This is a genomic window from Legionella cardiaca (assembly GCF_029026145.1).
GTDB classification, from domain to species: domain Bacteria; phylum Pseudomonadota; class Gammaproteobacteria; order Legionellales; family Legionellaceae; genus Tatlockia; species Tatlockia cardiaca.
The window spans coordinates 325,515-383,185 of sequence record NZ_CP119078.1 but is presented as its reverse complement, the minus strand read 5'-3'; the positions used below and the strand labels follow the sequence as shown (position 1 = coordinate 383,185).

Below are 57,671 nucleotides of genomic sequence, written 5' to 3'. Positions count from 1 at the left end.
TTTCCGATTCTTCTTCAGTAAATTGATATTGGTTGAAAGAAGCGATAATCCAATCTTCTTGAGTCTGAAATTTTCTTCTCAAAACCATTATGACTTCAGGATGTTTATAACTTGTAAAATCGATGTGCTCTTGTTTTAATAAACTAACAATTTCTTTCATTCCCACAAATCCATTTTTAATACAAGTCACGTAGCTTATTTATAATTTCAAAAGAATTCCATTGAAATTTTTAATTCATTATCAATAGATAGGATATCGTTGCCATTTTCATTAGAAATGATTTGACATACCTGGCGCGTTACATTCTAATCTTGTTTTTTTATCATGATGATGGACAATCGTGGCATTTTTGAATTTTCTAAAACCTGCTCCTTATCTTAATGAAATTCAGGATAAAGCTATTGTTAAACGGCAATATCGGTATTGGCGTATTCGCACCTTTTATGCAATGTATATAGGGTATGCTTTGTTTTATTTTACGCGAAAAAGTTTTACCTTTGCGATGCCGGCATTACAAAGCACCTTGGGGATGACTAAAACTGAACTTGGAATGATTGCTAGCATTTTGAGCTTAAGTTATGGCATCAGCAAATTTTTGAGTGGAATTCTCGGCGATAAGTCTAATCCTCGTTATTTAATGGCGATCGGGCTAATTTTGACAGGTATTTTTAATATTTTGTTTGGCTTGTCTTCCACTTGGTGGTTATTTGCTATTTTTTGGGGATTGAATGGTTGGTTCCAAGGGTGGGGATGGCCAGGATGTACTAAATTATTAACACATTGGTATTCGCAATCCGAACGTGGTCGTTGGTGGAGTCTTTGGAATACATCACATAATGTTGGCGGTGCATTAATTCCATTGATTGTCGCTATGTGCGCGCAGTATTTCGGCTGGCGTTCAGCCATGTTTGTGCCTGGAATCATCTGTATTTTGGGCGGTGTTTTTTTAATTAATCGTTTAAGAGATACCCCGCAGTCACTTGGTTTACCTGCGATAGAGCAATATCGGGAAAGTATTTCTGGTTTATCAAATCACCACCAAGAAAAAACAGAACTCTCAGTCAAAGAAATTCTTTGGAATTATGTGTTAAGTAACCCATATATTTGGATACTGTCGATTTCTTATTTGTTTATTTACGTTGTCCGAACGGCCATTAATGATTGGAGCATGTTGTACTTAACGGAAGTGAAGGATTATTCCTTAATCACAGCAGGTAGTTGCGTCATATGGTTTGAAGTGGGTGGTTTTTTTGGAAATCTGGTTGCCGGTTGGTCTTCTGATAAAATATTTCAAGGCAAACGTAATCCAATCAACGTCCTCTTTACTGCAGGTGTATTCGTCACTTTATTGCTATTTACGTTGACGAGGGAATATACACCATTCCTCGATTCATTATTTCTTTTTTTCTTTGGTTTTTTTATCTTTGGACCACAAATGATGATTGGAATGGCGTGTGCGGAATTAGCACATAAAAAAGCAGCGGCGACTGCAACTGGCTTTGCCGGATTTTTTGCCTATTGTTTAGGTGCTGTTTTAGCCGGTGCGCCTTTGGGTGCCATTATTAAAAATTACGGTTGGAATAATTTCTTCCTGACATTGTTGATTTGTTGCTTTATTCCATTTTTTTTGATGCTGCCAATCTGGCATGTGAAAGTTAATCCAAAGTATCGTAAACCAGAATTTTCAGGCGAATCTGAGTTTGCTTAGTGATTGGTTCCTAGCGATTCGGTACAAATAAAGGGTGGTGCAATTACTGAATCGCCAGAATGTGTAGCCTGTTTTCTGCTAGCAAAGATAATAACTCAGTAAGCGTAGATATTCTTCTTTCTTGTTTTCGGTTATTACTGACGTTTTTGAATTTTTAAGAATTCAGTAAAAGCACTAACGAATTATCGTCATAATAATTTTTAACCGCAGTGCTATACATGGGTATATTTACCCATGTAGCTTTTATTTTAACCCCTATATTATGAATCATTATGGTTACTACCTAATAATCTAACCCGATAATGTTGGCTTAATATTCTCGAATACCTACAAAGTAATGTAGAAACTTATATATAGCAGCTTTGAGAATTAAAAAAAAAAATTTAATTAGATAATTTTTGAGATGTTTTACGAAGATAAATAAATTTGTACAATAGTAAGGTTCTAGTTCGCATTTGCCCCATTTCTGTAATTTAACCCAGGGTAGGAAATTATGAATCCTGCGTATACTTTGAATATTAACAATATTATTAATAACTTACCTTTCCCGGCATTTATAAAAGATGCAAGCTCTTATTGTTTGGGGAAACTTACCATTTTGTATACTTGCTGGAATCACACAACCTAATGACCTTCAGGGGTTAACTGATTATGATTTGCCATGGTGTCGCAAACAAAGTAATCAATATCGAGCAGATGATAAGAAAATTATTGAAACTAAGATACCACGCTTAAATTACCTGGAACAACAAACAAGAGCGGATAATAAAACTTACACCAATGTAGTAAGTAAAATATATTATGTTGATGAAAAACAAAATTTTGAAGGAATTATTTGTCAATTTACTGCATGCCAAACACTAAACACCCATCCGAATGATTTACCTATATTCAGCAAATCTTGCTCTACTGCTAATGGTAAAGAAGTCAAATTCAATAGATTATCAAAAAGACAATTAGATTGTTTACGTCATTATGCAGAAGGATATACTTCGAGAAAAATTGGTGACATTTTAGATCTTTCTCCACGTACTGTTGAGCATTATCTCGAAGCAGTTAAAAATAAGTTAAATTGCAGTACACGTGCTGAATTAGTTAAAAAAGCCTTGCAAATGAATTTATTATCCTAACAAACTTTAGATTTACCGAGCGTTTCATTTCCGGAAATTCAATTTATTCAAATGAAATGTTGTTGCTTTCAATTTCCTGTTTCGTTTTTAGGAGTAATTCCCCAGAGGCTTAATTTAGGCTGTTGATCTTTCTGATGATTGTTCTACCTGTTTATTATGAGAGTTTTTAAGAATTAAGACCAACCCTAATATAACCATTATCATGCCTATGAGAGAAGTTTGAGATAAGGTGTGGTGATACACTAAATAGTCCATTAAAGCAGTAACTGGCGGAACACAATATAAGTAACTTGTAAAATTAACTATTATTCTGCTTTTTAATAAATAATTAAATAACAACGTTGAGATAATGGATACAACAAGCACCATCCAACCTAAAGCGACGATAAAATGTTCGGACCATTGAATTACTTTGTTTTCTTGGGATAAATACAGAACAAAAATAAAAAGAAAACTTGCAAGATATTGTATGAATAAATTGAGTGTTAAGGATTGGGTTAAACCATATTTTTTTTGTAGTATAGTCCCCACAGTAATACCAAAAAGGGATAAAAAGCAACAGAATATACCTAAAACAGAATTTGAGCCTACAAATAATACATTTGAGACCGTAAGAGTTAAACCAATTATCCCGAGAATTAGCCCTGTGATTCGTGAAAAACTCATTTGCTCTCTTAGTATTAGGGCGGTGATGATTGGTTGCGTGCCCAGCACAATAGCTATCACACCAGGAGAGATGCCTTTATACAGAGCAGAAAAAGAAAAAAAAGGGTAAAAGCCTTGTATAAAGATACCTATAATACTCATTTGAGCGATTTGTTTCCCCGTCAGAGAAAAAGTACGCCTCTGGCATAAAAGTATTGTGCCCATAATCAAACAAGCAAACAGTAGCCTTAGCATCAAAAATGAAATGGGATTATTGTCCTCTAACCCCATTTCAGAAAATAAATAACCACTGCTCCATAACAATAAAAAAATTAATGGCATCACTACCCTTTATGCTTTGACTTTAAGTAAAATTTCATAATTGAAATTTTACGCCATCTCCAATTTCTTCCTTAGGTTTTGCACTTGAAGATAAGCTAAAAAAATGAGGGGAATTTGATTCTATAAGCTTCTTTTCTTGCTTACCCTCATTACCAGGAATAGCCTGTGAAACAGGGACCAGGTCGTCTTTACCTAAGACATCACTTAATAAACGAGTATCTTTTTTAGTTATAACCTTTTCTACAACTGATTCATTCCCGAATACTACGGTTACCAGTGACCGCTTAACTGAAATTAGCTCAGGAGTTTTTGCTGCTGTTATTGTCATTGCATTATATTTTGAAGGATCAGCCTTTAAAATTATATTGGAATGAAAAGAAATATTAGTTAGCTGATAAGCACCATTCTTAGTTTCCCCTATGTTTAATAAGTATTGTTCTGACAAAGGGACTTGATTTCCAGCATGTAAGGCCGCTAAAACCGCATCATTCCGGTACGCGTTCTTCAGGAAACTGAAAGTCCAAGCATATATGGACTCGGCTATCTGTACCAAAATTAGCTGCAGCATGAACAATTGAAGCATCAAGGCGCCATACCTCACCTTTTTGCATTTGAAAAACGGATTTTTCATCAGAGTGATAAGAGTCGCTGTTATTTTCTAAAGGAATAAAAACACGCAAGTAATGAGTTTTTCTTTGCTTTAATTCTACAAAATCTTTATGTGGAATGACGAAACCATTAATAAGATTACGCGCTCTTACCATTTTTAAATGGGTGAGATCAAAATTTTCTTCAACCATTCTTGTTATATAAGGGAGCTTTTTTCCTAACTCAGTAATTTTAATAGGCGTTATATAATCTCTGTATTGTGTATTGGTAAAATCCCCACACTCATTCCATAGAGAATGATTCTTCCAATAACCAATTCCAAACTCATCGTATTCTTCATTTAGTTCAGGAAACTGTGCAATGGTATTTAAATCATTTTGGAGCAATTCATCATTAAAAGAAAGCTTTCCCAATATTTTAGATGTCATAGATATGTACCTAGATTTATCCGTTGATGTTTAATGAATTAATTGAACATTAGAAGTGCATTTAAATAATTTTATCTATCAATTTCTAATATTCCCGAGTTCTAATCCAAGCACTTTAGCGCTAATGGAAGAGAATTGAGATCAAAGTCATCTTATAAGCAAGATGATCATATTTAATCTAAGTGTTTATTATAAATTGCGATTGAGTGATTAAAATACGGTATAAATACCCTATTTTATTCGTGGAAATGAAAAAAAAACCTTGAAAAACAAAAGAACCCACGTAGCATTTTAAATAACCTTCATACCATGAAGAATTAAAAAGGCAAATTCAATGCGCGTGCAGAAACCGTTGCTGAAAAACTGCTTTTCGTCAAAGCTTAAAATACCGGTCGTTCCTCTTTTCCAAGGGGCACGTTGGAGTTCTACAATTTCGTTTTTGCATGGTTAAAACTGTAAAAATGAGATGGTTGTAAATAATATATGACAACCCAATACGCAGAGCGATAAATGTTCTGCCTGCCTATTAAATTGATTGAAACTCAAAATAGCTTGTGACACTATCTCTTTTTTTGTGATGCAGCCCTTTCTCACTAATTAAAAAATAAACAATAGTCAGGATGTAAATGATTTGACGAGCATAGCCGTTGAACATGATTGTAAAGGCATTATTCCCTATGAAGATAAGAAAATTAAGTTACCCAGAGTTTGAAGCTGAAAAACAAAATCTATTGGCAGTATTGCTTGAGTGGCAAAAAATGGAAAAAGAGTACACCTCAAAAAACCTTTTCAAATCAACTAATTCTAATTTGCTCTATCATTGGAAAGAATCCGTTAAAGATATGGTAGATTTTTTAAAAAAAAATATTTCTGAAGAGAGTGTCAGTAGGTATAAAAAAAATGGATTCTGTTTTCTTATTGCCGAGGAGGATGAGGAAATACAGGGTATTGCTTTAGGAGGTGGAATACGCACTTATAATTGGGAAGCAAATAATTTTTTTGGCGCGAGTGGTATGTATTTTGAAATAAGCGAGATGCTCATTTCGGCATCCTGCATGCTATCCCGATGTTATCCTCAAGAGACTCAAACACATAAACGAGTGGGGAAAGAGTTGTTAATAGCAATGGTTAATCACGTCAGCTCTATGGAAAAACCCTACCGTGTTTTAGGAAGACCCCATTTTAATAATGAGAGCGCAAAGCAATTTTTTGCAAAACACCTTTTTCAGCAGAGCGGTGGATTTTTGGGCTATAGCTACACTTTAGAGGTAGAGCATTTCAAGTTGATTGGTAAATCTATGAGCCGCGAATTGATCGCAAGGGAGAACATCTGGCTTATTGAAGACTACGATGCTGGTGAGAAGAAAAGCCCTTGTTTAGTATGATTATTTTTAATTAATTTACTTGGTGTATTGTTAATTCATTATAATTAGCGAGCCTTCCTATCAATCAATTTTTTCCCGCAGAAATTATGGCAAGGGTGCCAGTAACTCCAATTTGCAACACCTGTTACTTTAAACTGGCGACAACGTGCACATGTGAAATGGGAATGGTTTTTACTCATTGTTTTTTCGCGGCCATTATCTCCTGAAGGGCTTGAATATCATACATTCAGCACTGACCTAACAGATTTAACTCTGGACGATGGAGGGTAAATGAATCTCTGTGAAGATGATATTATCACTCGCATACTAAGTTCTATCGCTAAATCATAATCATTTGAACCCAAGCCATTTATGCGCTAAGTTTTATGGTTCTGCTGACAAAATTAATATGGAAATAGTAGTTGTATTCAAATACTTGTTATTAATTACAATAGTCTTTAAAAAATATCCAGCACTAATTAAGGAATGATTTATTCGCTAAATCATATTCTTCTACTGATGAATTTTTTACGTCGATTTACTTTCGATGTTTTTTAGTTTCACATTTTAAAATAACAAAAGAAAGGAGTTCTAATGAAAAAATACTTGATAGGTCTTAGCGCCTGTTCTATTTTGGCATCGGTATCAATGGATACCTCGGCTAAACTTGCCATAGCCCAACCTACAGCGTGTATAGGTAGTCAATTTACTGCTACAGGAAATGCACATTGGAAAGACATTAGCCTAAAATTAACCAATAATTGTGGCCAACCCGTCGATTTTCAAAATGCTACAATTACCTTTAATAATACAACCAATATAAATACTTCATTTTGGGGTAGTTTTGATCCGCTTCCCTATCCTGATAATGCATTAACAATCAGTTCACAACCGTCTGGGAGCAACTTTTTAGCCACGCTGAATTTACACTTTCCCAGTTGGTCCGGATCCACAACCATGCTTCCCTCAGGAAAATCCATTACCATTATGTATGGTGCTCCTGCCGATGATCACGTCGACGGCAGTACGAAAGTTTATTTAGGCTCAACCCCAAGTACAGGCATTCTTAACTTAAAAAACAACAGTTCAAAACCAGCAAACGTCACTCAAAATTATGCACTCATCCATCTTACAATGAATGGACAACCCATTCAGGATGTGCAATTAGGCTGGGGAGCGACTTTAAATGTTAATGACCTTGCAACAGGCACGTACACTATTTCTCCAGAAAGTGTAAATGATACTGCAGGAACGACATTCCAAGGTTCTGCTGTTCCTCAAACGGTGCAAGTATCAGAAAATCAAACGGTGAACTCGGTCATTACTTATACCGCGATACCTAATACCGGCAAAGTCAATATTCAGACACAAACATTACCAAGTGAGCTTACAGGATACACTAGCAATCCTACAGTAGTGTTGACTCAAAGCGGCACAGGCGCGAGTACGTCTAAAGAAGTTACTTGGGATAGTACGACGACCGTTTCTAATTTAAAAGACGGTAGTACTTATAGTCTGACAACAGCGGTCATTAATTATAATAATGTTAAATGTAATCCCACATTGATACCCGCTAACGTTGTTGCGAGTGCTACGACTACACCTGTAGTTAATTTAACCTACAGTTGTCAGCAAGTTGCACAAACAACCACAACCTTTAATATACAAGGTGCACCAGCGACTTTGGCTTCACTAACGGTAACTTTAACACCGAATGATAATACTGCACCTGTTGTACAAACCATTAATTTAAGTAATGGTTCTGGTTCAGCGATTATCAATTTAACTGAAGGTGTCATTTATACGATTTCAGCTGAAAATGTTCCTGGTTATACCGCTAGTTTCTCGCCCCAACCATTAACTGCTACAGCGAATGCGGTGGAAACAATCACCTTAACTCAAATTACAGAAACCAAAGGACGAATCATTACGTACGTTCCAGGATGGAAAACACCTCCTTCTGCACAATCTTTAGCAAATGCAGGATATACTCATGTGATGGTAGCTTTTGGTGTGTTCAGCACCACAACACCGGGTGAAATAGCTTCTGCCTTTGACACAGTCACCAAAGAATATATTCAATCGTTACACAATGCCGGTATCAAAGTCATACTGTCATTAGGTGGTGCCTTAACTAGTATTCCTGATACTACTGTTGATTTTCATCAAGTCTTAAGTGCTGCAAGTTCTCCAGCAGCCTTTCAACAAACCTTCATCAGTTCACTTAATGGGTTAATCACACAGTATGGTTTTGATGGGTTTGACATCGATATCGAGCATGGAATTAATGGGGGTGGTACTTTCTCTCAGCCTCAAGGTGATATTGCTGTTTTAGCAAATATTATCAACACCATGCATCAACAAAATCCCAATTTATTAATTACCCTCACCCCTCAAGTAGCGAATATTGCCGCCACTTCTGGATTTGATCAAACTTGGGGGAATTATGCGTCATTAATTCTGCAGACTCATAACTCTTTAGCTTGGGTGGGAATTCAGTTATACAATACCGGATGTGCGTTTGGTATTGATTTGGTGTGTCATTCTGATACAACCAATACACCGAATTTCAGTGTAGCCATGGCGACTGATTTATTAGAGAACTGGCCTGCAACGGTTAACGGTCAAACAACCGGTTTTCAACCCTATATCAGTTATTTGCAACCAAGCCAAGTCGTCTTAGGCTATCCAGCTCCGAATGCGAACGGTAACAGTGATGGTTCACCTGTAAAACCGACCTCCATCATTAAGCGAGCAATTCAATGTTTAAAAACCGCTACAAAAAGCAGCACAAGCTGTGATACCTATGTTCCTCCACGTGCTTATGGGGCAATTGGTGGGGTGTTTAACTGGGAAGTAACTTATGATCAAAACAATAACTTTAAGTTTGCTACCGAACTTAAAAATTGTGTCTTAAATGGAATCTGTAATTAACCTTCAATGCGCCATTTTAATGGCGCATTTTTCATCTATGGTCGCGCTAGTGTACCGGAATAAATTATTACAAATAAATATCCCCACGCCGCTGGTGAGTGTTCTACAAAGTGGCTAGGTTGGACCATTTTTAGAAGGGAAATCATCAAGGGATGATAGTGATAGCCCTCTTTTCCCTTCTTGTTTTAGAAGAAATCATCCCTCTCAGATTATGGGGTTCCCGGATCTGATAACTTGGCTGACTTATCACTTTCAAAATCGGCCAGATGATCCAAACTCCTGGTTCTTTTAAGCAAACCAAACTTTTCTAGATTAGGGCTTACTCTTGCAGTATCTAAACAATGAAGACCAAAATCGGCGAGAACTTCCATTTGTTCTGGGGGTAGTTTAAATCTGTTTCTACTAAATTGATAATATGTCTTCTTTGCCTTGGTTGGGTATGCATTATCTGTTTCCATTTTTTGATTAATAAATTCTTTAATAACCGTAGGCAATGGTTGGTTTACCAAAAGGCAGGCACCTACAATAATATCGCGAAATTTCTTGCCACAACTACTTGTAATAGTATCGATAAAGAGTGTGCGATTGATTGGATCCCTAACTTCACTTAACGAGAGTTGATGAGTTTCACCCGCCGAGGTTGCGAGAGTGCGCAAACTACCTTCAGCATTTGAGCGTTTTTCATTTTGTAATTCTCTGCGAGCGGCCAGATGCTTAGCTAGTGGTCCCAATTCGTCCTTACCAAGGCGAACATAATTGCGAGCTGCTAGTGCATCAACGGCTTGAGAGACAAGTGCCGTAAACTGTTCATCATTTAAAATGTGCTCTGGATCATCTTGATCAAAATTCAGTAATTCACTCCATTTCTTTTGCTCGGCAACAGCTATAGCCACCGCTACTTGCGCGTGGATCAAGGCTTTTGCCTTAATCTCAACAAGACTAAGAGTATCCCGAATACTCTTCGCGGCATCAAGTTGTTCTTGGAGTTGCATTATTTCACCATGACTATTTTCATCGTCTTCCGTTTCTGGATTAGCAAGATCATCTTGGCATTCATGAAGTTGCTTTTCTATCGAAGGAATTTGACGAACTTCTTCAGGAAGCGCATCCCAAACCCATTGATCAAAGAGCCGATCAATCGTAGCTAGTTTACGTTCATGAAAATATAATTCTAATTGTCTATCCTGCTCCTCTTCCGCGTCTAAATATTTAGCCATAGGGAATTTAGCATGCCATGACTTAAGTAATTCATCCCCTGCAATAACCGCTTGTTCATCACTTTCAGGGAGGGCTGTAAGGATGTATCCAATACCTGTTGGTCCACTAGTATCGATTACTACAATTAAAGAACGGCAATCCCGCACAGAAGCTCTCATACCCGCTAGCGTATCCTTATCAAATAATCGCAATTGTTTACCGCTATTAAGAGAAAATTGGGGGGTTTCGGGGATGGTTTGAAGCACAGGATCAACTAGAGCATCAATTTTAGCAAATAAACGCGTTGTATCAATAATCTCTCTTTTTTGCTGCATATATTCCTCCAGTGAACGACAGGTTTAGAGTACTCCGCGAGAATCTTATCTTTACTAAAATGGGCATAACCATGCCAAAAAAGAGGGCTGAAAGATAAGTAGATTTACATCTTAGCAGGTTTTTAAATTTAGAATAGAGCGCGGTCTACTTTCAGCAGCCTGACAGCGGGGTCCCAAAGATCTCTGCTAAAATACTATCCTCCCCGGTCAAGACTGGAGAGTCACAGCTAAGATCAAGAGATCATTACAAGCAACTGGTCTATGTTTGTTTTATTGTTCCAACGCCTCAATAATTTACGTAATATTTTAAAGAACCATTAATCAAATGAAATGGACTCATCCCAAACTTGCCAGCGTCTACAGTACATTGCATTGACCGCCCTAGGTATTCGTGCTGGTTGGGCAAGGCGAAGGATTTAAAAATGGCCGCCATTTTGCTGCTTTTCCAGGGTTAGTCGCCAAACAATATTCAGCGGTAATGTGATGTTTGCCAGGGATTAGTAAGCGCGGCGATACCTATATGCGTTAGTTACTTATTCTGGTCGAGCTGTTGCTCGTACTCTAGTAAGAAAAATGATACGGGAAAGACTACCCTTATCCACCATAATCATCCATAGCCTTCATAACTTTGTTGACATCTTCCTCAATAATTTTGTTGATTTCCGAAATATGATCAGAATACCCAACAGATTCAACAATTAAAGTAGCGACTTCCTCATAAAAAGTATCTCGTTCCTGATGCTGTTTTTCCAATAAACTTTTTATATCATCCACCGGAAGCGATGGAACCCGACCATTTTTCATACGGCCAAGCTGCGTTGGTATAGAGACTTTCAAATAAACAACAAATTCTGAGGACAATAATTTTCGACATTGTTCGCTCGATACAACACATTCCTCCAATAAAACGACAACGTTTTCTTTTCCGATACAATGTGAAATGATGTCTGCTTGACAGCGATTGAATGCTGCTTCTCCTTGCTCACCCAGAATGTCTCTTGTAAGTCGTCCAATATAACGTTCAATACTTGGATTTGCATCAACAAGTTGCCATCTTAATTTTTTAGCCAACGCTTCGGTAAATATAAACTTACCTGCTCCCATGTGACCCACGATGAAGATGCGATTTATCATTTGTTAATACCCCCCCTAAGCCAGATATTTGTTCATAATCAAGACTCTTTAAAGCAAAAAACCCTCAAATACTGCCTTTCTACGATATTGAGTAATTTAAGTGTTGTGCAATGAGTATGCCGCTTCCCTTGTTCTAATGCACGAATCATTGCATGATTAAACATTCAACTAATTGGCTGACGCAGAGCGACAACCAGGTTTCCATCTCATTAATGAGGAAGTTGTTTGGCATTTAGGGCAGCGAGGTTTATAGAGAAAAAAATAAATAAATCCAGACTACTTCCCAGATGTCAGCAAAGACGACGATCCGGACTACGCTTAATTATTCTTCAAGTACAGACAATATATTTCCTGCCGGGTCCTTAAACCAGGCAATATTTGGACATTCTCGTTCTGAAGTGCTTCGGAAAATCCCTTTGTGATCGGTTTGCAATTCTCCGGTGTATTGTTCAAATTTAATCCCTTTAGCACTAAGTACATCTACCGCCCTATCAATATTGTCTACTGGAAAGTTTAAAATGGTATAGGTGGCCGGTTGGTGCTCTTGTTTTTGATATATAAAAATCTCTGCGCCAGTTGGCAAATGTAATATTAATCCTTTTTGCTCTTCTTCAGTAACATTTAAGCCTAAAGTGTTAGCATAAAATGCCTTGGCTTTTTCGAGATTGTCCACTGAAAAACCACTAAATGCTTTTGATTGATTTAACATTTTTCACTCCTGTCTTGTTCGTTAATATCCTTATTCTTCTATGGTAAGTATAGTCAACCTCTATTAGCACTTATGTACTTAAGCATTGCGTACGAAGGGAAAGACGGGTTACCAATTCATTAAGAGGATTTATTTGGCATTTAGGACAACCAGGTTTAGAGTAATCCAGACTCATTCCTGGATGTCAGCTAAGCTGTCATTCAGGCTACACTTTTTTATGAATCGTTAACTCCTTGCTCGCAACTACCTCTTCTTCATTAACTACCGCATAGCTTTATTTCACACCGGCAAGAAGTAAACCCTGATCCGTGAGGGTAGTGGTTTGAGGGCAGAGAATATCTAAATGATAATTAAGTTTTCTCGATCCAAAACCCAAATGCAAGCAATTGTTTAAACCGCCATAAGGCTCGCTTGCTGCAAGGTTTTCAGGTAAGAGTTGAATATTTTTATTAATGCCAAACCCTACTTCAATTACCTTTCTTAACTGAGGATCATGAGAAAAAAATTGCTCTAAAGCTAAAGCTGTCTGATTATTTTGAGTTAATGGTATAACTTTTTCCACTATTCCATTATTAATATAAATTTTCACTGGATTTTTATAGATTTCCGCCAAAGAATGGTACATGTTATGCTGTTCATCTAGAAATGATTTTTCAAAAGCAAATAAATGAAGAATAACAGTGCTATCAAAGACAATTTCACCTTTCATCTCCAAACATGGAATTATATCATCCTGAAGCAGAGTAGATACCAAGGCAATTTCGCCATAAGGTGCGCGAATTGACTCCCCTTTCAACACCAAGCCGATGTTTTCGCTCCATAAATAATCTTCTCTAAAAAATAGAGTTGCCGAGGTCCCATAAAGTTTGTTGGTGAAGATAAGATGATCTGCGGTAGACAACGCATCAAAAAAAATGTCAGTTGAGTGTTCGAGTTGCTCGACTGATGTACAATAAATGTTATTTAAAATATGTTCTAATGTTTGAAAATTGACTGGAGTTTGTAAATTAACAAGGACATCCACGAATCGTTGATTGGGTTTAAGATTTCCATCTACTGGGTAACAATCAACTAACGGACTTTGATATGGAATAAAAAGAATATCGGTGTCATCTTCTATATGCTTAACGAACTCATCTAATACAACATTTGGAGGAAGTATTTTAACGAAAAAATTTGCATAAGTTTGACATTGATTAATATCAATAAGTCCATTTAGAGAAGGAGGAATAAGCAAGCAAAAATTGCTTGCTTTCTCCTTAAAAAACATGGGAAGTTTATCAGGCAGAAGAGTAATTCTTTCTGTCATTCTACTTCTATCCATCCTTTTTCAAATTTTTTTGCTCCAGCCACGAACCTTTTTCGGTTAAGCTGTTTCGCTTTGGGAGATTGCATTAACTTCTTATCTTTATAAGAGGATTTATTTAACATACACAACCCCTAATTAAATCATGGTTCTTATATTATAGCCAAAATATTAAAAATTATTGTTAGTTCCCTAGTTATACAACACTGCATAAACTCAACAAAGGCAATTGTAAGTGACTTTGAAATTTCGGATGAAACAATAGCTAACATTTTCATAGGGGCTTTTTTACGCTGTATCACAAATTACATCCTACTTATTTATAAATATCATCCTTAATATTCCTCTTTTGGCCCCTTATTTACTCCATTACTTTATTTATTAAAATATATTTAGCTTCAAAACATAGCATTTTGTAGCAAAACACTATATTATTTTATTTTTGGGAGGGCATATGGGCATAGTTAAAATTTCTGATGAGTTACATGAAGCGACTAAATTGATGGCACGAGCAATGAGTCGCTCCATTAATTCACAAGCTGAGTATTGGATTAGAATAGGAAAACTGGCAGAAGAAAATCCTACTATTACTTATGCTGAAATTCTTAAAATTTTAGTACATCAAGCATCATTAGGTGAAATATACGATGTTAGTGAAGACGCCTGAAGAAATAGAAAAAATGCGAGTTGCTGGTCATTTGGCTGCTTCTGTACTTCAAATGATAGAACCTTATGTGATTGCAGGTATAAGCACGAATGAGCTTGAAAAAATTTGCCGACAGTATATTCTCGAGGATTTAAAAGCCACTCCTTCAACCTTAAACCATTATGGGTTTCCCGCATGCATTTGTACTTCCATAAATCATGTGGTTTGTCATGGCATCCCCTCCGATAAGGTACTTAAAAATGGGGACATTATTAATATTGATGTCACTGTACAGAAGGACGGTTATATCGGTGACACAAGTAAAATGTTTCTTGTTGGCGATGTAAAACCTTTTGCTAAAAAATTAGTTACTATTACACAAGAATGTCTCTATAAAGCCATTTCAATAGTGCGTCCAGGAATTCGGATTGGAGACATAGGAAACATAATTCAAAAACATGCGGAACAACACAGGTATTCAGTCGTACGCGAATATGGCGGCCATGGAATTGGTAGATCCATGTGGGAAGAACCTAATATCATGCATTTTGGCAGTCCCAATACCGGTTTACAATTACAAGCCGGCATGACGTTTACCATTGAGCCGATGCTCAATTTAGGTCGTAAAGAAATTAAAACTTTGGGAGATGGTTGGACAGTTGTCACCAAAGATCACAAATTATCTGCACAGTGGGAACATACAATTTTAGTGACTGATACTGGATATGAAGTACTTACTTTAAGGCCAGATGAACTTGTATAGAAAAAATTTGAAATTGCTGATTTTAGAAAAATATGCCGCTTGGAAATTAAAATGAATTAGATAGACATTTTCAACCTGGTCCCAATCAAATCAGATTGGGACTTTCAATAGGGAATTAATGTTAGTCAAAAATTGTCAGTCCGCTTCCCAATGTACATTGAATTTGATAACTTTTGACCGAGCTATAATCTTTAGCTTGCATGAGTGTCATAGTAAGCATTGCCTGTCCGTCTGCTCTCAGATTGAACTTACTATAAATAAAAGCCGGCGTGTCCGGTAAAGCTGGATCATTCATCGTAAAATGTCTATCGGAAGCAGTGATTCGTTGGTTAGCAATCAACATAATGGCATTCGGTTTTACAGCAGTAATTACATCTGGTAATTTGCTGTCAGAAGTACATGCTTTTGCTGTCCAAACAAAGGTCAACAGCTTTCCAGTTGTAACTGCTTTGGCAACTGCTGAGAAAGACTTTAACTCTTCGGCATAGCTATTTAAACTTAGTATTGCTAATATAGTGGTGAAATATTTCTTCATCGCATCCCTCTTTTTGTAAAAAATTAAATCCTTGGCTTGCATGATTCCATATGAAACATGGCAGTGCTAGAGTTTATCGTGATTTTATAACCATTAAAAGAACGAGTCTTGTGCAAAAAACTTTAAAGTATCTTATCGTCTAATTTATCTGCTACACTAATTAATCACCCTCATTGAGGACAGGCCTCAACATAAGATAAAGGATTATCTATGCGCAATGTCTTTTTTTTAATTATTCTTTTATTTTCCACAGAATGCCTTGCGGAAGAAATACGTGAGATAGCCATTACTATTGACGATTTGCCACTGGTGGGCGCAAGAATGGATACACCAGGCAATCGCCAACGTGCAACCGAACGCTTTGCAAAAATAATTCAGGCCCTTACGGAAAATAAGGTGCCCGCAACAGGTTTTATTATTGCAGGGTCAATAGCTAAAGGCGAGATGGATTTTTTGGAGCAGTTCAAACAAGCAGGCTTCATGCTGGGAAATCATACCTACTCTCATTATAACTTGAACCAAACAAGCGCAGAAAAATACATTGCTGACGTGGACAGAGCCGATAAAAAACTATCCCTCTTGCTTACTGAACCAAAATATTTCCGCTACCCTTATCTTGCTGAAGGTAATAAACAAAAAAAACAAAAAGTTCGCGATTATCTGGCAGAACATCAATATATTATTGCTCCAGTGACAGTTGATAGCCTGGATTTTCGATTTAATGAAAGAATCTATAGAGTCCCCTACCGAGAACGAGAAAATTACATCCAAAAAATCAAACCAGAATATCTCGCATTCATCTGGAAACAAACTCTTAGAGCAGAAAAAAGAGCTAAGGGGAAACCTGTAAAACAGATTCTGCTCATTCATGCCAATATACTCAATAGCTATTTATTAAATGATATCTTGAAAATGTATAAAGAACATGGCTACACGTTCATCAGTTTAACAGACGCACTCACCAACCCTGCTCCCGCAATTACCTTCCCTGCGATTACTGAAGAGAAGCAAGAGCACACAAATGATCCTTTAGAAGAGGATTTATTTTCAATTTGGGGTGATTAAAATTGGCCATTTAAGCTGCAGCCAAAGGGGCTTCAAGGAGACTCTTGCTAGTTTCCTGGCATTGCAGCTACCCAGATGAGCTAATTATTGTAACTTGGAACCATGCTCTGAGCCATGCTCTGAATCATGTTCCGAACTATCTATCCCTGCAGATTGTTTTAAGTAATTTTCAAAATTTTTTAATAAATCCTCCATTTCATCCGGCCCTAACCTTTTACTTCGAGGTCGTGGTTCCTCATCTTGCAATTTTTGGATTTGCTGTTTCCTAAATAATTCAATTCGCTCTTGAATAGGAGGTGGGGCAATTTGATCGTATACCAGGAAGGTAGCTTCAACCTTGCTCTTTTTTTTGATAAGTTCATCCATGGATATCATTTTATCTTTAGAAAATGAATAAAAAGTTGGAAAATCGCAAATTCCAGGGTAATCTCCTTCCCCTTTATCAAGTTGAAAATCAATAAATTGCAATTTGCCATCAACTTTTTGTCCATAAAGATAATGAGATACTCCTTCGGTCATGCAATACCAGAAACAGATAATGCCTTGATTATCTTTAATATCTTTTAAATTTTCTTTGAGATCCTCTACAGTTTTACCACCTTTAGAATCAAACTTAATCTTTTGTACAGGATTAATTCCCTTTTTTTGTAGGGCCTTGTTCATACCAGCCATTTGATCTTTTGGTTGAAGTGCCAAATTATGAACTGCATCCGGGTTGTAATAACGAACAAAAAAACTCTCAATGTAGCGGTCGGGTCTATAATATTCTTCATCCTCCTCCTCTCCCTCTTTTTTATTCTCCGCTTCAAGTTGCTTTCTTAACTCCGTCACATTAACTCCATAAAAGGGAGCAACTGCACATAAAGAGCAATTATTATTGGCTTCAATTTTATGAGCATTTGCTTGGCGGAACAATTTAACGCGTTGTTCGAAGACTCTGTCATTTTCGGTTTCTTTTTGTGGCGGGAATACAAAAATATCATTGTCGGCATTATTAATAGCTCTTCTTTTTTCTACCTCTTTCGCCTGCTTCAGTAAGGTTAGTATCCTTGAATTGCTTTCCATAGTACCCTCTTCCTACAATCCACTTGTTTTACTTATGATTATTATAGGCGGGTTTTACCGTAAAGGTTAAATAATGATCAAATTGAGCATATAGAAATTAACTTTATGATGAACTGCAAATGTAATACTTATCATTAGATTCTGAAAAATAACAGAAGACAACCAGTGAACTATTGCCTTTTATCAATACTAAGTTCTTACAGCAGCTGATAGCCATCCATCTAGATGGCTATCAGCTTATTTAAAAATAACATCCAACACCTTCAAAACCAATGAGTTGACATTTTAATGAATCATTGAGCTGATAGACTGCAGTACCATAACTGACAGTTATCTTCCCTGATTTTGTTTGCCTTAGTTTAGGATGCATGTAAGTAAATTTTGGTTCACAAGATTTTTTAATGGGTAACCAGTGTCCTTTCCCTTTTTTTATCGCGGTATTAGGTTGATAAACACCTTCCCCGCAAGGGATTAATTTTAACTCATCCGCTTTAGGTACCGTTAGGATAAAATCATAGTTAGCCATCGCAGCTTTGACCGCATTTTCAGCGTCCAAAATACCATGGCCACAGGGTTTTTTTCCAACACAGGAATTATTTTCATCCGTTGTTTGTCCAAAACCATGGGTGGTTGCATAAAGAATTTGCTCTACTTTCTCCGGCTTAATATCGCCATTATTTATGGCAAAAATTAGTCCGGCTACGCCAGCTACATGCGGCGTAGCCATACTGGTACCTTGATAAAAATCAAAGCCCGAATTTTGATAACCACCACCAGGGTTAACAGTCGATAAAATGCCTCCTTTCCTGCCATACTTCAAATCTCCGCCAGGGGCTGCAAATGAAACACTAGGCCCATAGTTGGAGTAATACGCTCTAAGCCCCGCTGGTCCCGTTGCAGCTACTTTAATTGTAGAATTACAAACTGCAGGCGCATTATAATGCTCCCAGCGGTTATCATTCCCAGCTGCGGCAGCAACGACCGCCCCTTTCTTGCGCACATAAAAAAGAGCTTCTTGCAAAGCTTCATCACAATGATCGATTTCTTTACCTGGCCGTTCATCTACACCAAAACTCATGTTAAGTACTTTGGCTGGATAAAGATTAGTTGGAACGCCAGGTACTTCGCCACCAACAGACCAATAAATGGCATTAATGACCTGACTTTCATAAAACATACCTGACGCATCGGGGATTTTAACAGCTAATATTTTTAAATCTTCACCCATTCCTGTCATAACGTCGCCATAACCTGCGATGGTACCCGCAACATGAGTCCCATGATAAGATCCTGTTTCATCATGTATATCACTATTGTTTGCCGCGAAATTCCATCCCCAAACGTTACCTTGTTGATCCTTTACTAAATTATTGAGTAAGCTATTGTTAAAAGCTATTCCTGTATCAAGAACTGCAACAACAATTGGTTTTGCTGCCTTACCGGTGGTATAAGCCCATGCTCCATCTCGATATCCAGACGCTGATTCAAGCATAACACCCGCAGGTCTTGTGAATTCATCCCACTGTGACTCATGTGATAAAAGATTCAATGGTGAGATTTCATCCATTAACGTGGGTAATGGCTTAAAATAGCCCACTCTGTCTTCTACTGCATAAGCTATTTTGGGATTCTTACGTAATCGATATAACATGTTTGCCAGTAACTCTTGCCTATCCTTGTTGCTTTTTAAATCTTGTGTTTTATAAATTAAGGAATAAGCCCCTCCTGCCATTGGTGTCAGCGATGCTACAGGCAAATGAGCCAAATTACTTAACTCAATTTTTAAAGTAGCTGCTGCAGCTGAGGGATCTTTATATTTTACAATCATGTGCACCGTATTTTCTTTAGCCATGACTGGCGACGTCAGTGCGAAGAGCGTGAGCCCTAAAAGTCCTAATGGGTAACGCATGCATTCTCCTTTGCTATAATTTGAGTTCCCACAAATAGTATGCAAAAGAAAATAGTACTCTGGAAGTAGATTATTATTTCCTCATGCGTTGGCGTTTTATTCTGACTTCAACAGAAGATTCTTAAGATGCTTTCCTTGATTATGCTAATGCTGCATCAAGACTACCTATATAAGCAGACAATCCCCTCTCAGGAGATCCCTCGCTGCGCTCGGGATGACAAGGAGAGCCAGGGATGGCGAGAGAAGTTTCAGAATGACGGAGAGTTTCAGGATGGCGAGGAGATAAGGTCTTAAGGCTTCAAAGCGGAGCCTGTAGCCCCGTCATCCCGAGCGCAGCGAGGGATCTCCCAATAGTGGCACAATTTTAAAGTCGCGATGGTATAACTCTTTAATTTAGGATTCCATTCATTAATTAGCACTTGTTCTTTTTCCAGGACAATTCTCATAATAAATCAGACAATCCCCCATCTCAGGAAATCCCTCGCTGCGCTCGGGATACAAGGAGAGCCAGGGATGGCGAGAGAAGTTTCAGAATGACGGGAGAATTTTAGGATGCAGGGAGTTTCAAGATGCCAAGGGAGATTGGGTATTAAGTACCACAAAGCGGTACTTAATACCTGATGAGTAAGCTAAATCCTACGTTTTTAATAACGATAATGCTCTGGTTTATAAGGACCGTTCACGGATACACCGAGATAATCGGCTTGCTCTTGGTTCAACTTGGTTATTTTTGCTCCGATACGAGCCAGATGAAGTCTTGCAACCTTTTCATCCAAATGCTTAGGAAGCACATAAACCTGATTAGCATAGTTGTTGCCATGTTGAAATAATTCAATTTGGGCCAAGACCTGGTTAGTGAAGGATGCAGACATAACAAAACTAGGGTGACCGGTCGCACAACCTAAGTTAACCAGACGTCCCTCAGCAAGAATAATAAGGCGCTTGCCATCAGGAAATATGACATGATCAACCTGCGGTTTGATATTTTCCCAAGTGTATTGACGCAAACTTTGAATATCGATTTCTGAATCAAAATGTCCAATGTTACATAAAATGGCTTGGTGCCTCATACGCAACATGTGCTCATGGGTTACGACATGATAATTTCCGGTCGCGGTCACCAGAATATCAACTTGCTCGGCTACATCATCTAGAGTAACTACGCGATAACCTTCCATTGCTGCCTGTAGGGCGCAAATTGGATCAATTTCACTAATCCAAACGGTGGCACCCTGGCCGCGCAACGCTTGAGCGCAACCTTTACCTACATCGCCATATCCAAGAATTAATGCAACTTTACCGGCTATCATGACATCTGTAGCACGTTTTAAACCATCCAATAAAGACTCTCGACAACCATATAAGTTATCAAATTTGGATTTGGTAACGGAATCATTGACATTAATTGCAGGTGTTTTCAATTGACCTTTTTTAGCCATTTCATAAAGTCTGGCAACTCCCGTGGTTGTTTCTTCGGAAACACCTTTAATATCGGCAAACATTTCAGGATATTTTTGATGGATAAGCTGCGTTAAATCACCACCATCATCCAGAAGTAAATTAGGAGTCCAGCCATTAGGGCCATGGATAGTTTGTTCAACACACCACCAATATTCCTCTTCAGTTTCGCCTTTCCAGGCAAATACAGGCACACCTTTAACAGCAATTGCTGCCGCTGCATGATCTTGTGTGGAAAAGATATTACAGGAAGACCATCTTACTTCAGCACCCAACGCCTGCAATGTTTCGATCAAAACCGCAGTTTGAATAGTCATATGCAAACAACCAGCAATACGTGCTCCTTTTAGAGGTTTTTGACTGGCAAACTCTTCACGTAAAGCCATGAGACCAGGCATTTCTGTTTCTGCAATAGCGATTTCCTTACGGCCCCAATCAGCAAGTGACAAATCTGCAACTTTAAAATCTTGGGCTGCATCGTTTTGTTTAGTCATAATATCAACTTGTTTCATAAGTTTTCCTTTTTCTCAAGGAGTTATAGAGCCTTTCTTAAAACATCGACTTTATCTAAGCGTTCCCAGGGAAATCCTTCACGACCATAATGACCGTAGCTTGCGGTTTGACGATAAATAGGTCGTAAAAGATCGTGATGATCGATAATTCCTTGAGGGGTCAAATCAAAATGCGTATTAATTAAATCAATAATTGCTGGCTCTGGAAGACGGCCAGTCTCATAAGTATTAATGCTAATAGATGTTGGCTCAGCCACACCAATAGCATAAGACACTTGAATTTCACATTTATCAGCAATGCCTGCAGCAACGATGTTCTTCGCAACATGGCGCGCTGCATAAGCGGCTGAACGATCAACCTTGGAGGGATCTTTGCCTGAAAAACAACCACCACCATGTCGAGCCATACCACCGTAGGTATCAACAATAATTTTTCTTCCTGTTAAACCACAATCGCCAAGCGGTCCACCAATAACAAATCGACCTGTAGGATTAATATAATATCGTGTATGTTGCGATAACCATTCGGAAGGCAATACTGGTTTAATAATTTCTTCACGCACTGCTTCTATTAAATCTTTATGACTGATATCAGGCGAGTGTTGTGTCGAAAAAACAACTGTATCAATGGCAATTGGTTTACCCTGTTCATATTTGAAAGTTAATTGACATTTCGCATCAGGACGAAGCCAGGGTAATTGCTTGTTCTTCCTTAAAGCAGCCTGCTTTTCCATGAGACGATGAGAATAGGCAATCGGAGCAGGCATATACACATCGGTTTCGCGACTGGCATAGCCAAACATCAATCCCTGATCACCAGCACCAAGTATTTTTGTTTCTTTATTATCGACGCCACGCGCAATATCAGGTGACTGTTTGCCAATTGCACTGAGTACCGCACAAGAGGCCCAATCAAAACCCATTTCTGAACTGTTATAGCCAATATCCTTAATTACTTCACGAACGATTTCTTCTACATCAACCCAGGCGCGAGTGGTGATTTCTCCACCCACCATCACCATACCGGTTTTTACAAAAGTTTCACAAGCCACACGTGCATGGGAATCTTTAGCTAAGATAGCATCAAGAATAGCATCTGAAATTTGATCAGCTATTTTATCAGGATGACCTTCTGAAACTGACTCAGACGTAAAAACATGAAAATCACTCACACTATATCCTCTTTAGTTGCTGACTTCATTAGCGAAATAAATTGATCAAAAATTACCGCAATATCATGGGGACCAGGACTCGCCTCTGGATGACCCTGAAAACCTATAGCAGGTTTATCCCTATGCTGAATTCCTTGCAAACTTTGATCAAACAATGAACGATGAGTTACTTGTAAATAGCTAGGTAACGATGACTCATCGATAGTAAAGCCATGGTTTTGACTTGTGATAAAAACTCGTTGAGATTCACTTAATTCAACCACGGGATGATTAGCACCGTGATGACCAAATTTCATTTTAATTGATTTGGCTCCACACGCTAAAGCTAAAATCTGAAAACCTAAACAAATCCCCAAAATGGGTATATTATCTTCCAGAAATTGGCGAGTTGCCGCAATTGCGTAATCACATGCCAACGGATCTCCTGGACCATTTGACAAAAAAATGCCGTCTGGATTCAGAGCCATTACTTCTGCAGCCGATGTTTTTGCGGGAACAATTGTAATATAGCAACCTTTATCGTGCAGAATTCGCAGTATATTATGTTTTACACCAAAATCATAAGCGACGACATGAAACTGATTGGGTTTAGATTCATCTCCCCAATTACCGCGCCCTTCATGCCAGCGCTCAATGGTTTGCCTTGAGACTTCACAAGCCAGATCCATGCCTTCTAAGCCAGCAAAGGCTCTTGCTTTTCCCAAGGCTAGCTCTGGTTGTTGAACATTGGTACTAATACAAGCATTTATAGCCCCATGTTCACGCAATCTTAATGTAAGTTGTCGTGTATCTATCCCAGCAATGGCAACTATTCCTTGTCTTTTTAACCAATCCGGCAGGGTTTGTTCAGCACGATAGTTGCTTGAGTACATAGAACATTCACGTATGACCAATCCTGATGCCCAAACTCTTGATGACTCCATGTCTTCCGTATTACAACCTGTATTCCCAACGTGAGCGGTAGTCAATGTAATTATCTGTTTCGCATAAGAGGGGTCAGTAAGCATTTCTTGATAACCAGTCATCGCTGTATTAAAAACCAGCTCACCTACGCAATCTCCACTGGCGCCGATGGACACGCCTTCAATAATGGTGCCATCAGAGAGAACTAAAATTGCTGGTTTATTGAACATATGGAAAACTCTTAAGCTAGTGCGGGCAATGCTTTGTTTCGTATAAACAAAAATCTTATTGCACGCACGATGACTGCATAAATGCAAATTGTACAGCAGGTTTGCTAAAATTTCATGTCTTCAAAAAATTTTTTTACGCCATCAAACCAGGAACTTGAACGTGGTGAATGGGTTTTTTTACTGCTATCAAGAGAGTCTTGCAACTTGGTGAGTAATTCCTTTTGCTCTTTTGATAAATTCACTGGTGTTTCAACCACAACTCGGCACAGCAAATCCCCAGTCGCATGGCCGCGGACAGATTTCATACCCTTTCCTCGTAAACGAAAGGTTTTCCCTGTTTGTGTTTCACCGGGAATTTTTAAGGTAACTCGTCCTTCTAAAGTGGGAACTTCAATGGAACCACCAAGCGCTGCAGTTATGAAGCTGATAGGTACCTCGCAATAGAGATCACTTTCATGACGCTCAAAAATCGAATGAGCTTTGATGTTAATTTGCACATATAAATCCCCTGCAGGTCCGCCATGCATGCCGGCTTCACCTTCACCACCGAGACGTACACGGTCACCATTATCAACACCAGCAGGAATTTTCACGGTTAATTTCTTACTTTCTCTTGTTCTTCCTTGCCCATGGCAGCTTTGACAAGGATCGGTAATGACTTTGCCATCACCATGACAACTTGGACAAGTTTGTTGAATAGAGAAAAATCCTTGTTGAATCCGCACTTGCCCTACACCGTTACAAGTTTCACAAGTTTTTGGGGTCGAGCCTTTTTTCGCACCAGAACCATCACAAGTTTCGCAAGTTACATGTCGTGGCACGGTAATTTCAATTTGCTTGCCTACGGCAGCTTCTTCCAAAGTAAGCTGCACATTAAATTGTAAGTCGGCACCGCGTTGCGCTCTGGATTGTCGACCTTGTCCACGACCTCCAGAGAAAATATTCTCAAAGATATCTTCAAAAACATCGCCAAAGCCACCAAAGCCACCACCAAAACCGCCATGCCCACCCATAGAAGGATCAACACCAGCGTGACCAAAGCGATCATAGGCAGCGCGTTTTTGTGGATCAGAAAGGACTGCGTAAGCTTTTTGAATTTCTTTGAATTTCTCTTCTGCGTCCTTGTCGTTAGAGTTACGATCCGGATGATATTTCATTGCCAATTTGCGATAGGCTTTTTTTATTTCGGTCTCCTCAGCACCGCGACTAACACCGAGAAGTTCATAATAATCCTGCTTTTCCATAACTCTAACACCAATTAAAGATTAAACTATTTTACCATTATACTAGAAGTACAAAAAAGAAACAGGGAACGCATAGCATCCCCATTCTTTTTTAAACGCTAATGGTGCTCATATTATAAACACCATCAATTGTAACTCGTTACTTCTTATCGTCCTGGACTTCCTCAAACTCAGCATCAACAACGCCTTCATCAGCCTGTTTTGCTGGTTCTTCAGTGGCTTTTGTTTCATGAGGTGTTTCTGATTGAGTTTCAGCAGTTTTCTTTGCATAAACACGCTCAGCCATTTTACCGGAAACGTTAGTCAAGACTTTTAATTTATCTTCAATCTGAGCCTTATCATTACCTTTCATCGCTTCTTTTAACTCGGTAATTGCTGTTTCTATACTGCTTTTCTCATCAGCTGATAACTCACCCTCCAAATCCTTCATAGATTTTTCGCTACTATGAATCAGGCTATCAGCTTGGTTACGGATATCAGCCATTTCCTTGAATTTCTTATCTTCTTCCGCATGCGCTTTGGCATCTTTAACCATTGCGTCAACTTCTTCATCACTTAAACCACTAGACGCTTTAATCACAATGGATTGTGCTTTACCAGTCGCCTTGTCTTTAGCAGATACATTTAAAATACCGTTAGCGTCAATATCAAAAATAACTTCAATTTGTGGTACACCACGTGGTGCAGGTGGAATATCAGTTAGATCAAAACGACCTAACGATTTATTTGCAGAAGCTTGCTCGCGCTCACCCTGTAAGACATGAACCGTTACCGCTGTCTGATTATCGTCAGCTGTAGAGAACACTTGGTTTGCTTTGGTTGGAATGGTTGTGTTTTTCTCAATAAGCTTGGTCATAACACCACCCAACGTTTCAATACCTAATGATAACGGAGTTACATCAAGTAATAGGATGTCTTTCACATCGCCAGACAATACAGCAGCCTGAATTGCTGCACCTACAGCGACAGCCTCATCAGGGTTTACATCTTTACGTGGCTCTTTGCCAAAGAAATCCTGCACTTTCTTTTGCACCATAGGCATACGTGTTTGCCCGCCAACGAGAATAACCTCGTTAATTTGAGAAACATTCAAACCAGCATCCTTCAGAGCAATCTTACAAGGTTCAATAGAACGCTCAACTAATTGTTCAACGAGAGATTCTAGTTTTGCGCGCGTTAACTTAATGTTTAAATGTTTAGGACCTGATGCATCAGCAGTAATATAAGGTAGGTTCACATCAGTTTGTTGCGCAGATGATAATTCAATCTTTGCCTTTTCAGCCGCATCTTTCAAACGTTGTAAAGCTAAGGGATCATTGTGCAAATCAATGCCAGTATCTTTCTTAAATTCTGAAGCCAGATATTCAATTAATGCGAGGTCAAAATCTTCACCACCCAAGAAAGTATCACCATTTGTTGCTAATACTTCAAATTGGTGCTCCCCATCAACTTCAGCAATTTCAATAATTGAAATATCAAAAGTCCCCCCCCCCAAGTCATAGACTGCGATGACTGAATCACCACGTTTCTTGTCCATCCCATAGGCAAGTGCCGCAGCAGTTGGTTCGTTAATAATACGTTTTACTTCAAGTCCTGCAATTCGACCGGCATCTTTAGTGGCTTGACGTTGTGAATCATTAAAGTAGGCAGGAACCGTGATGACAGCTTCCTTCACTTCTTCGCCAAGATAATCTTCGGCAGTTTTTTTCATTTTACGTAAAACTTCTGCTGAAATTTGTGGTGGCGCCTTGTCTTGGCCTTTTACACGTACCCAGGCATCGCCGTTGTCCGCTTTAATAATCTTGTAGGGAACCATTTTTATATCTTTTTGCACAACTGGATCATCAAAGCGACGACCGATCAAACGTTTCACCGCAAAAAGTGTATTATCAGGATTAGTAACTGCTTGACGTTTAGCTGCCTGACCAACCAAAACTTCATTGTCATCAGTAAAAGCGACAATAGAAGGAGTCGTACGGTGCCCTTCGCTATTTTCAATTACACGTGGTTTATCACCTTCCATTATCGCTACGCAGGAATTTGTTGTACCTAAGTCGATTCCGATAATTTTTGCCATTTATTCTTGCTCCAGATAGTTTTTATATTGCAATGTTTTTCATATGGGGTGGAATTTATAAATTTCAAGCTATCCACTATTTAAAACCAGCCAATATCGAATATGTATGGTAAGTCTTGCCTGTTTTGTCTGAAATTTAATTATCTATCCACTTGATAATTAAGCTTTTTCGTCAACAGATTTTGCTTTAGAAACCACGACTCGTGCGGGACGAATAACCCTGTCATGCAGTTTATACCCCTTCTGAAACACAGCAAGAACTGTATTAGGCGCAGAGCCTGCAACCTCTTGCATGGACATTGCTTCATGTTCCTGGGGATTAAATGGTTCACCGAGGGGATCAAGCTGTTGAACACCATTTTTTTCCAAAACATCCAAAAACAACTTCATGGTTAATTGTAATCCCTCATGCATGCTCGTGTTCTTTTCTTTTTCGGAAAGTTGTAAGGCTTGTTCCATGCTATCAGCCACTGGTAAGAACGCTGTGAGTAATTTTTCTACTCCGTAACGGTGTGCGTTCGAAACTTCACGCTCTGCTCGCCGGCGAACGTTTTCTAATTCGGCAACAGCTCGAGCTGCTTTTTCCCAATTTTCATGGGCTTTTTGCTCAGCAGACGTTAATTTTTCTTCAAGTTCGATATAACTTGGATGCTCCAAAGCATGCTCATTCATGTCTAATGAATCTTCATCCTCACTTAAAGGCGCTTCTTCATCTTCATCGTTCCAAGAGTCTTCTTCGTGTGACTCTTTAATTTTACGCCAGTTTTTTTTATTATCTTCGCTCATTGTCAATTCACTCCCGAATAAAATGATGGCAGTAAGTTGGGGACTGTTCATAAAAATTCAAGTCCTATATAAAATTAAGACTGCCATTTCTTTCCTAACTCAGCCTTTTTATTACATTTAATTATATAAGTATAACTTGCTAGAACTGTTCATTCATCGCATACTCGGTATTATAGATAATCAAGGAGTTCTTTTTTATGCGCGAATGGTCGCCAGTTTCTTGGCAGGAATTTTCTTATGAACAAGCAGCCAGTTATCCGGATGAAAATCAACTGGCTAAAGTTGTTGAACAACTGAGTCAACTTCCTCCCCTTGTTACCAGCGGAGAAATTAAAAATTTAAGGCAGGCAATTGCTCGGGCAGGACGCAGAGAAGCGTTTATTCTTCAAGGTGGAGATTGTGCTGAATCGTTTAATGATTGCCGTTCAGACATTATTACCAACAAACTTAAGATTTTATTACAAATGAGTCTTATCTTGTTGCACGGTATGCGTAAACCCATTGTGAGAATAGGGCGTATTGCTGGTCAATATGCGAAACCCCGCTCTTCAGATTATGAAACAATTGGTGGAGTCACTTTACCGAGTTATCGTGGTGATTTGGTTAATTCCCAGCAGTTTGATGCTGACTCACGCATCCCCAATCCTAAATTAATGTTACAGGGTTATAGTTGTGCCGCCATGACGCTAAATTTCATTCGAGCACTACTAGACGGTGGATTCGCCGATTTAAATCATCCCCAGCGTTGGGATTTACGCTTTGTCGAACACTCCCCACAAGCTGATGAATATCATGCCATCGTTCATTCACTTTCCGACTCCCTGGCTTTTATTGAGGCCATTGACGGTTTGCGTGATAGCACACTTAATAAAGTAGATTTTTATACCTCTCATGAAGCCTTGCATCTCCATTATGAACAGGCATTAACTCGACGCCTGCATGATGGCTTATGGTATGACTTATCAACTCATTTACCCTGGATAGGCATGCGCACAGCCAAGTTAGAAAGTGCTCACCTTGAATTCCTACGGGGCGTACAAAATCCAATTGGCATCAAAGTCGGACCAGCCGCTACCAAAGAATGGTTAACTGAAGTAATTAAGGTTCTTAACCCTCAACGAGAGGAAGGTCGAATACTTCTTATCACCCGTTTAGGAGCTAAAGACATTCAAAAATTATTGCCCCCGCTTATTGAAGCAATAAAAACCACAAATTGTCCTGTTACTTGGTCCTGCGATCCCATGCACGGTAATACGGAAACAACACCTGATGGCATCAAAACACGACATTTCGACAATATTTTGTCAGAACTCCAGCAAGCCGTTACAATTCATCGTGAAATGGACAGTTATTTAGGTGGCGTTCATTTTGAGCTAACGGGTGATAATGTGACTGAATGCATTGGCGGAGCACGCGGGTTAAATGAAGAAGATCTCAAACGAGCTTATCGTAGCTTAGTTGATCCTCGTCTAAATTATGAACAATCCTTAGAAATGGCCATTCAATTAAGTAAGCAATTTAAATCGCTGCAGCGCAGCTAAGTTATATAAACCTGTTCCAGGATAGCCTGGCGTCTTCTGGAATGGGTTTTGTCCGCTTTAGGTTGTTTTAGGATGAGAATATTGGTTTTAAAAAATCAGGGATTCGCTGATCCAGCCAATAAATCGGCATTCCTGGTACATGCCCCGCAATAAAACCGACATGTCCACCGGTAGCACTCAACTCAAGTATAATATCAGATGATAACTCTTTCTCACTGGGAACAACTTCAGGAGTCATAAATGGGTCATCTAATGCGTGAATAATCAACGTTGGGGTGGCAATATGACGCAAATAAGAACGAGAACTTGCCTCGCGATAATAAGCATGGACATTGGGAAACCCATGTAAGGGAGCAGTGACAAATTCATCAAAAGTCCAAAAACACTGCCATTTGTCAATATTCTTTAAGGGTTCTGGTAAGTCATTGCTGAAAACTTGTCTTTTACGCTCAAAGACCTCTTTCAAACGACGTAACAAATAGCCTTGGTAAATTCGGGAGAAACCTTGGCTAATCTTATCGGCAACAAAACGTAGCTGAAATGGTACTGAAACTGCAATTGCTGTCTCAAGTATTTTTTGCGGTCCATTCTCTCCTAACCATTTAAGTAAAACATTGCCTCCCAACGATACACCGATGGCAGCTTTTTTTGTATGAGGCTCACGTTTTTGCAGGAGCTGCAGAAAAAAATTTAAGTCCCCTGTATCCCCAGAATGGTACGCGCGGGCCAAGCGATTAGGTTCCTTACTCGCTCCACGAAAGTGCATAAGCACAGCACGCCAGCCACAACTGTTTAATGCATGCATAAATCCAGCGACATAGGCAGACTCGATGCTACCCCCTAAGCCGTGCAGTATTATAACCAAAGGACTATCGCTTTCCTGGTTATTTACAGCCCAGGCCAAATCAATGAAATCACCGTCCGGTAATTCAATCCGTTCAGTTGAATTAACTGGTGCCTGCAGGCGACGAGTCAGCGTAGGAAATAGCGTTTGTGCGTGTGAATTTGATAACCACCAAGCTGGCCTAAAATCACTATTAATGATCATAGTTATTCTCCATGATAAGCGGGACTTAACTCATGCACTGCCTCAATCATCACTGTTACGTGTTCCGGAGATACATCCGGGGTAATACCATGCCCTAAATTAAATACATGTCCAGTGCCTGCGCCAAAGGAGGCCAGCACTTGTTCAACTTGCTGACGGATGCATTGAGGAGTAGACAGCAAGACAGTTGGATCAAGATTCCCCTGCAATGCCACCTGATCACCCACAAGCAAACGCGCAGTGCCAATTTCTGTTGTCCAATCTAAACCCAGTGCATCACAACCACTTTGTGACATTTGTTTAAGCCATTGTCCCCCCCCTTTGGTAAATAAAATGATGGGAATATGCGGATGTTTCTGCTTTAAAGCCTTAATGATCGTTTCCATATAATGAAGAGAGAATGCTTGATAGTTTTTCGCAGTTAAAATCCCTCCCCAAGTATCAAATAACATCACAACATTCACGCCTTGTCGTATTTGTTCGTCAAGATAAACAGTGACAGCTTCGGCAAGCTTTTTTAATAGGAGGTGAAGTGCCTTGGGTTCAATATAAAGTAAACGTAAAATTTGTTTAAAATCACGGCTACTTCCCCCTTCAACCATATAGCAAGCCAAAGTCCAAGGGCTACCAGCAAAGCCAATTAAAGGCAAATTTTTAGGCATTTCATGGCGAATTAGACGTACCGCTTCCATTACATAGCTTAATTGTTCAACAGGATTTGGAATCTCTAATGCTGAAATCTCTTCGATGGTACGAACCGGTTTATGGAAAGCAGGCCCCTCTCCTTCAGTAAAGTACAGGCCCAATCCCATTGCATCTGGAATAGTTAATATATCGGAAAATAGAATTGCTGCATCGAGAGCATAACGAGATAAAGGTTGTAATGTAACTTCACAAGCTAACTCAGGGTTCTGGCATAAATTTAAGAAACTTCCAGCCTGTTCTCGCACACGCCGGTACTCTGGTAAATACCGTCCTGCCTGGCGCATAAACCAAACCGGGGTTCGTTCAACAGGTAGGCGCCGTAGAGCGCGAATTAATAATGAATCCTGAATATTGTCCATAGCAATTTTTTTACAGTTAAAAGTACCAAGGATTCTAACATTGTAGTGGATAAAATACAGATGGTGCTTTTTGTTGCTCTTCCATAAACGACAAAAAATTAGAACGGCTTTATAAGAAAACGTATCCACTCTGTCGCTTAAATTGACGGTTCTTAACAGCAAATTACCCCGTGTAAATGTTTCGCTAAACAAAGAAATTTTGTTTTAAAGATAGTTTCCCGCCTGCGCGTGAATGAGATGAATTAAATCATGAAGTGAGATGATTTGTTCCCAATTTTTACAGATTTTAAGTTTTTCTTAATTTTCTCTCGTTACAATCAACGCAGGCAAACTTTACAGATCACCCATGGAAACCAACGAGCACCGACAGGCTGGTAATCAAATCCGTATTGAAACCCTTGATAATCTCTATTTACAGGGTAGTAAAAGTATATTGCCCAAGCCCGATGATGAGCCTCTACGCGTCACAATGATGCGACAACTTGACGGTATACCTGTTCCGCTTGATAAATTACAATTAACAGCCGGTGATATTGTTGCATTAGCGGGTGACTATTATACAAAAGCGGGTTGGGGTTTAGAATTAAATATTGGTAAAACAGCTGGTCAAGCGGCTGTTAAAAACAATAAACGATTATTTAAAAATCCGGTCGTAGCAAAAGAAATATTGGCTTTTACAGAAGCCTATGGAGATCTGGCCTCTCCTGATGTCAATCTCGAAAACATTGAGCATATCTATAAAGTAGAAGAAACCACCTACATTCCTTTTTTTAAATCTATTAACGCCATTTTTCAGCAGCTTGTTTATTCCTGGACTGTGAAAGGCTATAAGGAAAAGTTAAACAAGAATGAAGCTCATTTTACTCCCTGGTCGGCTCGAGCTTATATTGTGGGCCATCACACCGCCTTGAAAATGGCTGAAATAGCCTTTGCGTGCAAAAATCTCAGCAGTGGTAAACTTGTTCTGGAAGATCTTCAAAAATCAATCAGCACTGAATTGACTCGGGTTCTTAAACAAATTCAGGATAATCCCACACGTTATAAATTTGAAAATTTAACTTCACCTGCAGCAATTTATGAGGAATTAGCTGCACGCTACCATGCCCTGGCTATTGCTCAAGATTTGTTTACCATGCATTTTTACTCCGACCATTTTGCGGGTGGACATATGAGCCGGATCGGTATCTTACGTAAAACGATGCCAGAACGCTTTAGTGTCTTCGGTAGCATTCTTATTAATAATATGCATAATGAGGACAATCTTCGTAGCGTTACCGTCCATAATCCCCATCAACCCTGCACAGACTCCGATAAAATATTGAAAATGTATCCGGTTATTGATGAAGCCTATGGTGATGGAACTTATTTTTTAAATGGCAACAATAACAATAGCGATATGCTTGTCAACGGTATGACCAACTCTCTTGGCGACATTGCTCGGGTGATGGAGAGTGGTATTATTCCTCCTGAGGCACATTATGGAGGATTATGTTTTTTACCAGAGGTAGATTATCAAAAACCACAAACCCAACCTCTTTTGATTAATGGTAAAGATGGCAATATCTATTTTCGTTCTAATATTAGCCAGATCAAAACATTAATGCCTACTGAGTATCGCGATGCGCTGGAACAACCACAAAATCATGGTTACGAAAAATTAACCTTATGGAAAGCCTTTGTTTTAGTTTTTAAATTGCGGGTCTTGGGATTTATTTATTCCCCCTCTATTATTAAAAATCTAGCCACGGAGGTCGCTCAGGAAAAACCAGCAACTATCATTAATGGTACTGACGAAATGAAAGGACTAAACGTTGAGCCCACAAATCTCTTATCTGCAACATCACAAATTGAACAAGAAAAAGAATTTCAAGCATCCTGGCGGATGACGCCCCCAACCTCTCTGGCAAATGCGCATTCAGTACATGGTTTTATTAATAAACCGCCTAGCCCCATTTCACAAGACAGTACCCTATCAAGTCCAAGTCTTTATTAAATGTTTGCGAGTGTTATCAGGGCGTCTTCTAATTCAACCTCGGGAAAGGGTTTAAGAGCGGCTATTTTGTCAATTTTATACTGTATAAACTCTAAACGGCATGCTAAAGAGCCTTGCGGATTGTATTGACTATGGGATTTTGCATAATATTTTAGCTCCTCCAATAACTCCCTGACTTTCCCACCACCTTGCAGCTCTCTGATAGTTTCCCTGACTTTTTCAAGATGATGACGATTCCAATGACCGCAAATAAATAATCCTAAAAGGGGGGAAGACCAATCTTGCTTGGTATAGTCTCTCAATAAAGAGAGAGCATTTTCTTCCAATGATTTTTCTTCATCCCATAGATGAGGATAACGAATTTGCGTTGCTGCGGCTTGCGCCCCTATTTGAATTAAGAAATTTTTTTGTTGAGGGGTAAAATTAAACAAAATGGGATAACGTAAATACCGCAGTAATATTGTATTAGCCTTGCTAAGATATTCTGGTGATTGATTTTTTAAAAAAAGCTCAATGTCTGAATCTTCTACTTCAGCTAGTTTGCTTAATGCAATGAAAATAGCTAAAAAATAACTAGCTTGAGTGGTATTCTTTAATGAATCAGCAACATTGATTCTTTTTCTAAAAATTGGGCAAATTACTTGGTTATTAGATAAAGGATTACCGTTTATCATCAATTGACCATGCCGCTCTGCTGTGATTTCAGTTTGTTTTCTAAACATAGCTTCATAAAATTTAAATAACCCTTTAATTGCCTTCTCTCCATCACTTTGTGCTGCTAGTCTCAAGAATGCTTCCACATAGACTTCAATATCCTTATGAAGGATTCGATGGATTTTTAACAATAAAGATTGAGCTGGCAGTGAAAATTTTACAATTTGCGCGATTTTTTGTAGCTCTTGTAAAATAGCTAGAATTTTTTCACTTGTTAGATCTTTCATCGTTAATAAAAAATCTTTATAGCTTTTTTCTGATTCGGATAGATTACTGGCACTTTTTAAAGCAACACAAACGCCAGTTTTATCTAGCTTAATTTCTTCAAGCAACTGACGTGCGAGTGCATTCTGTTTTTGCAGTTCTAAAACAGAGGCCTTTGAATATATACGTACAAATTGAGAATCAAAATAATTAACGAATAGTGGATCTAGAGGTATTTCTTGAGAAATCGGATCAATAATCAACGAAATTTTTTCAGCAATAACTTTCTTATAATCCTTGATATCAATATTGGGTAATAGCATAGTCAGATCCTTATGACTTTACATATTAATAAGCAGCAACTTTTCCATCTTTGCTTACACCATCAATTTAGATACAACATTTTAGAGAATAACTTTTGATGAAAAACTAATCAAGAAACTAATAAAACAAAACCTAAGTCTATTCTTTAAGCTCGACTGCATGATGATGATGATTGAATTTTTTGCATAACCCTTGCTCTTAAAAAATACCATTGTTATCCTAAGCCATTTATTTTGGAAGCACGATGGATATTCTTCAGATAAAAGGTTTGAGTGTGCTGACTCGAATTGGCGTATATACTTGGGAGCAACAAATCTCGCAGCGCTTGCTGATTGATATTTCAATTCCTGGTAATTTTAGTGCTTGTAATGATGATTTAAGCAATACCATCGATTACAGCAAGCTATGCCAACAAGTTACAACCTATGTTGAAACAAACGCGTTTCAACTTATCGAAACCGTGGCCAACAACGTTGCCACTTTAATCAAAAATGAATTTAATGTATCGGAATTAACTATCAGTGTTAGCAAACCACACGCGATAAAAAATGCAAGCGACATTCGCGTCACAGTAACCCGCTAACTAAACACAAAATCTTCACTTAGATTAGCTTCTACACGTTTATCCTCAGATGTCATTGGTTGTTTAAAAAGTGGCACTGATAGACTATTTTCTTCTTGTGAATTCGTCACAGTTGTGGTTAATTGATTACCATGAAAACAATTACTTAAACAACCATAGGATTCTTTATACTCGACTGTAGGTTGAACTTTTGCTTGTTGTAAATGCTCCAATTTTTGTGATTTAAAACGGTATGCATTTAGTAGAACAAGACTCGTTTGCAAAATCATTAAGGCAACACCTACAGCAGGATTCAGTGTAATACCAATTGCCACTAACAAACCTCCAGCAAGTAACATAGAACTCATGTTATAAATTAAGCTAAAACCTAAATTTTGATTAATGTTGCTTATTGTTTGCTTAGCTATCGCAAAAATACTGGCAACAGGTAATAACGAATCTTCTTGAACCACAGCGCTGGCTTGCTGCTGTATTATTTCGTCACCCGCTTTGGATTTAACAGCTACACCCACGGTGCTCGACACAGCACCAGAATCGTTAGCAGCATCACCTACCATAGCAACATTGAAACCTTGCGCTTTTAATTTTTCAATAAACGCTGTTTTAGAGTTATCTTGAATACTTTCTGAAATTCCGACAGATCCATAGCAAATATTGTCATTTGGAATATCAAGCAGTTCTCCATAGCGTTCTGCTGTGGCCTTGTCAGCACCTGTGCAAATAAATACCGCTATTCCTTCCTGTTTTAATATAGTGATCGCTTCTTTAGCTCCCGGACGCACCGGATCGATAATAATCATGTATCCTAGTAACTGCTTATCGCGTGCAAGATAAACAGCTGATTGCCCCCCTTTAAGGTTTAGAGTTCGTTCAACCACCGATATATCAATTCCATTTTCCTGCATTATCGCTTGGCTACCAAGAATGAGTTCTTCCGTTTCCTCTAAATTTGTACTATCGGGATTCGGCGTTGGTTTGGTAATTTTAGCTTTGAGTCCGGAATGATTTGAATTATCAATATCGAGGATGGATATAGGCAGCTCATCTATTTGTTGCTCTTTCACATAATCAACAATAGCGCTGGCAATTGGATGAGATGATTGACGCTCCAACGCTGCAAAATAGCTCAACATCATTTGGTTACTGACTAATTTGGAATTAAACTTATGATTAATTGCGGTTGGAATACCCATAGTCACTGTTCCATGCACATCAAAAACCACTGCATTCACATTGGCAGCAGCTTGTAATGCTTTTGCACTTTTAAACTGCACACCATGCTCAGCAGCTTTATTGATTCCTATTTTTACGGCAAGTGGTGTAATCAAACCAAGCGTGCAAGGGCAGGCGGCCACTAATACAGACACAACGCACTGTAAGGCCACAGCAAAGGGGAAAAATAAACTCATTATTCCCCCTGACAATAGTGCAAGCATGATGACAGCAGGGATGAAATATTGCAGGATTTTTGTCGTAGCTTCTTCAATGGGAGCTTTTTCGAATTGTGCCTGCTCATTATTATTGTCGAGTCGATGCAAATAAGAATAACTGCCTACTGCTGCTACTTTTACTTTAGCCGGGGAAGTTAACCTGGTCCCAGCCGTTAATGGCTCACCTTTTTTGACCGAGTTTTCTTGCTGTAACTCTTCGTCATATACCCGGCAATCGTCACTCTCACAAAATCCATCTACGGGAATATAATCATCTTTTTTTAATGAAAGAATGATAGATTTTGCCTTTAGAACCATTGGCTCAGCGTCTTCAGCTAGTCGCATACCAGCCAATACCCTTTCACCCGGCTTAATAGCACGGGGCAAAACAGAGCCAGTGATAATCGTATCATAGATGGCACTAGGGGAAAGGCATTCTCCATCCACAGGAATAATACCTCCCGCAGCAATTAATAATTGTTCTTCAGCTTGAATAGTTGAAAGTTTACGTTGCTGCTTAGGTAATTCTTCTGTTGCTAAAACAGTAACCTCACGGGGCAAACGATCTTTAAATTTTTTCTCAACAGCGACCTTCTGAGTAATTGTTTCCTCAATGGCGAGTCCCAAATAACGAAAACCAAAAATTAATAACCCCGCCTCAAACATCATCGGCAACCAGGGAAATGCAAAAGCGGCTAGAGAAACACCAATTACCGTCAAAGTGCTGACTGTAAACAAGGTATCCATTGTCAGTGTTCGAGATTTTAATAACTTGATTATGGCTTGATAATAAAATGGTGCACCTAATGCAAGAGTCAGCAAAGTACTTACGGCGCCAATAGCATACATAACTCCTAAGGATAGACCCCCAGAAAAAACGATGGATAGAATTAACAAGGCAATACCACTTCCAGTACCAATAGTCCCTAAAAGCCAATTGGAAGTGAGTATTTTTTTCCAGAAAGATGTCTTAGGTAATGTCATCTCAGGAGTAATATCAATACAGGTAAAACCTAGATCTTCTATTGTTTGCCGTATGATTTTCTTGACTTCGGTCGTCTTCTTTTTATTATTTTTTATCTTTAGCTTAATTTCTTTTTTAAAACGATCGACCTGATGAAACTCAATAACTATCCCATTTTTATTAACAAAATCTTCTGAATTAAGAGCGTGTAGTATACTAGCAGTGCAACTTTCACAGCGAATTGTTGGTAGATAAAACTCATAGGTATTAGACATAGATGAACCCCAAATCTAGTAATAATCTATCTTAAACGAGCTACTCCTTTCTTTAGGTGGAACTAATTATCAGGATAATTCTTTGGTGTGTCCGCAATGACGTGTCTTGTGGCAAACTATCAAAATTTTCGCCTCATAAAGCAATTGCGAATACATCCTGGAATTAAGCATTTAATTTACGAACCATCCCTTTAATACGCTCAGTACGAGCAACAGCAACTTGAATCTTCTCAGCTTCCATTTTGGAACCATAAGGACCAAGAATTACTCTAAACCATCCACCCTGTTGTGGTGGTGCCACAGCAATATTTACATCAAATCCTTTAAGTGTCAGTGCAGCCTTCAGACGTTCAGCTTCTTGTTTGCTTTTAAAAGATGCAATTTGTACCAGATAGGCTTCTTTTGTTTTATTCACTGTAGCGGGAAGAGGCTTGGCCTCAGTAACAGGCACCGGTGTATGTGGTGCAGATGTCGTTTTAGGAGTCGTTGCAGCTACTGTTGTTGTGGCCGATGCAGGTTGAGAAGGGACTCCTTGAGGTGGATCTGCGGGTTTAGCTGGCGTGGCAAGTGCCGCTCGGGGCAAAGACGTTGTCGGAGGACCATGATCTTTTGCTAGCAAAGTATAAAACTCAAACTTAGGTTTAGGATGCTCCTCTTGCTTCGCAACAGTTTTTGTTTCAGGAGGAGGCTCATCATTCGCCAGGATATTTTTATGCACCCAATTATTCAAACTGGTAAAATCAAATACATTTGCAGTCAAATAACCGCATAAAAATGAAGCTAATACCCAGAAAAATTGCTTAGGAGCACTACTTTTCTGCCTGCTTTGCCTACGTTTTCCGTAATCCCTTGCCATCACATGCTCTCAGGAGTTGATACACCCAGTAGTCGCAAACCATTTCTTAAGATTTGTCGCACTGCTACCAATAAACATAAACGCGCACTTCTTAGCGTGTCTTGCTCACACAGCAATTGTATCGCGTTGTAGTAACTATGTAATCCATTTGCCAATTCACGTAAGTAATAAGCCAATTGATGTGGCTCACAAGCCTTCGCAGACGCCTCTATCACCTCTGGATATCGGCTAATTAGAGAAATTAACGTGATTTCCTGCGATTCAGTTAACAAATCAATATGAGTTAAGCCCAGACTTTCATCCCAACTCAATCCTCGCTCTTTTAACTGCCTTAATACAGAACTAATTCGCGCATGGGCATATTGGATATAATAAACTGGATTGTCGCTAGATTCTGATTTCGCCAAATCCAAGTCAAAATCCATATGTTGTTCAGGCTTACGCATGACATAAAAGAAACGCGCGGCATCATTGCCAACTTCTTCTCTCAGCTCTCTTAAGGTAACAAATGAACCACTTCTTGTAGACATTTGCACACGTTCACCACTACGATAAAGAATTGCAAATTGAACCAATAACACATCAACAGCATTTTCATCATGACCTAAAGCTTTAACAGCGGCTTTGACGCGAGTCACATAGCCGTGGTGGTCAGCACCGAAAATGTCAACGACGCGGGCAAAACCTCGATCATATTTATTCCAATGATAAGCTACATCAGAGGCAAAATAAGTTGTATGCCCATTTGCACGCACCAAAACTCTGTCTTTCTCATCACCGAAATCAGTGGCGCGGAACCATAATGCCCCCTCTTTTTCGTAGGTATGACCACCAGCCTTCAAAGCCTGGATACCTTTTTCAATGGCTCCACCATCAAGTAAGGATTGTTCAGAGAACCAACAGTCATACTCTACACCAAATTCAGCCAAATCATCTTTGATGTCTGCTAACACAGAATCGAGAGCATGTTTATGAAATAATTTAAATCCTCGCTCACCCAGAAGCATTTGTGCACGGCCAATCACCGCATCGATATAAACTTCTTTATCACCACCTTCCGGCTCATCAGGGGGTAAACCTTCATGAATAGTAGACCAAGGATGGACAAAGTCATTGCCATGCTTATCAATCACTTCTTGAGCAATATTCATGACGTAATCGCCACGATAACCATTGGCGGGGAATATTATTTCTTCACCGGCCAAAACTAAATAACGCAACCATACACTGGCAGCCAAAATATTCATTTGTCTGCCAGCGTCATTCACGTAATACTCACGACTAACATTAAATCCAGCTGCTGCAAGCACATTTGCCAATGTAGCACCAAAAGCAGCACCGCGACCATGCCCTACATGCAGAGGGCCCGTTGGATTCGCTGAAACAAACTCTAAAATAACCTTTTGCCCTTGCCCTAAGTTACTACGGCCAAATAGCTCGCCCTGCTGCAAAATATCAGCAATAACCTGTGAACGCGCTTCATCACGCATAAAAAAGTTAATAAAGCCAGGACCCGCAATTTCAACTCGTTCGACTGCAGGATGATTCGGTATCGCCTTAACAATTAATTCAGCAAGCTGGCGTGGTGCTTGACGACACGGTTTTGCGAGAGTCATTGCCAGATTACTTGCAAAATCACCATGACTACTATCTTTAGCACGCTCCACTTTTAGATCAACATTTAACTCCTGAGGAATAGTAGAGGCTTGTTTGAGAGCATCAAGGGCTTGAGCAAGTAATTGTTCAACAGTCTGTTTCATAGCACTAGGTCATCGTCAAAAAACAGCTATTATGCGCTTTTTCATATCATATGCAAAGTACAGAAAACAATAACATTCATCTATACTCTTGATAGGCCGAAAAACCAGGATGCATGATGAAACAGACAGGGATAGTTTTACAAGGTGGCGGCGCTCTTGGGGCTTATGAATTAGGTGTATTAAAGCGCTTATATGAACAAGAAAAATTTTCTCCTAATATTGTTGCCGGTGTCTCTATTGGGGCAATTAATGCAGTAGCGCTTATCGGTGCCAAAAATGATCCCATTAAGACATTGGAGGCGATGTGGGACGAATTTACATTATTCTCAACACCACTTAGCGAAAATATTGAATCTTATCTCGCTCTTTTTGGTAATGATTCTTTTTTTAATTTGCGCACTGACTATTGGGCCTTGCCTTACTGGACAAGCTTTTATTTTACACAGCCTCTGCAACAATTGTTGTTGAAGTATATCGATTTTGAAAAAATAAATAATTCCCCCATTCATTTAATTTTAACCGCTACGGATATTGAAACAGGCGAAATCAAAATCTTTGAAAACAAAGGGAAAAATCGCACAGAAATTACGCCATTACATGTATTAGCCAGTGGCAGCTTACCGCCAGGCTTTCCCATGACAACGATAGGAAATAAAAATTTTTGGGATGGTGGATTATTTGAAAATACTCCTCTTTCGCCTGTGCTGGAGCGACTTAATCCTAATCCTGCTGTGGAGAAACAAATTATTGTCGTTAATCTCTTCCCATGTCGCGGAAAAATACCAACCAATATGATTGAAGTATTTGATCGGGTTTTTGAGATTATTTTCTCCAATAAAATTCGCTTCAATCTAGAACTAACTGCGAAGGTGAATGATTACATTGAAGTAATCAATGAAATTGAAAAATTAATACCCGAAAATAGTGCTATAAAAAAATTACCCGGCTATAAACGGTTAATAAATTACAAATATATTCAGAATATTATTTATATTGAAAATGAAGATCCTGAAAGCGTAGCAGCACCCTTCGATTTTTCACGCAAAAGTATCCAAAAGCGTATTGAAGCAGGTTATCGAGACGCAGGGAGTGCTTGCCTATAATTTCAAGAAATTGTTATTCGATTGGACTTTTTTTAAATTTTCTAACAATTTCTTGGGTTATATTATCAATAATTTCTCCATGAGTCCCACAACCTCCATTATCATAGGTCAACATCCATAGATATAATTCTTCAATATCATTGCCCAATTTTTGTGCTATTTCCTCATCTGTTGAGTAAATTTTCGCAGTATAATGGTGGTTCATGGCTGTCCTAAATCATTGTTGGACTCACAAATAAAGATTAGTATTTAATAAGAACACTAGCAATAATAATTAACCAAATTTCAATAATTTTTTTCACCTTTCACAATACGTCATTGTATAATTTTTAGCGTTATCCAAGTACAATATGGGATGATAGGAAAATTATCATTTTTTAACATTTACTTTACCTTGATTACGCTTTTTTGCTTCATCAAAGCCACATCTGAAATGATTAATTTTTAAAAAGTTGACTTTATTTTTTGTCATTCCTGGGTAGGCAGACTCTATTTCAGAAGATTAAGGCTGGAAAAATGGAGCGACACCTGGGAGTGATAAAATATTATTATTTTCTCAATAGATACTGCTATTCTTCTGGATAGATAACAGAATTTTTATGGTCGCTATACCATATTTCCTCTTCACTCAGCGTTGTTTCAACGAACTCAACCGGCACCCCACTTTCAGCAATCATAGCAACTTTATATCCTGAAAAGGGTTCATAAGGCCCCAGAATGACTTCTTTTCCTTTAATTGCCTCTTCTAAATTATCAACTTTAAATCCAATATGAGGCATTGTTTTAATCAATGGATGGAGTGGTGAATCTGGTTCAAAACGATGATATTGAATGCGGTATTCACTATTTTCCCCACCACTGGTATACATTTTAAATGTAGAGCTATATCTTTCGCCTTCCCTGGGAATAGTGGTAGGAATTCCCATATGATGATATTCATACTTTGTGGTTTTTACAGTCATAATTCCTCCTGTTTTTGCTATTTTAAATTAAAATGCGCTAAAGGAATATAACAAGGAACTTCCTTACCAGGCTTGCTTTCTAATAAATCAATTTGCGTAATTATTATTTCAGGAATAATCGGTAGTTGAATTTGTTCAAATAGATTCTTTTCGAAATGAGTTGTGCGCAAACGACCAAGCGTAAGGTGTCCACGATAAGCCCGCATTTCTGCAGGATAGTTGGTAATTATAATAGCCTGGCGAATACAATGTGCAATTTCGTTAAGCGCAGCAGAAGGGCCTGCTTCTACTGAAATAATGCGCGGTCTTTTCGCGTTGGGAAACCATTGTAATCTTTCCAATCGTAAAGCAAAAGAATGACTATGACTTAACTCCTTTCGAGCATTTGCAATCAATTGTGAGATATGCTCAACTTGAATATTTCCCAGGAAACCTAGAGTAATATGCAGGTTATACCAAGGTGTCCAGCGTACGTTCTTTGCTAAAGTACTGCGCTGTAGCGTTACTAATATTTCCTTTAGGATTTGTTGTATTTTTTCAGAAAAATTAATAGCAAAAAAAACTCGCGATTTCCTAATCACCATGACATCAAACAACCTTCAAATGAGCGAGATCTTGACATAATCTTAGTACATCATTTATCTCCTTCCACTCACATCCGCATTGCTATATGCTTTTCTTAAAATTTAACTTTTGGGAAAATCCAGAATGTCAAAGCAATTTATTGGGAAGAATAAATTAGAATTAGATACACCTTGTCTGGTTATTGATAAGGAAAAACTTATCAACAATTTAAAACGCATGCAGCAACATGGATTGCAGAACAAGATTAATATTAGACCCCATTGCAAAACGCATAAATGTACAACATTAGCAAAACTCCAGCTGGAATATGGTGCTATTGGCATCAGTGCTGCCAAAATTTCAGAAGCAGAAATGCTTATTAAGCAAGGAATTTCTGGCGTCCTAATCACCTCTCCAATTGTCACTTCTTATAAGATAGAACGTTTGATGAATTGCCTGCAGAAAGCTCCCGACACCTTGATTGTTATCGATAATCAGCAAAATCTTATGGATCTTGAACAAGCAGGCCAACTCCATCATCAACCTATTAACGTATTAATTGACATTGACCCCGGCCTGGGCCGAACAGGTATCAAACCTCATCTTGCCTTAAATCTCGCGACAGAAGTTCAACGCTCCCAATGGTTAAAGCTTGCAGGATTGCAATGTTATGCCGGTAATCTACAACATATTGGGTCTTATGAAGAACGAAAGAATATTTCATTAAAGACGATGGAAACCGCCAGCGAATTAGTCAAATTGTTTCGTCAACATGATTTACCTTGTGATATCTTAACAGGCAGTGGTACGGGCACTTATGATATTGATACGGAAGCCTCAGAAGTCACTGAAATCCAACCTGGCTCTTACACTGTCATGGATGTAGAGTATGCAGCCATTGGTTCAAAGGAAAATAAGCAACATTTCCATACCTTTCAACACGCAATGACCCTGCTGACAACCGTGATTAGTAATAATCGACAAGAACATGTCACCGTTGATGCAGGAACAAAATCGATTTATGTCGATAAGCTACGCCCACAAATAATAAGTCATGCCAATCTTATCTATGACTGGGGAGGTTTTGGCGATGAGCATGGCAAAGTCACTTGTCCGCAAGGAAATAAACTACCAGTCAACGGTGAAGTACTTGAGCTAATCGTCCCTCACTGTGATCCGACCATTAATTTATTTGATAAATTTTATATTGTCAGCCAAGGCACAGTAGTCGATGTATGGGATATTGATTTAAGAGGGGCATCCCAATAAAGCGAATTGTCATTTCCGTCTACAATGTTTCATAAGCTTTCTTGATGTAACCGTCTTGCGATAACATAATCGCTATGGGACGCGTCGCATCAAAATGAGCAAAAATAATCATCATCATCACCGTAATCGGCACTGATAAAAACATTCCCAAAATCCCCCATATTGCTCCCCACAATGCCAAAGCAATAAGAATGACCAACGCACTTAAATTGAGCGATTTACCAAGAAAACGGGGCTCAACCAAATTACCAACGATAAATTGTATCGCCACAATTCCCGAGGTAATAATGACAAAAGGGACCCAACTCTGAAATTGAATTAAAGCCAATAACATGGGAAATGCTGTTGCGAGGATAGCGCCAATATTAGGAATAAAATTTAGGAAGAAGATTAATAAGGCCCAAAATTCAGCAAAATCTAATCCTACTGCTTTCATGATAATCCAACTGGCCATTGCTGTCGTAATACTAAGTAATGTTTTTAATCCCAAATAGGTTTGGGTATCTTTAACAATGTGCGTGATGATATTATTCACTAGCTGTCGATGCCCTTTTTGCGAAATTAAAGCATTGAGTTTTTGTCTAAAGAAATGCTGCTCAACAAAAAGAAAGACCACATAGAGAGCGATAAGTACAGCAGATCCAGTGATTGTCGTAAATACACCATAAATATTTACTAAAATTCGCTGCACACTTAAATCTTGTAAAAAATTATCAACATTGGCCAAAGTCTTAACGTGGAAACGCTTATCCATATTATTAAGAATATTGGTTAAATTCTCTTGATAGCGCGAAGAAGCTTCAATTACGTCATTCACGTTATTGGTAATAATATCAATTAAAATTTTTACCAGAAGAGCGACAACGAGTAGTGCCAAAACCATGCTAAGCCAGTTTGGCAAGCGTCGGCCAACAAATGGCATGCGCTGCACAGCATTATGAATAGTATTAAGTAAATGCCAAATAAAGATGGCAATCACCAGTGGAATGAGTAAACTGCGCCCTGCATAAAGCAAATAGCCAATGAGCGATACTAAAATCAAGCCCGCCGTAAAACTTATTATTGGATTTCCACCCTTATTTTCTATGTTTTTAGCCATGGCAAGTCAACAGTAAGCTATTTTCTGTTATTATGATTTTTTTTTAAAATAAATCATACTGTGTTACAACAATCTTGTGAAATTTTAGCAGGCGTTGGCCCGACATTAGCAGCTAAATTAAGTAAATGCGGTATTAATACCGTTGCTGATCTTTTATTTCATCTTCCCTATCGTTATCAAGACAGGACACGTATCACGCCTATTTGTGATTTACGCCCTAACGACTGGTGTGTCGTTGCAGGCAGAGTATGTAAAACAGAAGTTAAGTATGGCAAGCGGATGATGCTTTATTGTTATATTGAGGACAAAACAGGCCTCTTGAAGTTACGTTTTTTTCATTTCAATAAACAGCAAATTAAAGGACTTAATGAAAGTGTTATAATACGTGCCTTTGGTGAAGTACGTGAATTTTCCAATTCATTGGAAATGATTCATCCTGAATACCAACTTCTGGCGAATGAAGAAGATTGTGTCGTTGACGAAACACTAACACCAATTTATCCCTCAACTCAAGGCCTTAGCCAAACCCGTTTACGCCAACTGGTTAAAATTGCCTTAGCCAGTTATCGCGAGCATTTGCACACCCTGGAATGGATGAATCCTCAGGAAATAGCAACGCATCATTTTTATCCTTTACCAACGGCAATTGAGCTGCTGCATAATCCACCGCCAGACACGTCATTAGTCGCCCTTGAAGAAGGCAATCATCCCGCTTTTAAGCGGCTTGCTTTTGATGAATTACTGGCACAGCGTTTAAGTCTACAATTTGCCAGGCACCATCGCGAAATGCTATCAGCCCCTGTCTTTCCTCCCGCTAACGAGTTACGACAAGCTTTTCTAAAGCGGCTACCTTTTTCTTTAACTATTGCCCAGCAACGCGTCAGTGATGAAATTGCCGCTGATTTAACTCAAGCAAAACCTATGCTTCGCCTTGTGCAAGGTGACGTAGGCTCGGGAAAAACCGTGGTAGCAGCGCTAGCCACCTTGCAAGCAATTGCCAGCGGCTACCAGGTAGCTCTCATGGCTCCTACTGAATTATTGAGTGAGCAACATGCAACAACACTCCAATCCTGGCTTTCCCCTTTAGGCTTAACTTGTTGTCGACTTAGCGGAAAAATGAAGCTTTCTGAGCGGAAAGAGACATTAGCAATGCTTAATAAGGGTGAATGCCATTTATTAGTAGGTACACATGCCTTATTTCAAGAGGAAGTCCAGTTTGCGAAGCTTGGCTTAATTATTATTGATGAGCAACATCGTTTTGGGGTCGAACAACGCTTGTTATTACAGCAAAAAGGACAGCAGGCAACTTCTGTCCCACATCAACTGTTAATGACTGCAACTCCTATTCCAAGAACCTTGGCCATGACGCAATTTGCTCATCTTGATTTATCAATCATTGATGAATTACCTCCTGGTCGCACTCCTGTAACAACCGCTGTAGTTAGTCAAGAAAAAAGAGAGCCCATTATTGAGCGCTTGCAGGCGGCAATAACTAATGGCCGTCAGGCTTATTGGGTTTGCACCTTGATTGAAGAGTCTGAGAAACTGCAATGTATGGCGGCCACCGCAACAGCTCAAAATCTGCAAGCACAATTGCCAAATATCCGCGTGGGTTTAGTCCATGGTCGCATGAAGTCCATAGAGAAAGAAGCAACAATGCTGGCATTTAAAGAAGGCGAACTTGATCTTTTAGTAGCCACAACAGTGATTGAAGTGGGTGTTGATGTCCCGAATGCCAGCCTTATGATCATTGAAAACGCAGAACGCTTAGGTTTATCGCAATTACATCAATTACGCGGCAGAGTTGGTCGCGGCAGCACACAATCACATTGTTTATTACTTTATCAAGCTCCTCTGTCGCAATTGGGCGCTGAACGCTTACGCGTGATGCGTTCCACTACGGATGGCTTTGTCATTGCCGAAAAAGACTTACAATTACGGGGCGCTGGAGAAGTATTAGGTACCCGTCAAACAGGGTATCGACAGTTTAAAATAGCTGACTTACAACGTGACCAGGCTCTTTTGCCCTTAGTGGCAGCGATTGCCAAAAAATTAATCATTGAGCAGCCACTTTTGGCCCAAGCCATTGCTAAGCGCTGGTTAGGAAATTTTGAGCAATTTTTTCAAAGTTAACCCCATTTACTACCTCCTTCTAAAAAAATTTTAAAATATCGCAAGTCAAGACTGTTTTTTCATTTTTTCTTTGCTAAGATAGCTTGGCTAGTTTCTCTGCACACCCTCTTAAAAACTGTGGATAATTTTCCGTCTTCTTCCGCTCCTAAACGATTGTTTTTTCCAAAAACTCTAATATAAGTCTTGCCACACTTGATTTTTTGCTATTATCTGTGGCTTTTTCTGCTTTTGTAATTATCCACAAAATCTGTGGATAATTCTGTGTACAGGATAAAAAATCCTTTGAAAATAAAGCCCATATCAATGGGTTTTAGAGCTTACCATTCGCCTAACATCAAGGAACAAAAATGTCAGGTAACACCAATGATCTTACTTATCTAACAAGTTTTCCAAAAGTTAGCGATGTTTTAATTCCTTAACTTGACCCACAGCCAGGAAAGGTTAAAATATTGGTCATTTTATTATCAGGTTTTCTCATGTCAAAACGTAAAGCCGTGGCGCTCATTTCTGGCGGGCTGGATTCCATGCTTGCTGTTAAAGTTATTCAAGAACAAGGAATTCATGTCGAAGGAATAAATTTCTATACTGGTTTTTGCCATTCAGGTCATACTTCAGCCATTCGGAATCGAAAGAGTGAAAAGCCCCCGCGTAACGATGCGCTTTGGGTTGCCGAGCAACTCGGTATTCAACTTCATATTATTGACATTGTTGAACCTTACAAAGAAATTTTGCTTAATCCTAAACACGGTTATGGTAAAAATGTTAATCCCTGTTTAGATTGTAAAATCTTTATGGTTAAGGAAGCCTATCAATGGATGTTAGAAAATAACTTTGATTTTATTATTACGGGTGAGGTCATTGGTCAACGTCCCAAATCCCAACGTAGTGCAACAATGCCCTTAATTGCAGAAAAATCAGGAGCCGAAGATCGCTTGTTACGTCCTTTATGTGCCAAATTATTACCACCTACACTACCCGAAAGAGAAGGATGGGTTAATCGTGATGCGCTGTTAGATTTTAAAGGACGTAACCGCAAACCCCAATTAGGTCTTGCGGCAGCGATGGATATTGAAGAGTTTGCTCAACCTGCGGGCGGGTGTTGCGTCTTAACAGATGAAAATTATACTCGCCGCTTACGCGATATGTGGGAACATCGCGATACACGGGATTATGATCTCGAAGATATTATTCTTTTGAAAGCAGGCAGACATATCCGCCCCATGTCACATTACAAAATGATCATTGCTCGAGATGAAGCGGAAAGTAATTTTTTGACAGGTTATCGCAAGCAATTTACCCATATGCAGATTCGTGATCATCGTGGACCTATGATTTTAATTGAAGGACAACCAGAGCCTGAGGATTTTATTACTTGTGCGCGTATTGCAGGGCGTTTTTGTTCTGGCCGTGATGAAGCAACTGTTACTGTCGATTTATTTCACTTAGATGGACAAACAGAAGCATTAACTGTACAACCCTTACGTGCTGAAGAAATTCCCCAAAACTGGTATTTGTGAGAAATAATATGGCCCATTATAATTTAGATGCGCGTCGCCTTCTGTGTCCGATGCCAGTGATTAAAACACAAAATATGGCGAAAAAATTAAAACATGGTGATACATTAACTGTCATTGCCACGGATCCTGGCTCCCAACATGATCTTCCCTGTTGGTGTCGAATTAATGGCCATAAGCTTATTGAATGTAAAGAAATGGATGAAGAAATTCATATCACATTAGAGTTAATAAAGGACAAGGAATGACACAACATGAACGTTATCAGCAAGCCAAAAAAATTACTCTTCTAGGCGCTTTAATTAATGCACTCCTGGGTTTTATCAAACTAATCGGCGGAATTTTTTATCATTCCCACGCGTTGGTTGCTGATGGCATTCATTCATTTTCTGATCTTATTACGGATATAATGGTCTTGTTTGCTTCCAAATATGGAAGCCAGGATGCTGATGAGTCTCATCCTTATGGACATCAGCGTATTGAAACTGCAGCTACCCTTCTTCTTGCGTTACTACTCATTCTCGCAGGAGCAGGGATTGCCTGGGATTCTCTCGATGAGATAATTCATAAAACGCATGATAAACCAGGTTGGATTGCCCTTCCTATTGCCCTTCTTTCTATTTTGGCGAATGAGATTTTATTTCATTGGACTCACCGGGTTGGCAAGCGCATTCAATCCTCTTTAGTGATTGCAAATGCCTGGCATCATCGTTCTGATGCCGCCTCGTCAATTGTGGTTTCTCTGGGCCTTATTGGTACGCTACTAGGCTTTATTTATCTTGATGCAGTAGCTGCCATTATCGTATCCCTCATGATTATAAAAATGGGGCTTAGTTATGGCTGGGATAGTGTGAAAGAATTAATTGATACAGCTGTTGACTTTGAGACTCTAAAGCAAATAGAAGAGACTATTCAAGCTGTACATGGTGTGGAGCGAATTCATCAACTGCGCAGTCGCCTCATGGGAGGTGATATTCTGATAGATGTACATATCCTTGTCTCTCCCTATATCTCAGTCTCGGAAGGACATTATATCGCCCAGCATGTTCATAGGGCGTTGCTTAACAAACTCAAACGGGTAAAGGATGTAACTGTTCATGTCGACCCTGAAGATGATGAAATTACTTGTCCCTCTCTGCACTTGCCAAGTCGCGAAACATTGCAAAAACAACTACTAAGCACCTGGAAGAAAGATTATCCTTCTCTTTCGAGTTGGACCCTTCATTATCTTGATGGCAAAATGACTATCGATTTAATCTTTAACCAGGAACAAACAAACTGGCAATCTTTATCTGAGCGTATTACTAAGGACTTAAGTGCACAAAAAGATATTACCCAAGTACGTTTATTCAGTCAGCAGGAAATGACTAATCATGAAAAAAACTAATATTGTCGTTTTAGATTCCAAACCTTTAATTAATGATGGCTTGTCTCTGGCAAAACTTTATGAATTGGGCGATGTTAAACTTTATGATAAAACGCCTGCTGAACTGGTTATTGAACACGCACATGATGCGGACATCGTCATTACAAATAAAGTAAAATTTACTGAACAACATTTTAGTAAACTCCCTCGTTTGCGTTATATCGGGGAAACAGCTACTGGTGTCGATAATATTGATGTCAAAGCTGCAACAAAGCATAATATTATTGTTACCAATGTTCCGAACTATAGTACCGATAGTGTTGCCCAACATGTGCTCGCCCTATTGCTTACCCACACTAATCAGGTAGAAGCTCATAATCAATCGATTCAAAAAGGTGAATGGCAAACTAGTCCCTATTTTGCATATTGGCTACATCCCATTATAGAACTGTCTGGGATGACTTTAGGCTTAATGGGCTATGGTCAAGTAGCACAAAAGGTTGCTCTTATCGCAAGCACGTTGGGAATGAAAATTATTGCTCATAAACCCACCCCGTTTAATGACAGCCTGGCAACTTGGGTAAGTTTTACGGAATTATTGCAACAAAGTGACGTATTAAGTTTGCACTGCCCTCTCAATGACACCACTAAAAATATTATCAACACCAATACACTCAAACAAATGAAGCCCACCAGTATTCTCATCAATACAGGTCGGGGGGCTTTAGTCGATGAAGCAGCTTTAGCAGATGCATTAAAAACTAAACAAATTCGTGCTGCTTATCTGGATGTTCTTAGTCAAGAGCCCCCTGGTTTTGATAATCCTTTAATTGGTTTGGACAACTGTGTGATTACTCCTCATGTTGCTTGGGCATCCCTTGCTGCACGAAAACGCTTGCTAAATACAGTATGTGAAAATATTATTCACTTTCTCAATGGGCAACCCATTAATGTAATAAAAGCTTCATAAGGGGATGAATGTATGGCTACGGCCACTTTGAAAATAATTTTTGCCATCATTCTTTTTATCGTGATTGTTTTGGCTGGATGGTATCCATTTAAGAAAAAAATCGCCGGTGATGGCCATATTGATTTCCCTATCGGTGAAACGTTAGCAACAGGCGTTTTCTTAGGGGCTGCATTGCTACATATGTTGCCAGAGTCCAGCTTGATGTTTCATGAAATGGGTTATCATTACCCGTTCGCATTCATTATTACTGGTGCTGTATTTTTAATCTTTCTATGGTTTGAACATTTAGGCAAAGAATTATATCACCATCATGATGCCAGCCATCCAGCGTTCGCTATACTCGCCTGGTGCATGCTTTCAGTGCATTCGATAATGCTTGGAGCAGCTTTGGGGTTTAATCATAGCAACTCCATGATTATTATGTTGTTCCTGGCAATTATCACCCATAAATGGGCTGAAAGTTTTGCCATCGCCATACAACTGAATAAAAGCTCCTTAAGCCGTAAACAGAGTCTGGCATTTTTTCTAAGTTTCTGCTTAATGACTCCTTTAGGTATTTTTATTGGCTGGTATTTCGGTCACGGTGTAGAAACCAATTCATTGTTCGATCCCATTTTAATCTCCGCCTCTGCGGGCACATTTCTTTATTTAGGCACGCTGCATGGTCTGGAGCGCTGTGTAATGGTGGAGCGTTGCTGTAATTTACGTGATTTTAGTTTTGTAATTATTGGCTTTCTGCTTATGGCTTCGGTAGCAACTTATGTCTAAATTTCTCACACAGCATCCTCTTATTTTGGCCTCTGCGTCACCAATTCGTATAAACCTTCTCGCATCTTTAGGTTTAAAGTTTGAGATAGTTCCCGCCAACTGTAATGAGGACGCTATTAAAAAAAATTTAAGCCCGCTATCCAGCATGCTAGCCTTAGCGAGTACGCTAGCACGCAGCAAGGCATTAGACGTCAGTAACCGCTTTCCTTCCCATTTTGTCATTGCTGCTGACCAACTTTGTATTATCGGTAATAAATACCTTGATAAGCCATTGACTCATGAGACAGCGATGATGCATCTTCGGCTTCTAAGTGGTAAAACTCATCAGCAACTGTCTGCCTATTGCATTGCTAAAGAGGGACATATCCTTTGGGAAAATCATGATATCGCCACGCTAACAATGCGAGAGTTAAACGATAGTACCATCGATGCTTATTTAAAGCAGGAACAGCCTTATCACAGCTGCGGCGCTTATCATTTTGAAGGATTAGGCAAATGGTTATTTACAGAAATTCAGGGAAGTGAAAGTACTATTCAAGGATTGCCTTTGTTTCCCTTGGCTCAAGCATTAGTAAAAGTTGCAGCCGTGAGCATGGCCTAGTATCTCACTCACGATTGCATTTCTTTCAATCTATCTTGTTTTTGGCAGATAGGAAACCACTACCTCTGAAAGATCATCGCCTAAAGGAGTGTCAGCATTAACCCTCTCCGCAGTAGCACCATTATTAGCAGCAAACTTTCCACCAGATGGCAAATAGGAAGCAACAGTCTCAGAAAGCTTCTGGCTCAAAGGCGTGTTAGCCTTCACACCATCTGCGGTGGTACGATTATTGACAGCAAATATCCCACAGGATACTAACAGACGCGCACTAAGTTTCTCCGCAGCCTGATGAGGTACAATCTCCCCTTCCGCCGGGGCTTCTGCAGGAGCATCATCTTTCCATTTAATGTGCTGAATAGGCTGTTTTGTTGTCCAATAAAAGGTACTTTGAAATTGGCCAATTATACTTTCATTCCACAGATCGCCGTAATGGCCGCTCCATTCCGTACTGAAAAACATACCATTTAAAAATGCGATTCGACCACCGACAATTGCAGCGCGTCTTGGATCACTCCCTGTCCATCCAGGAGATAGTAACGCATCGGCAATGCCGTCATGACCAAAGGGATTGAAATTTTTACTAAATGTTATGCCAATAAAACCCGTCTTGTGATCAAACACAAAATCAATAAAACCAAGATCAGAACCTTCATCCTTTCCATTTTTTAAAAATAAAACGTTGAGATCAATGACAGCTTTAGAGGATCTATCTTTTATAACTCCTAAAGGATATCCACAAGGCTCACCTAAAATAATTGCAGCCACGCCATAACGATTACCCCATTTTGTTTTTGCAATTACTTTATCTTGAAGTTCATTCTTGGCTTTCATACAACCTCCTCATTGTCATTTAAAATGAAAAGAATGTCTGTCTGATTTAATTTTATACTTTTTAGATTAAGCCAATATTACCACCAGGATATTTAAACGCTCCGCAGGCGGAATCTCGGTTCTTATTTAGATGCCACACTAAAACACGGCAAGGAGGCAAAGATGAGGAAATTTGTAATCAGAATTAGCTGTGTTAATGAAATTAGCAAAAAAATAGACATGACTATTTGTTTTTTTGCAGATATTTATTGTTTTTTATGAAGTTTTTTTTATGGTCCATTAAAAGCCAAAATAACATCCAAACATTTTTTCTATGTAACAGTTATAAAATAATTGTTATATACTTTTTTAATAAAGGATTCTGGAGCGAGACAATGGCTCAAACTTCAAATAAAAAAACTAAACCAGCTCATAAAAAAGCACTTGGTCTTCTTAACAAACCTGAAAAAGCAACAAAACAAAAGCAAACCTATGAACGTATCGCTTGTGTATTTCAAGGAGGCGGCGCTCTTGGTGCTTATCAGGTTGGAGCTTTCCGTGCCATACATGAACGCGGTTATCACCCTAACTTTCTTGCTGGCGTTTCAATTGGCGCTATCAATAGCGCTATCATTGCTGGCAATCCAAAAGAAAAACAAATTGAAAAGCTATATGAATTTTGGGATACCATTGCCCCTAAATTATGGCTAGATCTTCATAGCAACTATGATGTTTTTGACTGGACACATCATATGCATAATCGCATGGGAGCTTTATATTCAGTTTTTTTTGGTTTGGATGGCTTTTTTAAACCTCGTCTCATCCCACCTAACCCTTTAACGAGTGATACCCCTGATAAATTAAGTTATTACGATACTTCTGAGTTACGCAAAACGTTAATGAATTTAATTGACTTCGATAGGATTAATGATAAAAAAATCACACTTTGCTTAGGCGCAGTGAACATCACATCAGGGGAAATGGAGTTTTTTAATAATCAACTTATCACCATCACCCCCGATCATGTTATGGCCAGTGGTGCTCTGCCACCAGGTTTTCCAGCAATTAAAATTGGAGACGACTACTTTTGGGATGGTGGAATTTACGCAAATACACCGTTAGTCACTGTTCTCGATGCATTACCTGAGCAGGACACACTATGCTTTGTAGTGGATTGTTTTAGTTTAAAGGGACCATTACCTCAAACCATGGATCAGCTGGAAGAACGGCAAAAAGATATTCGTTATGCCAGTCATTCACGCCGTTTAACCAATGTGTATACAAGCCGCCAAAACTTACAGGCAGCGATTAACTTTTTGGGTAATAAATTAACCCCTGAAGCCAAAGCAGATCCCGAGGTACAAAAGATTTTAGACCTGGGACATGAAAAACGATTCAGTGTTGTGCATATTATTTATAACGGCACACCTTATTCACATTCTTTCAAGGATTATAACTTTATCCGTTCAGCTATTAACATACGTTTAAATACCGGTTATGAAAATGCTACCGAAGTATTAAATAACCCTGAATGGGAGACAAAATCGGACAAAAAATTAGCTTGTTCCATTTATGGGGTTACCTCAGAGTATTTTGATCAACATTAATATAGACAAGACAATTCAAAAAATAGTCTTATATCAGACAAATCAGGTACTCTTTTTCATTATGGATAGTTAATCAAGGGGACAACTAAATTTTATTCGGGTATAGGCTATTTGGAATCCCATTTTTTGAATATTTAAATCAGATATTGATCCTGGCTCAGTGGTCACTGAGGCAATCATTGCCTTCTTTTGCACTGCATATTCTATACGTTTATACAACAAGGCCTTCTGAAGTCCTCTTCCACGATAATTTGGTAATGTGCTTGTAATTCCTAAATCACATATCCCGTTATGAATGGCAATTGTGCCGCCAGCAACTAATTGATTGTTAAGGAAAGCACCAAAGGGTATGACATTTTCTGTCATTGCATAAAGGTAAAATTGCTCCCAAGCCTCTTCATATTCAAATCCCAAAGCAATACACTGAGCCCATAACTTTAATTGATTTTTATTAATTTTTTCTATTGTGAAGGACTGATTTTCCTTCACTTCGCTAGCTTCAAAAGCGCTTAAATCAAGTACAGAAATGTTATTCATTTCTGAAACCAAATAGCCGCGACTGCTTAACTTATGCGCAAAAATATTACCAACCAAAGGACTAAGTTCGATATCAATTTGTCGATGTTGCTGGTGGCGATAGAAAGCTTCTATTGCATCAAGCTCAGCACCAATTTTGTCGTAGTCTGTAGTAAATCCCCAAGCGATAACCTGAGAAAAAAATGAATTTTCTCCTGAGAAAAAAGCAGTACCAGAGCCTACTTCCAATAAACAACCATTGGTATGCTGCCTGGTAAACTGAAGATGACTTTGTTTTATGCAGGTTTCAATTTTAAAAGCGAGCTCTTTTGTGATCAACATTGGAGATACCCTTGACCAAGTTTCTTGTTATTATCGCAAAAGAGTTGTTCATGACAACTTTTCTTTTTTCTAGCACCCCATTTTATAGACAATAGATAAATACCCTGATCGTTATAAAAACAATGTCAGTTTAAGCTAATACTCTGTCACACCGATGTCCATGCTTTGAATGAGGAAAGGCGACCCATGAGCAGGATCAGCAGTTACAACAAGAACATCAAAATCAATTTTATTGCGTAGTTCAGGAACAATAAATGCTTGATGAACTCGCCAACAACTAACGCCTTCACAATCTCTCAATATTACCGTAGCGGGTATAACAGGCTGTGGATGAAGAGTAAGCTTACGCTCCTTCATCAGTTCTAATTTATCACGAAAGAAGGACTGCATTGGTCGCCAGGCGGTTGGCATATAATGCCGACGAACATTGGCTGCTTCTGAAGCATCATCCAAATAGCCCGCCGAAAGCGTTGCCATTAATGTACGCTCAGTCCATTCACTAACTTCATCCATAGGGTATCCAGGATTAAGTACCACAGAAAAAGTTGCAAAAGGTAAAAACATCAAGGCACATAAGAGCAAAAGATGATGACAACGAATTTTTCTCATGATACAGCTCCTCCCTGAGTTCCTGGAACGGTGCTGGTGTATTTTTGCGTAGACCTAATCACACCGGCATTATCAGTATAGCAAAGAGCTTAATTAATCGTTGTAAACCGGCAGCAATGAAGGGGCGGAAGAGGAATTATCCCTCGTCTTTTAATGACGAGGGATAGAAACACATTTGTTATTTTTTGGGTTCTGGCATTTTTTCGCTATGTCTAAACATATTTGCTGGATTAGGATTACCAGGCATAACTGTTTTCTTCTCAGGCATCGATATTTTTGTCGTGGGCATTGCCATCTTTGAAGCAGGCATAGCCACTTTACTTTCTGGGATCATTTTATTTTGAGACATTGAACTCTGCATCGGACTGGTCATTTTTGCAGTTGACATAGAAGCCATTGGTGCTTTATTGACGGTAGTCGCTGAAACCGCTTTAGATACTTTATTTGTAGTACTGCCTGGTTTCTTTGCAGATGC

General features: G+C 39.0%; 52 protein-coding genes (2 of these 52 cut by a window edge). 20 read left to right on the top strand and 32 right to left on the bottom strand.

The window, feature by feature from the left end:
• Positions 1-160: the start of a hypothetical protein gene (locus tag PXX05_RS01735; protein WP_275089328.1), read on the bottom strand. 1,490 nt of this gene lie to the left of the window's left edge; 160 of the gene's 1,650 nt are visible here — the first part of the coding sequence; the start codon lies at positions 158-160; its stop codon lies off the left edge, out of view.
• Between the two features lie 181 nt (positions 161-341).
• Between PXX05_RS01735 and pgtP the strand changes: the two genes are divergently transcribed.
• Both pgtP and PXX05_RS01725 read left to right on the top strand, forming a co-directional pair.
• Complete coding sequence (gene pgtP / locus PXX05_RS01730; RefSeq protein ID WP_275089327.1) at positions 342-1,709, top strand: phosphoglycerate transporter protein PgtP; 1,368 nt, start codon at positions 342-344, stop codon at positions 1,707-1,709.
• 563 nt (positions 1,710-2,272) lie between these two features.
• Positions 2,273-2,839, top strand: a complete 567-nt coding sequence (locus PXX05_RS01725) for a response regulator transcription factor (RefSeq protein WP_275089326.1) — start codon at positions 2,273-2,275, stop codon at positions 2,837-2,839.
• 114 nt (positions 2,840-2,953) lie between these two features.
• On the opposite strand, the gene PXX05_RS01720 is transcribed toward PXX05_RS01725, so the two are convergent.
• From PXX05_RS01720 to PXX05_RS01710, 3 genes are read right to left on the bottom strand one after another with little or no spacing between them, the layout of a single operon-like run.
• The gene (locus tag PXX05_RS01720) at positions 2,954-3,826 is read right to left on the bottom strand and encodes a DMT family transporter (RefSeq protein WP_275089325.1); all 873 of its coding nucleotides are present in this window, start codon (positions 3,824-3,826) and stop codon (positions 2,954-2,956) included.
• A 34-nt stretch (positions 3,827-3,860) separates the two neighbouring features.
• A complete protein-coding gene (locus PXX05_RS01715) occupies positions 3,861-4,271 on the bottom strand; it encodes a hypothetical protein (RefSeq protein WP_275089324.1) in 411 nt (136 codons plus the stop codon).
• Between the two features lie 40 nt (positions 4,272-4,311).
• Positions 4,312-4,863, bottom strand: coding sequence for an aspartyl/asparaginyl beta-hydroxylase domain-containing protein (locus PXX05_RS01710; RefSeq protein ID WP_275089323.1), 552 nt, complete (start codon positions 4,861-4,863; stop codon positions 4,312-4,314).
• 677 nt (positions 4,864-5,540) lie between these two features.
• On the opposite strand from PXX05_RS01710, the gene PXX05_RS01705 reads away from it, so the two are divergent.
• Positions 5,541-6,248: a hypothetical protein gene (locus tag PXX05_RS01705; RefSeq protein ID WP_275089322.1), complete on the top strand. Its 708-nt coding sequence runs from the start codon at positions 5,541-5,543 to the stop codon at positions 6,246-6,248.
• A gap of 573 nt (positions 6,249-6,821) precedes the next feature.
• Entirely contained in the window at positions 6,822-9,161 is a 2,340-nt protein-coding gene (locus PXX05_RS01700; RefSeq protein WP_275089321.1) for a glycosyl hydrolase family 18 protein, read from the top strand.
• A gap of 209 nt (positions 9,162-9,370) precedes the next feature.
• Here the strand turns inward: PXX05_RS01700 and PXX05_RS01695 are convergent, their stop codons facing one another.
• From PXX05_RS01695 to PXX05_RS01675, 5 genes are all read right to left on the bottom strand, one after another.
• Positions 9,371-10,693 (bottom strand): hypothetical protein, encoded by a 1,323-nt coding sequence (locus PXX05_RS01695; RefSeq protein WP_275089320.1) that lies wholly within the window; start codon positions 10,691-10,693, stop codon positions 9,371-9,373.
• Between the two features lie 594 nt (positions 10,694-11,287).
• Positions 11,288-11,827, bottom strand: coding sequence for a shikimate kinase (locus PXX05_RS01690; protein WP_275089319.1), 540 nt, complete (start codon positions 11,825-11,827; stop codon positions 11,288-11,290).
• 322 nt (positions 11,828-12,149) lie between these two features.
• The gene (locus tag PXX05_RS01685) at positions 12,150-12,536 is read right to left on the bottom strand and encodes a VOC family protein (protein WP_275089318.1); all 387 of its coding nucleotides are present in this window, start codon (positions 12,534-12,536) and stop codon (positions 12,150-12,152) included.
• Positions 12,537-12,810: 274 nt separating this feature from the next.
• Positions 12,811-13,845, bottom strand: a complete 1,035-nt coding sequence (locus PXX05_RS01680; RefSeq protein WP_275089317.1) for a hypothetical protein — start codon at positions 13,843-13,845, stop codon at positions 12,811-12,813.
• Complete coding sequence (locus tag PXX05_RS01675; protein ID WP_275089316.1) at positions 13,842-13,967, bottom strand: hypothetical protein; 126 nt, start codon at positions 13,965-13,967, stop codon at positions 13,842-13,844. The genes PXX05_RS01680 and PXX05_RS01675 overlap by 4 nt, the downstream gene beginning before the upstream one ends.
• 329 nt (positions 13,968-14,296) lie before the next feature.
• Here PXX05_RS01675 and PXX05_RS01670 point away from each other — a divergent pair, with 329 nt between their 5' ends.
• Complete coding sequence (locus PXX05_RS01670; protein WP_275089315.1) at positions 14,297-14,509, top strand: ParD-like family protein; 213 nt, start codon at positions 14,297-14,299, stop codon at positions 14,507-14,509.
• The gene (map, locus tag PXX05_RS01665; protein WP_275089314.1) at positions 14,490-15,251 is read left to right on the top strand and encodes a type I methionyl aminopeptidase; all 762 of its coding nucleotides are present in this window, start codon (positions 14,490-14,492) and stop codon (positions 15,249-15,251) included. The genes PXX05_RS01670 and map overlap by 20 nt, the downstream gene beginning before the upstream one ends.
• Before the next feature lie 121 nt (positions 15,252-15,372).
• Here map and PXX05_RS01660 read toward each other — a convergent pair whose 3' ends face one another.
• A complete protein-coding gene (locus PXX05_RS01660) occupies positions 15,373-15,828 on the bottom strand; it encodes a VirK family protein (RefSeq protein ID WP_275089313.1) in 456 nt (151 codons plus the stop codon).
• Between the two features lie 168 nt (positions 15,829-15,996).
• Here PXX05_RS01660 and PXX05_RS01655 point away from each other — a divergent pair, with 168 nt between their 5' ends.
• On the top strand, positions 15,997-16,851 hold the full coding sequence (locus tag PXX05_RS01655; protein ID WP_275089312.1) for a polysaccharide deacetylase family protein: 855 nt from the start codon (positions 15,997-15,999) through the stop codon (positions 16,849-16,851).
• An 84-nt stretch (positions 16,852-16,935) separates the two neighbouring features.
• Here PXX05_RS01655 and PXX05_RS01650 read toward each other — a convergent pair whose 3' ends face one another.
• The 8 genes from PXX05_RS01650 to grpE all read right to left on the bottom strand — a co-directional run bounded on the left by PXX05_RS01650 (position 16,936) and on the right by grpE (position 28,258).
• Positions 16,936-17,916, bottom strand: coding sequence for a hypothetical protein (locus tag PXX05_RS01650; protein WP_275089311.1), 981 nt, complete (start codon positions 17,914-17,916; stop codon positions 16,936-16,938).
• A 241-nt stretch (positions 17,917-18,157) separates the two neighbouring features.
• Positions 18,158-19,825, bottom strand: a complete 1,668-nt coding sequence (locus tag PXX05_RS01645) for a S8 family serine peptidase (RefSeq protein WP_275089310.1) — start codon at positions 19,823-19,825, stop codon at positions 18,158-18,160.
• A gap of 644 nt (positions 19,826-20,469) precedes the next feature.
• The gene (gene ahcY, locus PXX05_RS01640) at positions 20,470-21,777 is read right to left on the bottom strand and encodes an adenosylhomocysteinase (protein WP_275090445.1); all 1,308 of its coding nucleotides are present in this window, start codon (positions 21,775-21,777) and stop codon (positions 20,470-20,472) included.
• Between the two features lie 41 nt (positions 21,778-21,818).
• A complete protein-coding gene (gene metK, locus PXX05_RS01635; RefSeq protein ID WP_275089309.1) occupies positions 21,819-22,967 on the bottom strand; it encodes a methionine adenosyltransferase in 1,149 nt (382 codons plus the stop codon).
• Positions 22,964-24,100: a glutamine-hydrolyzing carbamoyl-phosphate synthase small subunit gene (carA, locus tag PXX05_RS01630; protein WP_275089308.1), complete on the bottom strand. Its 1,137-nt coding sequence runs from the start codon at positions 24,098-24,100 to the stop codon at positions 22,964-22,966. Before carA ends, metK begins: the two co-directional genes overlap by 4 nt.
• Before the next feature lie 104 nt (positions 24,101-24,204).
• Entirely contained in the window at positions 24,205-25,344 is a 1,140-nt protein-coding gene (gene dnaJ, locus PXX05_RS01625) for a molecular chaperone DnaJ (protein WP_275089307.1), read from the bottom strand.
• Between the two features lie 139 nt (positions 25,345-25,483).
• Positions 25,484-27,421, bottom strand: a complete 1,938-nt coding sequence (dnaK, locus tag PXX05_RS01620; RefSeq protein ID WP_275089306.1) for a molecular chaperone DnaK — start codon at positions 27,419-27,421, stop codon at positions 25,484-25,486.
• Positions 27,422-27,580: 159 nt separating this feature from the next.
• Positions 27,581-28,258: a nucleotide exchange factor GrpE gene (grpE, locus tag PXX05_RS01615; protein WP_420844605.1), complete on the bottom strand. Its 678-nt coding sequence runs from the start codon at positions 28,256-28,258 to the stop codon at positions 27,581-27,583.
• 146 nt (positions 28,259-28,404) lie between these two features.
• Here grpE and PXX05_RS01610 point away from each other — a divergent pair, with 146 nt between their 5' ends.
• A complete protein-coding gene (locus PXX05_RS01610; protein WP_275089305.1) occupies positions 28,405-29,748 on the top strand; it encodes a 3-deoxy-7-phosphoheptulonate synthase class II in 1,344 nt (447 codons plus the stop codon).
• Positions 29,749-29,815: 67 nt separating this feature from the next.
• Here PXX05_RS01610 and PXX05_RS01605 read toward each other — a convergent pair whose 3' ends face one another.
• Positions 29,816-30,796, bottom strand: a complete 981-nt coding sequence (locus tag PXX05_RS01605) for a hydrolase (protein ID WP_275089304.1) — start codon at positions 30,794-30,796, stop codon at positions 29,816-29,818.
• A gap of 2 nt (positions 30,797-30,798) precedes the next feature.
• Positions 30,799-31,860 (bottom strand): uroporphyrinogen decarboxylase, encoded by a 1,062-nt coding sequence (hemE, locus tag PXX05_RS01600; RefSeq protein WP_275089303.1) that lies wholly within the window; start codon positions 31,858-31,860, stop codon positions 30,799-30,801.
• 346 nt (positions 31,861-32,206) lie between these two features.
• Here hemE and PXX05_RS01595 point away from each other — a divergent pair, with 346 nt between their 5' ends.
• Positions 32,207-33,853 carry a hypothetical protein gene (locus tag PXX05_RS01595; RefSeq protein ID WP_275089302.1) on the top strand — a complete coding sequence of 549 codons (1,647 nt, stop codon included), beginning with the start codon at positions 32,207-32,209 and terminating at the stop codon, positions 33,851-33,853.
• Here the strand turns inward: PXX05_RS01595 and PXX05_RS01590 are convergent.
• Entirely contained in the window at positions 33,850-35,094 is a 1,245-nt protein-coding gene (locus tag PXX05_RS01590) for a DUF5617 domain-containing protein (RefSeq protein WP_275089301.1), read from the bottom strand. The two genes, PXX05_RS01595 and PXX05_RS01590, sit on opposite strands and share 4 nt — an antisense overlap.
• A 245-nt stretch (positions 35,095-35,339) precedes the next feature.
• Here PXX05_RS01590 and folB point away from each other — a divergent pair, with 245 nt between their 5' ends.
• On the top strand, positions 35,340-35,678 hold the full coding sequence (gene folB / locus PXX05_RS01585; RefSeq protein WP_275089300.1) for a dihydroneopterin aldolase: 339 nt from the start codon (positions 35,340-35,342) through the stop codon (positions 35,676-35,678).
• Here the strand turns inward: folB and PXX05_RS01580 are convergent.
• The 3 genes from PXX05_RS01580 to argS form a co-directional block, all read right to left on the bottom strand.
• On the bottom strand, positions 35,675-38,347 hold the full coding sequence (locus tag PXX05_RS01580; RefSeq protein ID WP_275089299.1) for a heavy metal translocating P-type ATPase: 2,673 nt from the start codon (positions 38,345-38,347) through the stop codon (positions 35,675-35,677). The two genes, folB and PXX05_RS01580, sit on opposite strands and share 4 nt — an antisense overlap.
• A 163-nt stretch (positions 38,348-38,510) precedes the next feature.
• A complete protein-coding gene (locus tag PXX05_RS01575) occupies positions 38,511-39,203 on the bottom strand; it encodes an SPOR domain-containing protein (RefSeq protein WP_275089298.1) in 693 nt (230 codons plus the stop codon).
• Entirely contained in the window at positions 39,203-40,963 is a 1,761-nt protein-coding gene (gene argS, locus PXX05_RS01570; protein WP_275089297.1) for an arginine--tRNA ligase, read from the bottom strand. Before argS ends, PXX05_RS01575 begins: the two co-directional genes overlap by 1 nt.
• Positions 40,964-41,079: 116 nt before the next feature.
• On the opposite strand from argS, the gene PXX05_RS01565 reads away from it, so the two are divergent.
• Positions 41,080-42,066, top strand: a complete 987-nt coding sequence (locus PXX05_RS01565; RefSeq protein ID WP_275090443.1) for a patatin-like phospholipase family protein — start codon at positions 41,080-41,082, stop codon at positions 42,064-42,066.
• A gap of 13 nt (positions 42,067-42,079) precedes the next feature.
• Here the strand turns inward: PXX05_RS01565 and PXX05_RS01560 are convergent, their stop codons facing one another.
• The 3 genes from PXX05_RS01560 to thpR all read right to left on the bottom strand — a co-directional run bounded on the left by PXX05_RS01560 (position 42,080) and on the right by thpR (position 43,612).
• Positions 42,080-42,271, bottom strand: a complete 192-nt coding sequence (locus PXX05_RS01560) for a hypothetical protein (protein WP_275089296.1) — start codon at positions 42,269-42,271, stop codon at positions 42,080-42,082.
• A 364-nt stretch (positions 42,272-42,635) separates the two neighbouring features.
• Positions 42,636-43,028, bottom strand: a complete 393-nt coding sequence (locus tag PXX05_RS01555) for a VOC family protein (protein ID WP_275089295.1) — start codon at positions 43,026-43,028, stop codon at positions 42,636-42,638.
• A 17-nt stretch (positions 43,029-43,045) separates the two neighbouring features.
• On the bottom strand, positions 43,046-43,612 hold the full coding sequence (gene thpR, locus PXX05_RS01550; protein WP_275089294.1) for an RNA 2',3'-cyclic phosphodiesterase: 567 nt from the start codon (positions 43,610-43,612) through the stop codon (positions 43,046-43,048).
• Positions 43,613-43,736: 124 nt separating this feature from the next.
• Here thpR and PXX05_RS01545 point away from each other — a divergent pair, with 124 nt between their 5' ends.
• Entirely contained in the window at positions 43,737-44,861 is a 1,125-nt protein-coding gene (locus tag PXX05_RS01545; protein WP_275089293.1) for a DSD1 family PLP-dependent enzyme, read from the top strand.
• 19 nt (positions 44,862-44,880) lie between these two features.
• Here PXX05_RS01545 and PXX05_RS01540 read toward each other — a convergent pair whose 3' ends face one another.
• The gene (locus tag PXX05_RS01540; RefSeq protein WP_275089292.1) at positions 44,881-45,960 is read right to left on the bottom strand and encodes an AI-2E family transporter; all 1,080 of its coding nucleotides are present in this window, start codon (positions 45,958-45,960) and stop codon (positions 44,881-44,883) included.
• Positions 45,961-46,020: 60 nt separating this feature from the next.
• On the opposite strand from PXX05_RS01540, the gene recG reads away from it, so the two are divergent.
• The 7 genes from recG (at position 46,021) to PXX05_RS01505 (ending at position 53,312) form a co-directional block, all read left to right on the top strand.
• Positions 46,021-48,093 (top strand): ATP-dependent DNA helicase RecG, encoded by a 2,073-nt coding sequence (recG, locus tag PXX05_RS01535; protein ID WP_275089291.1) that lies wholly within the window; start codon positions 46,021-46,023, stop codon positions 48,091-48,093.
• A 476-nt stretch (positions 48,094-48,569) separates the two neighbouring features.
• Positions 48,570-49,610 (top strand): tRNA (5-methylaminomethyl-2-thiouridylate)-methyltransferase, encoded by a 1,041-nt coding sequence (locus PXX05_RS01530; RefSeq protein ID WP_275089290.1) that lies wholly within the window; start codon positions 48,570-48,572, stop codon positions 49,608-49,610.
• 8 nt (positions 49,611-49,618) lie between these two features.
• The gene (locus PXX05_RS01525; RefSeq protein ID WP_275089289.1) at positions 49,619-49,855 is read left to right on the top strand and encodes a sulfurtransferase TusA family protein; all 237 of its coding nucleotides are present in this window, start codon (positions 49,619-49,621) and stop codon (positions 49,853-49,855) included.
• Positions 49,852-50,994 (top strand): cation diffusion facilitator family transporter, encoded by a 1,143-nt coding sequence (locus tag PXX05_RS01520; protein ID WP_275089288.1) that lies wholly within the window; start codon positions 49,852-49,854, stop codon positions 50,992-50,994. Before PXX05_RS01525 ends, PXX05_RS01520 begins: the two co-directional genes overlap by 4 nt.
• Entirely contained in the window at positions 50,981-51,943 is a 963-nt protein-coding gene (locus tag PXX05_RS01515) for a D-2-hydroxyacid dehydrogenase (protein WP_275089287.1), read from the top strand. Before PXX05_RS01520 ends, PXX05_RS01515 begins: the two co-directional genes overlap by 14 nt.
• 12 nt (positions 51,944-51,955) lie before the next feature.
• Positions 51,956-52,711: a ZIP family metal transporter gene (locus tag PXX05_RS01510; RefSeq protein WP_275089286.1), complete on the top strand. Its 756-nt coding sequence runs from the start codon at positions 51,956-51,958 to the stop codon at positions 52,709-52,711.
• Positions 52,704-53,312: a Maf family protein gene (locus PXX05_RS01505; RefSeq protein ID WP_275089285.1), complete on the top strand. Its 609-nt coding sequence runs from the start codon at positions 52,704-52,706 to the stop codon at positions 53,310-53,312. Before PXX05_RS01510 ends, PXX05_RS01505 begins: the two co-directional genes overlap by 8 nt.
• A gap of 30 nt (positions 53,313-53,342) precedes the next feature.
• Here PXX05_RS01505 and PXX05_RS01500 read toward each other — a convergent pair whose 3' ends face one another.
• Positions 53,343-54,143 carry a polymorphic toxin type 43 domain-containing protein gene (locus PXX05_RS01500; RefSeq protein WP_275089284.1) on the bottom strand — a complete coding sequence of 267 codons (801 nt, stop codon included), beginning with the start codon at positions 54,141-54,143 and terminating at the stop codon, positions 53,343-53,345.
• Between the two features lie 374 nt (positions 54,144-54,517).
• On the opposite strand from PXX05_RS01500, the gene PXX05_RS01495 reads away from it, so the two are divergent.
• The gene (locus PXX05_RS01495; protein ID WP_275089283.1) at positions 54,518-55,729 is read left to right on the top strand and encodes a patatin-like phospholipase family protein; all 1,212 of its coding nucleotides are present in this window, start codon (positions 54,518-54,520) and stop codon (positions 55,727-55,729) included.
• Positions 55,730-55,798: 69 nt separating this feature from the next.
• Here the strand turns inward: PXX05_RS01495 and PXX05_RS01490 are convergent, their stop codons facing one another.
• The 3 genes from PXX05_RS01490 to PXX05_RS01480 form a co-directional block, all read right to left on the bottom strand.
• Entirely contained in the window at positions 55,799-56,587 is a 789-nt protein-coding gene (locus PXX05_RS01490; RefSeq protein ID WP_275089282.1) for a GNAT family N-acetyltransferase, read from the bottom strand.
• Positions 56,588-56,722: 135 nt separating this feature from the next.
• Positions 56,723-57,196, bottom strand: a complete 474-nt coding sequence (locus tag PXX05_RS01485; protein WP_275089281.1) for a hypothetical protein — start codon at positions 57,194-57,196, stop codon at positions 56,723-56,725.
• Between the two features lie 178 nt (positions 57,197-57,374).
• Positions 57,375-57,671, bottom strand: the 3' portion of a protein-coding gene (locus tag PXX05_RS01480; protein WP_275089280.1) for a hypothetical protein. Its footprint extends 642 nt past the window's final position; 297 of the gene's 939 nt are visible here — the last part of the coding sequence; the start codon falls outside the window, past its right edge; its stop codon occupies positions 57,375-57,377.

What these genes read in the sequence shown, in the direction of transcription:
- PXX05_RS01725 (WP_275089326.1), top strand. Translation starts at nt 2,273, where the DNA reads ATGCAAGCTCTTATTGTTTGGGGAAACTTACCATTTTGTATACTTGCT.
- PXX05_RS01720 (WP_275089325.1), bottom strand. Translation starts at nt 3,826, where the DNA reads ATGCCATTAATTTTTTTATTGTTATGGAGCAGTGGTTATTTATTTTCT.
- PXX05_RS01710 (WP_275089323.1), bottom strand. Translation starts at nt 4,863, where the DNA reads ATGACATCTAAAATATTGGGAAAGCTTTCTTTTAATGATGAATTGCTC.
- PXX05_RS01705 (WP_275089322.1), top strand. Translation starts at nt 5,541, where the DNA reads ATGAAGATAAGAAAATTAAGTTACCCAGAGTTTGAAGCTGAAAAACAA.
- PXX05_RS01700 (WP_275089321.1), top strand. Translation starts at nt 6,822, where the DNA reads ATGAAAAAATACTTGATAGGTCTTAGCGCCTGTTCTATTTTGGCATCG.
- PXX05_RS01695 (WP_275089320.1), bottom strand. Translation starts at nt 10,693, where the DNA reads ATGCAGCAAAAAAGAGAGATTATTGATACAACGCGTTTATTTGCTAAA.
- PXX05_RS01690 (WP_275089319.1), bottom strand. Translation starts at nt 11,827, where the DNA reads ATGATAAATCGCATCTTCATCGTGGGTCACATGGGAGCAGGTAAGTTT.
- PXX05_RS01685 (WP_275089318.1), bottom strand. Translation starts at nt 12,536, where the DNA reads ATGTTAAATCAATCAAAAGCATTTAGTGGTTTTTCAGTGGACAATCTC.
- PXX05_RS01680 (WP_275089317.1), bottom strand. Translation starts at nt 13,845, where the DNA reads ATGACAGAAAGAATTACTCTTCTGCCTGATAAACTTCCCATGTTTTTT.
- PXX05_RS01675 (WP_275089316.1), bottom strand. Translation starts at nt 13,967, where the DNA reads ATGTTAAATAAATCCTCTTATAAAGATAAGAAGTTAATGCAATCTCCC.
- PXX05_RS01670 (WP_275089315.1), top strand. Translation starts at nt 14,297, where the DNA reads ATGGGCATAGTTAAAATTTCTGATGAGTTACATGAAGCGACTAAATTG.
- map (WP_275089314.1), top strand. Translation starts at nt 14,490, where the DNA reads ATGTTAGTGAAGACGCCTGAAGAAATAGAAAAAATGCGAGTTGCTGGT.
- PXX05_RS01660 (WP_275089313.1), bottom strand. Translation starts at nt 15,828, where the DNA reads ATGCAAGCCAAGGATTTAATTTTTTACAAAAAGAGGGATGCGATGAAG.
- PXX05_RS01655 (WP_275089312.1), top strand. Translation starts at nt 15,997, where the DNA reads ATGCGCAATGTCTTTTTTTTAATTATTCTTTTATTTTCCACAGAATGC.
- PXX05_RS01650 (WP_275089311.1), bottom strand. Translation starts at nt 17,916, where the DNA reads ATGGAAAGCAATTCAAGGATACTAACCTTACTGAAGCAGGCGAAAGAG.
- PXX05_RS01645 (WP_275089310.1), bottom strand. Translation starts at nt 19,825, where the DNA reads ATGCGTTACCCATTAGGACTTTTAGGGCTCACGCTCTTCGCACTGACG.
- ahcY (WP_275090445.1), bottom strand. Translation starts at nt 21,777, where the DNA reads ATGACTAAACAAAACGATGCAGCCCAAGATTTTAAAGTTGCAGATTTG.
- carA (WP_275089308.1), bottom strand. Translation starts at nt 24,100, where the DNA reads ATGTTCAATAAACCAGCAATTTTAGTTCTCTCTGATGGCACCATTATT.
- dnaJ (WP_275089307.1), bottom strand. Translation starts at nt 25,344, where the DNA reads ATGGAAAAGCAGGATTATTATGAACTTCTCGGTGTTAGTCGCGGTGCT.
- dnaK (WP_275089306.1), bottom strand. Translation starts at nt 27,421, where the DNA reads ATGGCAAAAATTATCGGAATCGACTTAGGTACAACAAATTCCTGCGTA.
- grpE (WP_420844605.1), bottom strand. Translation starts at nt 28,258, where the DNA reads ATGAACAGTCCCCAACTTACTGCCATCATTTTATTCGGGAGTGAATTG.
- PXX05_RS01610 (WP_275089305.1), top strand. Translation starts at nt 28,405, where the DNA reads ATGCGCGAATGGTCGCCAGTTTCTTGGCAGGAATTTTCTTATGAACAA.
- PXX05_RS01605 (WP_275089304.1), bottom strand. Translation starts at nt 30,796, where the DNA reads ATGATCATTAATAGTGATTTTAGGCCAGCTTGGTGGTTATCAAATTCA.
- hemE (WP_275089303.1), bottom strand. Translation starts at nt 31,860, where the DNA reads ATGGACAATATTCAGGATTCATTATTAATTCGCGCTCTACGGCGCCTA.
- PXX05_RS01595 (WP_275089302.1), top strand. Translation starts at nt 32,207, where the DNA reads ATGGAAACCAACGAGCACCGACAGGCTGGTAATCAAATCCGTATTGAA.
- PXX05_RS01590 (WP_275089301.1), bottom strand. Translation starts at nt 35,094, where the DNA reads ATGCTATTACCCAATATTGATATCAAGGATTATAAGAAAGTTATTGCT.
- folB (WP_275089300.1), top strand. Translation starts at nt 35,340, where the DNA reads ATGGATATTCTTCAGATAAAAGGTTTGAGTGTGCTGACTCGAATTGGC.
- PXX05_RS01580 (WP_275089299.1), bottom strand. Translation starts at nt 38,347, where the DNA reads ATGTCTAATACCTATGAGTTTTATCTACCAACAATTCGCTGTGAAAGT.
- PXX05_RS01575 (WP_275089298.1), bottom strand. Translation starts at nt 39,203, where the DNA reads ATGGCAAGGGATTACGGAAAACGTAGGCAAAGCAGGCAGAAAAGTAGT.
- argS (WP_275089297.1), bottom strand. Translation starts at nt 40,963, where the DNA reads ATGAAACAGACTGTTGAACAATTACTTGCTCAAGCCCTTGATGCTCTC.
- PXX05_RS01565 (WP_275090443.1), top strand. Translation starts at nt 41,080, where the DNA reads ATGAAACAGACAGGGATAGTTTTACAAGGTGGCGGCGCTCTTGGGGCT.
- PXX05_RS01560 (WP_275089296.1), bottom strand. Translation starts at nt 42,271, where the DNA reads ATGAACCACCATTATACTGCGAAAATTTACTCAACAGATGAGGAAATA.
- PXX05_RS01555 (WP_275089295.1), bottom strand. Translation starts at nt 43,028, where the DNA reads ATGACTGTAAAAACCACAAAGTATGAATATCATCATATGGGAATTCCT.
- thpR (WP_275089294.1), bottom strand. Translation starts at nt 43,612, where the DNA reads ATGGTGATTAGGAAATCGCGAGTTTTTTTTGCTATTAATTTTTCTGAA.
- PXX05_RS01545 (WP_275089293.1), top strand. Translation starts at nt 43,737, where the DNA reads ATGTCAAAGCAATTTATTGGGAAGAATAAATTAGAATTAGATACACCT.
- PXX05_RS01540 (WP_275089292.1), bottom strand. Translation starts at nt 45,960, where the DNA reads ATGGCTAAAAACATAGAAAATAAGGGTGGAAATCCAATAATAAGTTTT.
- PXX05_RS01530 (WP_275089290.1), top strand. Translation starts at nt 48,570, where the DNA reads ATGTCAAAACGTAAAGCCGTGGCGCTCATTTCTGGCGGGCTGGATTCC.
- PXX05_RS01525 (WP_275089289.1), top strand. Translation starts at nt 49,619, where the DNA reads ATGGCCCATTATAATTTAGATGCGCGTCGCCTTCTGTGTCCGATGCCA.
- PXX05_RS01520 (WP_275089288.1), top strand. Translation starts at nt 49,852, where the DNA reads ATGACACAACATGAACGTTATCAGCAAGCCAAAAAAATTACTCTTCTA.
- PXX05_RS01515 (WP_275089287.1), top strand. Translation starts at nt 50,981, where the DNA reads ATGAAAAAAACTAATATTGTCGTTTTAGATTCCAAACCTTTAATTAAT.
- PXX05_RS01510 (WP_275089286.1), top strand. Translation starts at nt 51,956, where the DNA reads ATGGCTACGGCCACTTTGAAAATAATTTTTGCCATCATTCTTTTTATC.
- PXX05_RS01505 (WP_275089285.1), top strand. Translation starts at nt 52,704, where the DNA reads ATGTCTAAATTTCTCACACAGCATCCTCTTATTTTGGCCTCTGCGTCA.
- PXX05_RS01500 (WP_275089284.1), bottom strand. Translation starts at nt 54,143, where the DNA reads ATGAAAGCCAAGAATGAACTTCAAGATAAAGTAATTGCAAAAACAAAA.
- PXX05_RS01495 (WP_275089283.1), top strand. Translation starts at nt 54,518, where the DNA reads ATGGCTCAAACTTCAAATAAAAAAACTAAACCAGCTCATAAAAAAGCA.
- PXX05_RS01490 (WP_275089282.1), bottom strand. Translation starts at nt 56,587, where the DNA reads ATGTTGATCACAAAAGAGCTCGCTTTTAAAATTGAAACCTGCATAAAA.
- PXX05_RS01485 (WP_275089281.1), bottom strand. Translation starts at nt 57,196, where the DNA reads ATGAGAAAAATTCGTTGTCATCATCTTTTGCTCTTATGTGCCTTGATG.